Source organism: Micromonospora sp. NPDC050495 (assembly GCF_040655175.1).
GTDB lineage: Bacteria > Actinomycetota > Actinomycetes > Mycobacteriales > Micromonosporaceae > Micromonospora.
This window is the reverse complement of the sequence record NZ_JBFAJK010000047.1, coordinates 1-40,948: the sequence shown is the minus strand read 5'-3', so window position 1 is coordinate 40,948 and position 40,948 is coordinate 1. Positions and strand designations below refer to the sequence as shown.

Genomic DNA, 40,948 nt, shown 5'->3' with positions numbered 1-40,948 from the left:
GGGGTAGTGCTTCATCACCATCTGTCAGGGACTCCTGATCTCCCCGGACCATCACGATCCAAGGCTCAAGTGTCCAGGACCAGGGGGCAACTCCCCTGCTTCAGGCTGCGGCAAGCCGGCTGCAGAACTCGTCGCGGCCGGGCTCCGTCGCACCGAGCACGCGACCGTTCAGCACCCAACGGCATCGGTATCTGCCGCAGCCTCACCTTCATGCCTATCGATTAATGAGGGGCAGTTGCGGAGGCTCCGCGTGATGGACCGGCCTTGTGGAGGTGCCGGCGGACGTGCGGCGTACTCGGTGGCGAGTGCGGGCCTCGTCGCGGTCCGGCTCGGTCGGGTACAGCGGCTGCCCGCCGTGCTGCGGGCCGGTCGTTGCGCGTCGCCGCGGCACGCACTCTGTCGGACCGCCTGCCTAGAGTCAGCCGCATGTTTTTCGTGTGCCGCTGGCGGGAGGAGCCGCCGTTCAGCAAGCGGGTGGTCACCCTGCCTGACGCGACTGTGCTCGACTGGTTCCGCCGCGGCTGGGAGCACGACGACCCGGACGCATGGATTGACAGCGAGTTGGGCGGCAACGTCTACGGCTTGGAGTCGATCTTCGAGGAGGTCCGGAAGCGGAACCGGCCCCGGCCGGAGACCGTTGACGAACTGCGCGCGCTGCTGAACGAGCACCTGTGGGTGGAGGGTGACGACGAGGGCGCCTTCATCCGGCTCGGTGAGCACGCCCTGAGAGTGCGTACCGATGACGACGAGGTGGACCTGGCCTACTACTTCGTCGACGATGAGGCCGTCGCCGCGTCGGCTGACCGGCTTGCGTTCCTGCTGCACGACACCTGGCCCTTGCCGCCAGCTCGGCCGCGCCAGGCGCGGTTTTCGACCATGGTGTTCCGGTCCGTACCGTCCGGCTGGCCCCGCCCGGGCCGGAGTCCGTCTTCTCGGTCCGCCTGTGCTGGGCATCGCCCGATACCTATCGGAACCTGGATCTGGTCGGTGCCATCGTTTTTCCCGGCCTGACCCTGCCGGACCTCGCCACTCAGCTGCGCGGCGTCGACGACCCCGACGTCCACCTCTGGCCGCACGACGTCCGGCTGCTGCGGGCCCTCGTTGCCCCCGGAGAGAACGACGTCGGCCCGGCGCTGGAGCGCTACGCTCGGCTACCCGGATACGCCCCATCGCCCGCCGGCCTCGACCGAGTGCCCGCGCACGACGCAGTCCACCGGGAGATGCTGGAGCTGCTGCCCGTGGAGTGGCCCGCCGAGTCGCTGATCCGGGTCGATCCGCACATCGCGCAGGTCGCCCGGTACATCGACGGCTTCTTCGGGTTCGACCAGTGGTTCCTCTTCGACACCCGGTGGGCGGCGGCCCACCCGGACCTGGCCCGCTCGCTGCTGCGCTACGCCGCTCACTGGGACCCGTACGAGACATAGATTGAACTGGCCTCCGGGTCCCGGGGCCGTACGTGGCGGATTGCCCCACGGCCACCGGCAGGCCGCCAAACCGCCGTGACCTGCTCGCCGCCCTGGCCGCGAGTACGAGGCCGTCCGCGGCACGCGCCGCCCGCCGAGTTCGACCACAACGACGAGTGCATCCGCTGAGGAGCCGCAGGCCCCGGCGGCCCGTGCCACCCGAGCTGCCCGTTCACCGGCGGCACGTTCGGCCGGCCGTCGCCCTGCGCGCCGCCGCCTGCCCCAGCATCCGGCCGAGATCGGCTACCACATCCCCGACGCGATCTTCGCCGCCGTGCAGCACCTCACCGGCAGCCCCTGCCCCTACGACTTGGTGGAGGTCACGACCAATGGGCGAGCACCTCCACGCGCAGGCCGGCCCGGCGTGCGAGCTGACCGGCGCCGATCTGGTCTGCCGGCGCAGCCTGTTCGCTCCAACCGATGTGATCACGATGGCGCTCTACGCCGCCGCCGCGGCACGACGACGGCTGCGGCTTCGACCCCGACGACTTCGCCAACTTCGCCCACTGAGCCGCTAGCGCCCAGACCGGCCCGCGCTGCCCGCTCGCCCCGCATCTGCCCTACCACTACCTGCGGGAATACGTGTGTAGTACGCTAGTGGAGTGCCGTACGAGTGGGAAGAATGGGCCCTGCGGGCGCTCGCTGGCGTGCAGCCCTATGAGGTACGCCAAGCTTTGGAGGCCAAGCAGCGGTGGCCGCGCCCTGCCGCCGACGCCGCCGGCTTCCAAGTGCTGACCGTCTGGGCCCGTACCCACGACGGCCGGCCGCTGATCGTGGCCGTGCACCACGTCCACGGCTTTACCTGGAAAATCATCGGCGCGCGGGACATGGCCGACGCCGAGCTGGCCGAGTTCACCCGATGGGAGCAGACGCGATGAGCGACAACCAGCACCTGCCGTCCACCCCTGAAGAGGCGGCCGCGCTGATGAACAACCTCACCTTCGAGCCGCCGCCCACTCCTGAACGGGAGGCCGAGCTGCTCGCTTCCCTGCCCGAGGCCGCTGAAGTGATGGTGGTGCGGTCCTTGCGTATGCCCATCGACCTCGACGAAGCCGTCGCTGCAGCTGCTAAGGAAGCCGGCGTCACCAAAACCGCCTGGATCCGTCAAGCCATCGAGATTGTCCTGACCATGCAATCCGACGACGACCAGCCCATCTCGCGAGCCGACGCCCTCCGCGCTCTCACCCTGCTGCGACCCGTACGCCGGGCCGCTTAGGCGGCGAAACCACCGCGATGAGCAGATTCGACGACGTCCGCTCTGTCGAACTCTCGTTCGAATGAATACTCTCGCGAAGTGAGGTTCAGCCATGGGTGACCGCAGCGCCATCGAATGGACAGAGGCGACGTGGAACCCTACGACGGGCTGTGACCGCGTCAGCCGTGGATGCGACAACTGCTACGCGTTGACGCTTGCCAAGCGGCTCAAGGCGATGGGGCAGCCACGGTACCAGCGAGACGGGGATCCGCGGACGAGTGGGCCGGGGTTCGGGTTGACGCTCCACCCGGACAGCCTCACCTTGCCGTTGACCTGGAGGCGCCCCCGGCTCGTGTTCGTCAACTCAATGAGCGACCTGTTTCACGCCCAGGTGCCGGTGGAGTTCGTCCGCCAGGTCTTCGAGGCCATTGCGGCGACTCCACAGCACACCTATCAGGTGTTGACCAAGCGGGCCCGCCGTCTACGCCGGCTGGCACCCTCGCTGACCTGGCCGTCGAATCTGTGGGTGGGCGTCTCGGTGGAGGATGCCAACGCGGTGGATCGGATCGATGATCTGCGGAACGTGCCCGCAGCGCTGCGGTTCCTGTCATGCGAACCACTGCTTGGTCCGTTGTCGGACCTGAATCTCGACGGCATCGGCTGGGTTATCGTCGGCGGCGAGAGCGGCACCAACGCCCGGCCGCTACATCCGGCCTGGGTTGTGGACCTGCGCGATCAGTGCACCCGCGCCGGGGTGCCGTTCTTCTTCAAGCAGTGGGGCGGGCGCACGCCCAAGGCTGGCGGTCGCGAGCTGAACGGCCGAACATGGGACGACATGCCCCTCAGCTTGACTGCGCCCTGAGACTGCTCCCGGTCTACTTCCGGCAGGTCAGACCGCAGCGGGGCCGAGCGCATCCTCGGGTGCACGTGCGGCCAGCTGGCGCCGCCGCAGAGGCTTTCCCTCCCGATGTCGCAATGAGACACTTCTTCGTAACACCTCGTGACCATCGGGAGGGCTGCATGCCGGTCGACGGCCCGGTGCCGTGGCCGTGTGCGGAGCACACGGGCGCCAAGCACGACATCTACCGCCGCTACCTCGAGCGATGGTTCCCCATTCTCCTTGCCGGCTCCAACGCCTACCCCTCTGTCACCTACGCCGAGGGCTTCGCCGGGCCCGGCATTTACAGCGGCGGAGAACCGGGTTCACCCGTCATCGCGATCCGCGCGCTCGTCGACAAGGTCCCCGCGACCAAGGGCATCGCCCGATTCGTTTTCATCGACGACGACCAGCGCTGCGTCGACATGCTCCGGAAAACTCTCCAAGAAGCGTTTCCCGACCGGCCGCGGTCCGAGGTCGCGATGCCCGTCACGATGGGCAAAGGCACCTGCGCCGACGATCTCGAAGCAGCGCTCGACCGCATGGACGCTTGGGGCCAGCCGATATTCGCAAACTTGGACTCCTGGGGCAATGCACCTGTGCCCTTCAGGCTGCTGAAGCGCCTCGCCGCGAACGTGTCCACCGAGGTCATCGTCACGCTGCTCCCGCAGCACTTCGTCCGGTTTGTTAGCAATTTGGGCGAGGCGGGTGACGATGTGTTCGGCGGCGACCCGCGGTGGCGCGATGTCGTCAACCTGCCGCCAGCGGCGAAGAGCCGGCACATCCTCACCTGCTACCGGCAGGCTCTGCAGGCGGCGGGCTTCCCGTACCTGCTGGACTTCGAACTGGTCCCCCGGAATGGCCAACCCCTGTACCTCGTCTTCGGCACCGGGCATCACCTCGGCGTGCAGAAGATGAAAGACAGCCTCTGGGAGGTCGACCGGGTCCAGGGCGTCGGCTTCCGCGATCCCCGCGACGAACAAGCAGAGACCCTGTTCGCCATGGACGAACCGCTTCTCGGGCCACTGACCCGGTTGCTGCAGCAGAGGCTGCGTGACAGCGAACCGGTCCGCGTAGAGGACCTGCGCCAGTTCGCTCTGTTTGAGACGGTGTACCGACCTGAACACGTCATCAAGGCACTGAAGCCGCTCATCGACGCCGGCAGCGTGAAGATCGAGGACGGCGGCCCGCTGCGGAGGGCATCCTTCGTTTCGCTAGTGCATGCGCCCCTTCGTTAGGTGTACCGAACTTCCTCGGCCCCCGGGTAACTGCCCGCCGAGCAAGGCAGACCGGGCCAATCCTCCGACCCGGTGCGGATCTCGTCACGTTGGGAGGTGTAGTTCCTCGAGAGAGCGCCCGATCATTGGGCGCAGAGGTGCCACGCGGAGCGGTGCGCGCCATCGGCCACCGGGGGCTCCCGGCCGTCAGGAACGACGAGGCCCGAGACATGGTCGCCCTGTTGTCACCGCCATGACACGACCTCCTGTCCCGAGCGGTGAACAGCTTGTCCGTCCGCTTGTTCCTGCTGCCCTGCCCGCCCGTTCACGTCCCCGTCCCGTACCGATGCCGGTACTGCCCGCTCGAGTTCAACTACCGGCGGTTGTCAATGCCGCGGAGCTTCTGTTGGGGATGGCTGTCCCATCCCGCTGCGGCCGGGTGGCCGCGCAGCCCATTCTGCGTGCGTTGGGTTGGCAGCCGGGCGACCGCCTCGACATCCACCCGCACCGAGGGGTGCTCGTTATTGCCTCGGCCAAGGATGGTCGGTACAGGGTGGGCAGCCGAGGTGCGCTGCCCCTGCCGGCTTCCAGCCGACGTATGTGCCGGATTGGGCATGGGGAGCCGGTCCTGCTCGCCGCGCTCGTCGCCCATGACCTGGCTGTTGTGCACCCGATCGGCGCCGTCGCTCGGCTGCTCGCCGACCTGCACATCGAGGTAGCGGGAGGCGACCATGTCTGCTGATTCTGCGGCCGTTGCCGCCGCCCGGCAGGTCCTCGCGCATCTCGGTGTCACCTTGGCCGACCTCCAGTACAACGCCGGCGTGTTGGTATCAGTGCCGACGGTGGCGGAGTATCTGCCGCGCGTGATCGCGGCGGCGGGCCCTGGTGCGAGGCGTACGTACGGCACGTATTGGGAGCGGATGGCCGCCGCGTGGGGTGATTGGCCTCTGAACCGCGTCGCAGCGAGCGACATCGAGGCGATGAAACAGCAGATGGTCGCCACAGCCCGGTCGCGGCGTAACAGCCGCAACGGCCGGCATGCCGGTGAGCATGTCATCGCCGCCGCTCGTGCCTTCTACTCCCGGGCTGTCGCTGACGGTCTGATCGACGCGTCGGCCAGTCCCGCCCACCGCGTCGCCAAACTCCGCCGCCTCCCGAGCACCCGCCGCGCTCTGGCGCCGTACGAACTGGAGGAGATTAACGCGGTGGCGCGGACCAGCGGCAACGATGTCATCCTCGACGCCCTCGTGCTGCGCCTGCACACGGAGAGCGCCTGCCGGCGAGGTGGCGCCGTCGCCCTGCGGCTTGTCGACCTGGATCGCACCAGCGGGCTTGTGCGCCTGGCTGAGAAAGGCACCGTGCGGTGGCAGCCGATCACTCTTGACCTCGCCGAACACCTCTACGAGCACGCCGCCGCCCGCGGCGCCCTGTTGTCTACCGACCGCTTGTTGCGCTACCGCAACGGCCAGCCGATCAGCAGCCGCCGCTACGACCACCTGTGGAAACGCATCGGCGAGCGCCTGCCATGGGTCGCCGCTCAGGGCATCTCCACCCACTGGCTGCGGCACACTACCCTCACCTGGGTGGAACGCCACTTCGGCTACGGGGTTGCCCGCGCCTACGCCGGCCACACCGACAGCCCCGGATCCTCCACCACCACCTACATCAAGGCCGATCTACACGCCGTCGCTGACGCACTGTCGGCGATGACCGGCCAACCACACCCACTGGCCACGATGGACGGAACCCTGGACGCCTGGCCGACGACCACTCGGCCTTGATCATCTGCCTCGGATGAAGTCCTGTCGCTTCGTGCGGCCGGTGGGGAAGCAGACCCTGGGCCCCCGCCGTACGAAGCGGCGGGTCCGGTCGAGAGCCTGGGGACGAGCGACCGACCCGACTGGACCTGTGTTTCCCGGGAGGCTGAGGAGGTGTGAAACTATCGAGGGTGGCCGAAGCCCTGGACTGAGTGACGGGAGTTGCGGATGGACGGCGCAGACGGCGAGTGGACTCCCGTGACGTTACTGCCATGATCGGCAATCCGTTCTATGCCGTGAATATCGACCCTGACCTGGCTATCGCACACGATCCGATAATCTCCGAGGAAGAATGGGTTGCGGCGAACGCGAGATTGATCGACGAGCTCGGCCCAGAACCTTATCTGCGTAACCTTCTGGCTGTTCTCAAGGGCGCGTACCCGACGAGTTGACAACTCCACCGCCCTCTTGAGATTTTGCGTCTGTGCCGTCGCTGGTGCCTCGGGGGCGAACTCCAGTGCAGGCTCTGGCTGCCGAATGTGCCCTTCTCCTGGTCGGTTTGACGATTGCGCTGTCGTTGGCGGAGGCGGATCGAATTGTTTGCTTAAATTGCGCCACGCTGCGGCTCATGCCTGTAGTGTACGCATCGTAAGGTGCTACGCTTAACGCATGAGCACCCGTTTGTATAACGGGTGCTACGTAGGAGAGTTCAGCTCTCGGACACGTTATTTCCACACGAAGCGTGATGGTTTTTCGTGTTTTGCGTGATCCCCGTCCCGTTGGGCGGGGATTTTTGCTGTGATGGCGAGGCCGATTCCCGCATGGTTGAGCGGGTAGACCGCGGTCTCGGATTCGATGGTCCATGCGTGGTGGTCACACACGATGATCATGTTGTTGGTGCGCAGGCAGGCGGTGAGTTTTTCCGGGTCGGGGCTGCGTAGCGCGGGATGGTGATGGTGTAGTCCGCGGTCGTGTCGGATGCGGTCCAGCAGGCGGTCTTCGCGGAGGTAGAGGATCTTCGGTCGGGGAGAGGCCTTGGTGCGGCTGCTCGTGTAGCCGTGTCGGCAGCGGTAACCGGGACGGCCGTGGACCCAGTGGGAGTCCATGATGCGGCCGCAGACGCCGCAGCAAACGAGGCCGGCGAGGAGGTAGTGGCGGGGAGTGCCGTCGGTGGGGGTGGGCGCGGTGTGGATGGCCTGGGCCGCGACGAACTGCTCCTCGGTGACCAGCGGCGGGTGGGCGATCTGGCGGGAGATAACCCACTGCGGGGCGACGTTCCAGCGCTGGACCTCGCGGTGCCGTGCGACGGTCCCGTCGGGCGTGAGGTCGTGGTCGGTGCGTTGCCGGTTCCAGACCTGCCGGCCGGTGTAGCGGGGGTTGGCCAGGATCGCCGCGACGGTGGTCAGCATCCAGCGTTGGCCGCTGCGGTGCCGGTTACGTGCCGGGTCGGCGCCGGACGGGCACGGCACTCCGTTGTCGTTGAGCCTGCGAGCGATACTGGCCACGCTGTAGCCGGCGAGCCGCTGCTCGAAGATCCACCTCACCCAGGGCGCGGTGGTCGGGTCTGGTTCCAGGCGGTGCAGGCGCCGTCCCCAGGCGGCGTGGGCGCGGTTCGGATGCGGGCCGGCGTCGACAAGCCGGTAGCCGTAGGGTGGCCGGCCGCCGAGGTGCCGGCCTTGGAGTTCGGCTTGGGCGCGCATGGCGGCGGTGGTGCGGTGCCGGGCCCGGGACACTTCCCGCTGGGAGTGCACGCCCAGCAGGTCCAGCAGCGCCACCTGTCGCGGGTTGTCGAAGTCCACCGGCCCGTACGTTTCCGGCAACCACAGCTGCACACCGTGCTCGACCAGGATAGGGGTGAGCTGTTCGAGCTGCTGGCCGTGGAAGGCACGTTCGTACTCGCCCACGACGATCCCGTCGAAGCCGCGCGCCGGGTCCGCTACGGCGGCGAGTAGTAGGGCCGCCTGCGGCCGGTCCGGCCAAGCGATCCGGCGAGAGACGCCCTCGTCGAAGAACTCGGCCACGATCCGACCATGACCGGCGACCAAGTCTTCGGCGTAGTTGCGCTGCCACCGGCACGACGACGCCCGATCCTGAAAGTCGACAGTGGACATTCGACCATAGAAGGCGAAACGGATGCCCGGTGGAGGTGATGTTGTCGGGCGCCACGCCCGATCGCGGCCTCGCTGGTTCGGATGCCGTAACCACCAGCCGAGCAGGTCGGGGACGTCGAGTTCCGGCGCGTACTGCATCAGGACCTCCCCACACGGCGTTACAGCCATCTGTATCGACATAGATGACTAACGATGCTGCGGTTCGTGGGACTCGGCCACTCGCAACACCTCTGGCTCAACCGGGCGGGGCAGGGCCGGCTGGTCACATGGTCTGCGGCTTTGCGGTGACCGTCCCGGCGAGTTTTCGGCGCGCCGCCAGCAGTGCCTGGCCGGCGGCAGCGCGGAAGCCGCCTGGCAGTTCGGCTTCGACTGGCCAGTACGACGCTGAAGACGGAAACGGCTGGTCCACGTCGTGGGCCAGCCGGTACTCTGCGCCGGCCAGGAAGGAGCGCCGCGGTGGCCGAGACGATGACCTTGTGGCGGCCGACCGGCCCCGAGGAGCTCGACCTCGTGCGCGCTTCCGGCTGGAAGGCGTGGCCGCCGCGACTGCCCGACCAGCCGATCTTCTATCCGGTCCTCAACGAGCAGTACGCCATCATGATCGCCCGGGACTGGAACGTGCCCGCCTCCGGCGTCGGCTACGTCACCCGGTTCGAGGTCGACCGCGTGTTCGCCTCCCGTTACCCGGTCCGGCAGGCCGGCGGCTGCGACATCCTCGAGCTGTGGGTGCCCGCCGAGGATCTCGACGAATTCAACCAGCACATCGTCGGGATGATCGAGGTCGTCCATGAGTTCCGGCCCAACAGCGAGCCGACGCGGTGACCGGCGTTGGACGCGTCTGAGCGGCTCGCGACGGCTCAGCATCTCCTGGCCGGACCACCAGGAACCTACGGCAACGCGCACCTGTGGACCTTGATCGGGTTCGCCGGTGGCGAGGACCCTTTCACGCGCGTGTTCGCGTTCCTGGCCGATTGTGGTGTCATCGACTCGGCCAGTTCGTTCGGCGGTCCGCCCCAGGCACCTCAGCATGCTGAGGAACTGGCGGTGTGCCTGGCGGAGGTGGATCAGGAGCGGCGATCGCCGTCCTGTTGGGGATGACACCAGACACACCATGGACGCCTCGTCGTCGGCACCGGCGGCGGGTGCTGGTCGTAGTGCTGGCAGCAGACGAAGACTGACTCGACGAGACGAGACGCCGGTATGCGTGAGTATCAGCAGTAGTCACGTGACCAGTACCTCGGAGCCCCGGTCATGCCTGCACCTGCTCCATGGCTTGCGCCGCCGACGCCACACACGTACATACCCGTGGGCGGGCTGCTGGGCATCGGCTTCGCAGCAAATGCGGCGAGCGGCTCGGGCATCCTCATGATCATTCGCACGACGGGCGTGGCCTGTTCGACTCGTCCACGGCCGCAAAGATCGCCCGCGATCGGAATCCTGATCCGGACCCCAAGTCCGCCCACCCCGGCGCCAAGAGGGCCTGGCCACGAAGACCCGCGTCCTCAGGCGAACTCGCGCGCGGTGGATTCCAGCCTCTCGCGGTAGGCGGCCCACCACGCCTCGTCGCCCTCGACCACGTTGTCGCCGGGCCGCCGCCAGCCGACCTGGCCGTCGACCAGTTCGCGCACGATGTCGGCGTGCCCGGCGTGCCGGTTCAGCTCGGCGAGCACGTGCACGAGGATGAGGTGCAGCGTCACCGGCGTGTGGTGCCACCACCGCACCGAGCCGGGCGCGTCGATCGGGAGCGTCTCGATCGTGGCGTCCGCGTGTGCCCAGACTCGGTGCCACAGGCCGACGATGTCGTCGCGGGACTCGTCGGCTGCGGCCCACATGTCCGTGTTCGGCTCGGCGTCTTCGTCCAGGCCCGCGACGGGTTCGGGAAAGGGGCGGTCGAACACCTCGCCGAAATACCCGGCGGTCACCGAGGCCACGTGCTTGACCAGCCCGAGCAGGTTCGTCCCGGTCGGCACGAGCGGGCGCCGTACGTCGTACTCCGACAGCCCGTCGAGCTTCCCGAGCAGCGCCTCGCGCGCCTCCCGCAGGTACCGATGGAGATTCGCCTTGGCGTCGAGGTCTGTCATGCCGCTCAGGATCTCACCGCCGCGCCGCGATGCCCGGCACGCCCGCGCTCCGAACGCGGCCCTGTGGCGGCTGGCGTGCCTGTGCTGGGACGGTGGAGGCACTCCGATCGAGCATCTGTCAATCGACGACCTGGTGAAGTCCGACAAAAGCCACGTCATGCTGCGCGGGAATCGTGTGTCCCGGCCTGATGGCCGTGCCATAGACTCCGCCGGTGCTTGAGGTATCGGGGGACTTCGAGATCCACATCACGGCTCACGCTTCTCAGGCCGAGAAGCTGTCGACGTTCGCCACCCAACATGGCGTGAAGTTCGTCCACATCGTGCTCGATCGTGGCGCGTACGTCTCTCAACCGATGCTCACCCTGACCGGGCGAGGCACCCTGGCCGACCAGCACGCCGCGGTGCAACGTTGGCGGCGCGAGCTGCGCGAGGCAGGGATCTACCCGTGCCGTTCGAAGATCGAGGCGGCGCCGTGGTGCGCCGGCGTACCGAAGTCGGATGAGCACGCGGCAGTCGAGCCGGGTGGCCGGTACTTCGAGCACCACGTGAAACTGCTGCTGCCCAGCACGGCGCTGGCGGATCTGATGGCTCTCACCGACCTGGTCGCCCCGCACGGGGCGCGGCTGTCACGCAACGCCCGCCGGGAGCTGGCGGACGGCGCGCAGGAACGGTTCGTCAACCAGCGCTGCCACGGTGTCGGGCTCGCCACGGCCAGGCAGCGGCTGGACGAGCTCGTCGAGACCCTCCGGGCTGCGGGCCACGAGCCCATGACGGTGGAGCAGGAGTACGTCGTCTTCGACAGCGACCTTCGCCACGACCAGGGCTGGCTGGACTCGCCCACGAGCGTGAGCGGCTGGCAAGTGGAGCGGGAGAACAGGATGAGGTCCGCACCGGCCGGCTCGCCGGAATACCCGCCGACCTACCAGCCACTGCCCGCCAGCCCGACCGTCCGCCAGCGGGCGGCGTTCGACCCCGCCCTCAAGCACTACCCGAACGCCTACCGCGCCGGCGAGCCCAACTTCCTCGTGGCGGCCACCGCGCAGTTGTGGACCAACGCCCGACGCGCCGCCATGAGTCACGTCTTGACGACCATCGCCGCCACGACCTGGAGCCAGCATCTGGTCCTTCGTGGCAGCGTCACCATGGCGGCCTGGGTCGGCGACACCGCCCGCGAACCGGGCGACCTCGACTTCGTGGTTACCCCGCACACCATCACCAGCGACAGCGCCGACGCCCACACGCTGCTCGATGACATCAAAGCCGCCGTCCGATCCGCGCCCGGCGCCGGCCTGCAACCAGACCGGATCACCGAGTCCGCCATCTGGACGTATGAACGCGCTGACGGACGCCGCCTCGTCATCCCGTTCAGCACACCGGAGGCGCCAGACGGCCACGTACAGATCGATGTTGTCTTCGGTGAAAAGCTACCCCTCCCACCAGAGGTGCTGATCCTGCCCGACGTCGACGAGCCGGTACTGGCCGCGCCCGCCTCGCTGGCGCTGGCGTGGAAGCTGCTGTGGCTGGCCACCGACATGTACCCGCAAGGCAAGGACCTCTACGACGCGGTCCTACTCGCCGAACACACCACCGTTGATCAAGCCCTCGTCCGCCAGCTCATGCGACCGGAACTCGGCGCCGAAGCCGATAACTTCACGGCCGAGACCGTGCTGTCCTGGCAGGTCGACTGGACCAACTTCACCGACGAGTGCCCCGGAATTTCGGGCACCGCCGAGCAATGGACCAGGCGGTTGGCGCTCGCCCTCGATCGTGCCTGGACCTGACTTCAGCGACAATCGTGCGTGGACGGCGTACCTGTTCCGGTGCCTGCACTGCGGCGTGCACGTGGCCTCCTGGGATATCGGATGATCGGCGGCGGCAGGGACAGGGCAGCAGCCGTCGGTGCGTCGGGCCGGTGCTGAACGGAGCTGGTAACGGTGGACGAGGCGTACATCCGGCGCTGGCGCGAGGACGTCGCCGCGTGTCTGGACCTGCTGCTGCCGGGATTCGACGTTCGGTTTGGTTACCCGCCCGGCCGGCACACGATCGGCGGCCCGGCGGGGGAGGAGGAACTCGCCTCCCTCGCGGGCACGCGCCTGCCCGGTGATCTGCTCGAGTGGTACGGGCATGTGCGGGAGGTGAGCTTGCCGGACATTGGCAACGGCTACTTCCTTCACGAACCCGGCCTGGTCGCACGCCGGGAGGTGACGGCTGCCCGGGGGCGCTTCACCGCTGATGTGGTCGTGTTCGCCAGCGATGGCGGCGGCACCCTGTTCGCGGTGGACGCGCTGACCGGCTCGCCGGTGTACCGGCTTCCTGCCGGCGAGATCGTCGCCGGTGTCTACCGCAGCGATGACCCACGATTCGACGTGGTAGCAGAGAATCTGACCGGCTTTCTCGACCGGCTACGTGACACGGTCGAGGTGTTCGCCACGATGGGCGTAGCTGGCAGCCTGTAGAAGCCGCATCACCAGCCTTATCACCCGCTGGTAGGTTCCTGCTCGCGGATGTAACTGGTGTCACGTGGTTTGATCAGCGGATTCTGCGCGGCATTGCCTTTCCTAAGGCGGCGGCAGTTGCCATGCTCACGTTCGTTATCCGACGGCCCGCTGGACGGATGCCGGCACGTCGTGGGCAGCCGCCGCCGACATCAGTCCCACCAGAAACTCCAGCAGTTCAAGCCCATGATCGCTTCGGCGTACTTGGGGAAGGTATCGGTGTTGCTCTGCCAGATGTTGTCCGGGCAGAACGCGAAATGTTCGGCGGCCACCTGCAGCGCCAGATCGAGGGCGACTGGTGGCGCGGCGATGCTCAGGTGCAGGGTGTCGAAGCCCAGGCCGACGACCGTAGCTCCGAAGCGGTGCTGCCAGTCGCGGACAACGGCGGCAATGCGGGCGGTGTCGTTGTCGTGGTTGAGCGGGCCGGTCCAGCCGATCGCGGTCAGTGCGTGTGCGCCGTCGGTCGCGGGGACCAGCGCGAGGCGGGCCTGGCTGGTGGAGAGCATGTCGGCGTACTGGTCGGCGAAGTGCTCCACCGGCCCTTGCCGGTCTAGAGCGGACGTGAGGCCGGGCCACCGTGCGCCGACCGGATCGAGGTAGCCGAGGTCGGTGGGGGCTTCTTCGTCGAGGTCGTCTTCGGTGATCGCCCGCCAGCATTCGGCGAGGACCGCGCCGCTGTCGTGCTGCTCAACGGTGGTAATGCAGTCGTACTCGGCGTCGACGCCGAACGGGTCGTCATCGCCATCGGCGTCGAGTGCGAGCAGCGGCCACAGTCCGGTCTGCTGATGCCGGGCCCGCCACCGAGACCAGTCAAATTCAACGAGCATCGCGCGCCAGTATCCAGGCCAAGGCCGTCCAGGTGACGCGGCGGCTTCGGCCGCGGCTGATGGCGGCGACCAGGACGCTGCGCGGGTTGCCGACTGACTGGTGGCCGGGCGACGACCGACCGGACCTGGCAGTTGGCCACCCTCAATGCTGCGACCCACGGCCTACCATGCGATCTCGGCGCTGGGCCACCAGCCGAGGCCAACGAGGTGGATACCGGGCCGGGCGGATACGACGTAGTGCTGCTCAATCCGCCGTTCGGCAAGGCGGAGTGGGCCTTCCGGCGTCACGTACTGCCTGGGAGTGGTTGTGTGGTCGCCCGGCACCGTATGACACCGCCTCGGCATGGTTGCAGGCGGCGGCAGTGGCGCAGTACGAAGCTCTGGCAGAAGTCGTCCTGGCAGGAGCACATGTAGACGACGCTCAGATCGTCTAGAGTCGCGGCGAGTACCGGCTCGCCGGCCGCATGAAGTGCACTCTCGATCTGGCGACCAAGACAGGCCAGCGTGCACGCACCCGCTCAGCCGTCATCGCGAATTGTGCTGATCGGCCGAGGTGCGCCGACGTCGAGCGGCAGCACGTCGTTGACAACCATTTCCGACATCTTCAGCAGTCGACGGAAGTATTGGAAGGCACGGTGGTAACCGCTGGGGTAGCCGAGGAGGCGGAGAGCCTCGTTCAATCCGGTCACGCAGCGTAGAAGCGCGTGGGCCGACTGCGGATGGAGATGGCCACTGTTCCGCAGGTACGTCGAGATGTGGCCAGCCACCGTGGCATCCAGCAAGGCGAGGTCGCCCTTTTGCGCTGGTGGTATGGGCGGGAAGGGGGCAGTGCGGTGGTCGGTCCAGGCACTGTCGACGGCGTGAAGGATTACCGCACGTCCGTCCGGTCCCGGCCACCGCCACCGGTACAGGTATCGCCGCTCCTCCCCGGTGGGCGTTCGCCGGTGCTCGTTCTTTGCCGCACGGCGGCGTCTGGCGAAAGCGCTCATCTCGGCGAGCCACACCTCACGGCTGCGCTCCAGCCGGCCCAGCGCTGCCACCAACGCCACGTCGTCGCGCCTGAGATCGCCTGCGGTGCTCAGCCACGACCACGTCGCGGTGAACCCAACCGGGCAGTACAAGCTGACCGCGCACCTGAGCGCGCTGTACCGCTCACCGTAAGGACGGGCGGTGTCGCGGACACGACGGGCATAGGTTCCGAAACTCACGAGGCCGATTATCGGGATAGATGGACGCTCAGCTTCACGATTTCGCCGTCGATGCGCTCGATCGCCAGCCGCCGTACGCGAAACCGGATCGAGCCATGACAACGAGCGAGGTAGAGTCCCGCCTCGTGACGGCAACGGTTGACCAGATCGAAGACAACGGCGAGCGGATCGGCAGGGAGGCCATGCGTCGCCTGCGGCTCAGATCCATGTGTGCGATCGACCCGGGCCTGACCGATGCGGAGTTCCACCAGATCGAGCAGGAGTTCGGGTTCCGGTTCGCGGACGACCACAGAGCCTTCCTGGCCGCCGGACTCCCGGTGAATACCCGGCCCGAGCCGCAGGAGCCCGGAGTCTTCTATGCGCATTCCGAGCCGTGGCCGGACTGGCGTCGCGCCGACCGCGACCGGCTGAGCGCGACGCTGAACTGGCCCATTGAGGGTGTGCTGTTCGATGTCGAGCGCAACGGCTTCTGGTGCGAAAGCTGGGGCCTTCGCCCGCAGGATATCGCCTCTGCGCTGGCGACCGCGACGCGAATGCTTGCGCAGGTGCCTCCGATGCTGCCCGTCTACGGGCACCGCTACCTCCCCGCCGGACGCGGCCTGTCCGGTCACCCTGTGCTGTCGATGTGGCAGACCGACATCATCTGCTACGGCCTGAACTTGGCCGATTACATCGATCGTGAATTTGGCCGCCGGGATCCCGGCGAGGAACCGTGGGAGCCGCAGGCGACCGTCGAATTCTGGCGGGACCTGGTCTGAGCCGCATGGCTGTACACCGAATTCAACTCCACGAGGGTCGGCCGTCCGATCCCTTCCCGGAATCCTTGACGCCATGACGGTATTCGTCTGCGGCAGCTGCGGGGCGGCGGTGACTACCGACGTGAGCGAGATTCCGTTCCCTGACGAGCCAGCCGTCCACGACGACCGCACTGCGGCACCGTCGCGGATAGCGCCCGGTGCCTTTGCCCGTGACCCCGACCGATTCGGACCGCCTTTCGAGCCGACGTCCGATAATCCGAAGGTACTGGTGTCGGCCGGACCTGCCTTGACGATCCTCGTCCACCCCGACGACGTACGCGGGCTGCGCCTGCATCCAGACCGGCGGCGGTTGAACGGCTGCTGTCGTCTCGACGGATGTGACGGCCCCAATCTGGTTTGCGCGGGCTGCGGGGCCGAGATCGCCACAGAGCAGTCCGACTGCTGGGTCAGCTGGCACGACATCCGCCTCGAGCCCGCCGCGGTCATCGAGCACCGCCCGAACACGCAACAGTCGTGACCACGGGCCTGCGCGTCATCGCGTTCAATGTCCGCTGGCTCGCTGACCGGCGCGTCCATGACATCGTGCCCACCATCGACGGCCGGTCGCTACTCGACCTGATCGACCACTTCGAGCTGGACGCTGGCATGCGCCCCGTAGGCGACGCGTACGGCGGCCTCATCCCTGCCTTCTACCGGTACGGCCCACTCGACGAACACTTCCTGGGCAAGGAGAACCCCGGCTTGGGACCGAAGACGGCGGTGCTTGCTTGCGAATGCGGAGAGGTGGGCTGCTGGCCGCAGCTCGAGGTAGCCGCCGGTCGCATTGAGGCAATTTCGAGCGTCCTCTGCCGTTCCTCGATCTCGATGGAACGCCCTGCCCCTTTCCGAACCAGACCTCGGCGGGTTGCCGATGACCTGCGAGCACATCTTGTTCAAGGTGGGAACTGCGCGCGCGTAGGGCTACCTGGCCCGGTGAGTCGTGCCCTGCTCGATCGAGCGCTCATCGACGCCGCGCAGGTGCGGCCGTTGCTCGAGGACGTCGCCGCCCTGCTACGGGAGGTGTCCGCGTCGCCTAGGCTGGCGGCGAGCTACCCGTCAGCGATGCCAGGGCTGCAGCTTCGGGGTGGCTGGTGGCAGGATTCGGCCGTGGATCTCCTTCCCTGCGGGCATGCCGCGTATGCCGGGTCGGGCCGAATGTGCTCCCATCTGATCGGCACCGAAGACGAGGAGCACGTCCGCCTGCTCACCGGGCATGGGCTCGACAGCGACCTGTGTTGCCGGGCGTGTGATCAAGCTGCCCAGGCGGGCGAGCGGATTGAGCTGGTGGTTGCCTGCGAGGGATGCGTCGCCCGAGTTAAGGACGCGGACTGGAGCATCGCCGGATGGCGGGGTACACCAGGGATCGTCGAGCGGCCCGAACCGCTCGACGGCACGACCGTCGAGGTCTCGCTGCCGGTGCCGATCATCGACATCGCCCCGATCGCCGCAGACCATGACTCCGTATGGGTACTGCTTGCCGAGGACGGGCAGATCGGCCGATTCCACGCAGACCTTCGAACGTGGGAGATCCTGGCGCGCAGCACCGTGCCGGATGAACCCGACCACGAGCCGTGGATGGGTCACTCGTTGCGGCCGCGACTGCACGCCAGCGCGGGCGGGCGGTACGCCGCCGTGGTCAACGACTTCGGTCGTTACGGCCAGGTGCTCGACCTGGTCACCGGGAACGTGACCCTTGCCCTCGACGGCGGCAACTACCACGCCGACACCGTGCCGTTCTCGGTGGCGTTCGTCGAGCACGGCGGGCAGACGATGGTGATCCACCGGACGGCATGGAACCGGCTCGACCTGTTCGACGCAGCTACCGGCCAGCTGGTCACGGCGAGGCAGCCGACGGCGTACGGCAAAGATGAGCCTCGACCCGTGCACTACCTTGACTACTTCCACGGCAGGCTCTACGTATCACCGGGTGGTCGCAGGATCGCCGACGACGGATGGGTATGGAGCCCGGTGGGAGTACCGACAGTCTGGGACCTATGCGCCTGGCTGGACGGCAACGTATGGGAGTCCGAAGACGGCCCCAGCCGACACCGGCTGTGCCAACGCGCCTACCACTGGAACCAGCCCCTGTGCTGGCTCGACGACGAACGAGTAGTCGTCAGCGGGATCGGCGGAGACGATGAAGCCATGCTCGCCGGGGCACGCATCTTCAACGCCGCCACCGGAACCGAACTGACCTCGTTCGCCGGCCCGACCGGAGACCTATTCGCGGACGCAGCCTGCCTCTACGCCGCCGCCTCCGCAGGGCTGGAGGTGTGGGACCCAGTAACCGGCCACCGCACGGGCACCATCCCAGACTTCGTCCCGACTCACCATCACGTCGGCGCCGGGGAGCTTGCCAGTGTTGACGGCGGCGTGCTCCGGCGTTGGCGAATGCGCTCATGATGACCGAACACGGGATCGGTACGCGTCCGCTGCTGTTCCTCGACGTGGACGGAACGCTCCTGCCGTTCTCCGGCGCCGCGAGGCAGGTGGACGACGAGACCAACCCGTTGCTGGCCGGGCTCGACCTCGAACACGGCCGTCGCCTGGCTGCGTTGCCGTGCGATCTGGTCTGGGCCACGACCTGGATCGCCGAAGCGAACGAGGTGCTCGCCCCACGGCTCGGCCTACCTCAGCTGCCCGTCGTCGACTGGCCAGACGACGATGACGACGGCGGTCGGCTGCACCGGAAGACACGCCACCTCGTCGAGTGGGCCGCGGGACGCTCTTTCGTATGGGTCGACGACGAGATTACGGACGTCGACCTGACCTGGGTGGCGGCACACCACAGTGCTCCCGCGCTCCTGCACCGCGTTGACCCACGCCGTGGCCTCACCGACGCGGACTATTCCGCCATCGCAGAATGGCTGCTGAAGGACGGTTCTACGGCGTAACCCCTATAGGGTGATCAAATGGACATCGCCTGCGGCTCGACCGCAGCTACGGCAGATCCGACGCATGGTCCCCTCGTCAGGATCGCCGCAGACACCGAACACATCGGCTCCGCAGCCACGGCAGACACAGCGGCGGACCTCGTGCACCTCGTAGCCGTCGGCACCGACCTCGCGGAGGAACTCGTCGAGGTCGGCGGCGGTGTCTCCGACGTGCCGGTCGCCGTCTATGCGCATGACCATGGTTCGGCATCCAACCAGATCAGCGACAAGACCACCGAGCGGCTGTGGGCCACGATGAGGCGTGCTGCCGATGCCGTGGGGGTGACACCCGCCGGTGAGCCGACCCGGCTCGTCCGGCCCGACGGCATGGAGGTACGCGGGGCTCGTACCTTCTGCCGCGGCCCGGAACTCCACGTCATCGTCGGAACATCCTGGTACCGCACCGATCTTGGGCTTCTCGGCCAGCGGTAGGGCCTTCGACATCTCCTCGCCGCGGGATCTCAGGACGGGTTCGCGCTGGTGGTCTGGCGGGGATCCTGCTTTTGCAGGAAACGTAGTCACCAGGGCCAGTCGTCCACCAGCTCCTCAACGGCTTCGCCAGGCCAGACCACAAATGCCTCTGCGGCCGTCTCGTCGAAGACCAACTGAGGGCCTGCGACGGACGCCAAGGCACATACCGCAGTCAGTGCCGCAAGGGCCCTCCGACATCGAGTTGCGCGCCGCCCTTCTGCTGGCCCTCGACCCGGATCCCGCGTGGCCGCACGTGGCAAAGCCGATGTCACCCGCCTGGCCCGAGATGCCACAGAAATCACCTGGCGCCGCAGCCCACGGCCGCAGCTGTTGGTCACCGCGACGCAGCACACCGAACTGGTCGCGTTGGCGGCCCGAGCGGCGACGGTGCTCGGCGAGGACACCAGCCAGAAGCTGTGTTCGAGGTCGACGTCGCGGGCCGAGCAGACGGTTCGTGGCATGCGGTGAGCCGATGGCAGGATGCGCGCTGTGACCGTCCGGCGGCCCGTACCCGGCCGAACTCGGCCCCTCGTTGCTGATGGTTCGTGTCGATCACGGAGGCGAGACGGCTCGCCGGCAGCACGGAGAGCATGTTGAGCCCGAGGGCGCGATGAGAAAGTCGAGCAATGGAAGGCCAACTTGCGGCGGCGATCGCGGGTGTTCAGGAGGCGTTCGCCAGCTATCCGCGCCGAGCGCTACTTGAAGGCTGCCCGCATTGCCGGGGTTCGGTGCTGGTCGACGAACGCGACCTCTTCTCGCTGACCATCAGCCTCGGCAACACCGTCGGCAGCCGCGAGGATGTGAAAAGCCTGTTGCCGGTGCTGTTCGAGCGGTTGGTGACGTCCGATGAACTCGACCCGAGCATCGTTCTGGGCACGCTCTGGCGCGAGGAGTGGCGCACCTGGCCGGGCGCCGAGCAGGACGCCATCGACCGGTACTTGGAGGCGGTGTGGCGGTCGTTGCTGGCGGACTACCCGTCGCAGCTCGGGTCGTTCCTCGACGCAGTGACCTTCCTCGATGCGCCAGCGGCACCGGGGGAGAGTCGACTGTTTCCTGGATATCTGGGATGCCACGCTCGGCTCGTCGGCGGACCGTCACCTGGCCTACGCGGTGAACGGGTGCAACTTCGCATTTCGCAGGCTGAGCGACCTTGGCGACTGGCTGCGACGCGAGATGGTCCGAGACCGGCTGTATCGGGCGTTCGAGCGGGATCACGATGCGGTCTGGGCGGACGAGTTCGCTCGGGCTTACGATCTCGTCCGCTGCTGACGAAGCAGCGCTGCCGTGTCACCTGAACGGCTCGGGCATCGCAAGCCGGCCTGCCCCGCTTCTACCCGCGTCCGCCCGTTGCGTTCCGATGCCGGTCGGCGGCGTTGTCCGGCGGGACTGGCATGATCCCGGCATGGCACGAAGGGATGATCTTGCTGAGCTCGCGGGTAGATATCTGCCCGCGGACGCTGCCAGGCCGCCGACCTCGAGGACGCGGGCCTGCGGCTGATGCTCAAACCCGCGCCACCGGAATCGACTCCACCGCCCGGCAGGTCACCGTCACCACCGCCGACGGCGGCCAACAGCGCCTCGACTACGACCGCCTCATCATCGGTACCGGCGCCGAGCCGGTCCGCCCACCCATCGCCGGCCTCGACCGGCTCGGCCCCGCCGACGGGGTCCACGTTCTGCACACCTTCGGCGACACCCGCGCCCTGACCACCATCCTGAACCGGTCACCGCGCAGCGCGCTGATCGTCGGAGCCGGCTACGTCGGCCTGGAGATGGCCGAAGCATTCCGGGCACGCGGCCTGCGGGTCACCGTCGTCGAGCAACAGCAGCAGGTCCTGCCGACGGTCGACGAGGACCTGGCGCGCTTGGTCGCCGACGAGCTGAACCGCCACAACGTCGAGGTTCACACCGGCGTCGCCGCCAGCACCATCGACCGCACCGCCGAGGACCAGCTCCACGTCACCGGCCGGCCAACTGCCGACCCGGACGGCCCTCGCTTCACCACCACTGTCGACCTGGTGCTCGTCGTCGGCGTCCGCCCGGACACCAGCCTCGCCCGGATCGCCCGCGTCGACCTCGGCGTACGCGGCGCGATCGCTGTGGACCGGCACATCGTCGTCTGCGCCCAGACCGGCTCCAGTAGCGCCGAGACGTCGTACACCTCAGCGCCTCGCTACTGCCCTCGCCACGATGACCTGTCCAGCCCAACCCACCAGCCACCTCAACGCAGACCCATGTCTCATACGTGGCGGCTTGGCGCCGCGAACTGCTGGCCGCGCCCCCGGGTTATCGGAACGCCCCATGTGGAGGCCTGCAAGGCCCGGCCGGGCCGGCGATACCGACCTGACCAGCCTGTTGGCCTACCTGCACCGCGCGCTCGTCGCATGCAACTGCTGTCACGACCGCGCCTGTCGTGGAGCGCGGCAGCCCTGCTGCTCAGCGCGGGGAGGTCACTGTGCGGTGGTGTCGGCGGCCTGCTTGAGCGCTTGGCGCAGACGCCGGATCGGTGGTACGCCCGAAGCACCCGTCGTGTCGTCACGGTAGAGCCGGCACGCCATCGCCGGCCGGTGGTGGGGTTCGGCGAATGGGTCCCGACCGTTGATGAGGACGCTGGGTGAGCCGAGGAAGCCAAGCTGCTCGGCCTCAGCCTGGCTGGTTACCACCCGGACGGTGACGGGCACCGCCGACAGGCTCACCTCGTCGAGCGCGCGGCGCACCACGGCGGCGGCCGGTTCGTGGTTCGGGCAGTCCTCGACCACCAGCAGTTCTACCTTCACTCGCCCATCGTGCCCGGGCAGGGAAGAAGTTCGCCAGTAGGCCTGATGCTGCCATCTGACTGAACCAGGCCCCGAGGACGGTGTCGCGGCCGTGGATGATGCTGCGGGCCCAGGTGAGGAAGGTGGCGTCCGCCATGGCGTTGTCGCCGCCCTCCAACCACAGTGATGTCCCGCCCGCCCACGGAAGAAGAATCCGTCGCACGTGGCGCATGACGACAACACGACGGAGGACGTGCCGACGGCCGCAGCCGAGGGTCATCCGAATGCGACAGCGGATAAAGGCGTTGAAGGAGTGAGTGCTCACTCCGCAAAGTTGGGGCATGTCTCTCCAGCCTGCCCGGCGACGAGCGCCGGGAATGAGTCCCGAACAACGACGAGAAGCCGTCGTCCGAGCGGCGTTGCCGCTGGTCGCGGAGTACGGAGCGGGTGTTACCACGGCGCAGGTGGCGCGCGCCGCCGGCATCGGCGAGGCCACGATCTTCCGGGTCTTCGCCGACAAGGACGAACTGCTGGACGCCGTCGTCGCCGCGGCGCTCGATCCCATCACGGTGCTGGGCGAACTCCAGTCAATCTCGGTGGATCAGCCGCTGGCCGATCGACTGGTCGAGGCCGCCGACGCACTGCAGGCACACCTTGGCCGCATGGGCACGGTCATGGGCGCCCTGCACGCGTCAGGTCACCGCCGTGCCAGGCCCGCCCGCGCTGAGGAGCCCCGCAGACGGTCGGAGAACCGCGACGCCGCGCAGGCGGCGACACGGGACGCCGTCACCGACCTGTTCACGTCGGAGCGGGCAACGTTGCGGCTGCCGGCGCAACAGTTGGCCGACGTGTTCCTCGCCCTGGTCGCTGGCCACGGCCGGTACCCCAGCAGCGCCATGACCGGCATCGGAACCCGTGAGTTGGTGGACCTGTTCCTGCACGGCGCTCTCGCGTCGCCCGGCGGGGCCGGGTGAGCCGGTGTCGATGGGTACGGTCGCTGGCCGTCACGGCGTCGGTGGTATTGCCGGCACTGATCTGGCTGGTCGCCGTGCCCCTGGCGGGTTGCGATCTTCGCGTCGCGGACCCGTCCGGGCGGCCGCCGCTAAGGGTCGGGCTCGGCGCGGTCGTCGTAGTCGCCGTGATGGTGGCCGTGGCCGGCTGGGGCTCGCTCGCGTTGTTGGAGCGGTTCACCCATGTCGCCCGCGCGATGTGGCTGGTGGCGGCACTGTCGGTGTTTCTGGTGTCATTCCTGCCGTTGACCGGGTCGGCCGCCGCACCGTCGACCCGCGTGGTGCTCGGTCTGATGCACGTGGCAGTCGCCGTGGCGCTGATACCGGCGATGGCGGTCACGAGCCCCGGTGGCCGGCGCGGACGGTCGGTGACCGCCCAGGAGAGCGAAACCGCCTCCTGCTGAGAAGACAACGCGAGGCAGCAGCAGGCTAGGCGGCCGATCCGCTGTGCTGGTCGAGTTTGGTGCGCAGGGTGTCGGCGAAGCCTTCGGCCATGGCGAGTTGGTCGCGCAGCGCGGCGACGCGGGCGGTGGCGGCGGCGTGGAACATGCCGAGCCGGTCGAGCAGCGCGGGCCGCTGCTCATCACCGGCGGTGGGCAGTGCGTCGATGACGGTGAGCAGGTCGCGCATCTCGTCGAGGGTGAAGCCGAGGGGTTTCATCCGTTTGACCACGGCGAGCCGGTCGAGGTCGGGCTCGGTGTAGAGCCGGAATCCGCCCTCGCTTCGGGCGGAGGGCACGATCAGGCCGGCGTCCTCGTAGTGGCGGATGGTGCGGATGCTCAGCCCGACCCGCTCGGCGGCCTCGCCGATCTGCATCAGCCTGCCGCTGTCGGTGCCTGTGCCCGTGCCCGTGGCCGCCGGGCCGGAGGTGTGCTCCGGCCCGGCCGTACGGCTGCTGGGCGCCATCAGTGGCCGACCGTGAGGTTGCCGGCGAGGGTGCCGTGGATGGCGGCGCTGGGCTTGTTCAGCTCGATGATCTCGACGGTCTTGCCGCGGGTGGCGTACTTGTTGGTGATGGCGTCGAGGGCGGCGACGGAGGAGGCGTCCCAGATGTGGGCGTGGGTCATGTCGATGATCACGTTGTCCGGGTCGCCGGTGTAGTCGAACTGGTAGACCAGGTCGTTGCTGGAGGCGAAGAAGAGCTCGCCGTGCACGGAGTAGATTCGGGTGCCGCCGTCGGGGTCGAGGACGCTGGTGACCTCGACCAGGTGGGCCACCCGGCGGGCGAAGGTCACCATGGCGGTGAGCACGCCGACGACCACGCCGATGGCCAGGTTGTGGGTGGCGAGCACCGCGCCGACGGTGGCGAGCATGACGATCGTCTCGCCCCACGGCATGCGCTTGAGCGTGGCGGGGGCGATGGAGTGCCAGTCGAACGTCGCCACCGACACGATGATCATCACGGCGACGAGGGCGGCCATCGGGATCACCGCGACCACGTCACCGAGCGCCACGACGAGGATCAGCAGGAACACGCCGGCCAGGAAGGTCGACAGGCGGGTGCGGGCGCCGGAGGCCTTCACGTTGATCATCGTCTGGCCGATCATCGCGCAGCCACCCATGCCACCGAAGAACCCGGTAACGATGTTGGCCACGCCCTGGCCCCACGACTCGCGGGTCTTGTTGGAGTGGGTGTCGGTGATGTCGTCGACGAGCTTGGCGGTCATCAGCGACTCCATCAGCCCGACCAGCGCGATCCCGAGGGCGTAGGGGGCGATCAGGGTGAGGGTGTCCAGGGTCCAGGGGATCTGCGGCAGGCCGAGGGTGGGCAGGCTGTCCGGCAGGGCGCCTTCGTCACCGACAGTCGGCACCGCGACGTGGGCGGCGACCGTGATCACGGTCAGGACCACGATGGCGACCAGCGGGGCCGGGACGGCGCGGGTGAGGCGGGGGAGTCCGACCATGATCGCCAGGGCGACGGCGACGAGTGGGTAGACCAGCCACGGCACGCCGAGCAGGTGCGGGACCTGGGCGGCGAAGATCAGGATCGCGAGGGCGTTGACGAAGCCGACCATGACGCTGCGCGGGATGAACCGCATCAGCTTCGCCACCCCGAGCACCGCGAGCAAGACCTGGATCGCCCCGCCGAGGATCACCGCTGCGATCAGATAATCCAGCCCATGCGCCTTCGCCAGCGGTGCGACGACGAGGGCGATCGCGCCGGTCGCGGCGGAGATCATCGCCGGACGACCCCCGCAGATCGCGATCGTGACCGCCATGGTGAACGAGGCGAACAGGCCCACCCGGGGGTCGACCCCAGCCAGGATCGAGAAGGAGATCGCCTCCGGGATCAACGCGAGAGCGACGACCAGTCCGGCGAGGACCTCGGTACGGAACACCTTCGGCGACAGCCAGGACGGACGGGACAGACGCGGCCGAGGCAGCGCGGACAGCACAGAAGACATACAGCCATTTCCACTCAGGCCCACCCGGCGTGGGCGCGCAGCAGCCGTCCTCCCATCAGGGCAGGCAGCCGAGGGAGGATCAGCGACGGATGCATCGGGCCCGTCCTTGCTTCATGTCCAGGACGTGGTGCGGTTGCCAAGGGCTGGCCCGCAACCTCTTGACGACACCCAGGGACCCTACCCTTCCGTTAGGGGAGAGTTGAGCTGAGGTGGTGATCATCACGTCGGGCGCACCCCTCAACGGCTCGCGCCACGAGCTGGGGGACAGCGACGTCCGCTGGGTGACCGCGTCGGGCACCGCCCAGCTCAGCCGTGCCGGGTCGTCAAGGTCCCGCGCCTTACGCCGTGGCGTTTGTGCCTGCCACACTTGTAGGCACCTCACCACCTGCGATCGGTCGGTAGGGATCACTCTGCCTGTGAGCTGGGCTTCAGGCGTCACATGCTGCTCTCTGATCAGGAGGCACACCTTCGTCGTGCAGTCCCTCAGAGCCGCATGTCGCGCTGGGCGTAGGCCCAGTTGCCGGCTGCGATCAACGCGACGGCGCCGCCGACCAGGACGCCGACTGCCGCCCAGTCCGGCGCCGTGGCCGGTACGGCGGCGAGGTGCGCGTACGGCGACAGCGAACCGATCCAGGCGGGTGCGTGGACGCTGTCGGCGGTCACCTCGAGCAGGAACCCGCCGGCGGTGGGCAGCATGCCGATCGTGGTCACCGTGCGCGGGGCCAGGCCGAGCGCGAGGGTGGCGGCCGCGGCGCCGAGCAGCGCGACCGGCAGCACGTTGGCGGTGCCGGCGAGCGCGGCGGCAAGCGACAGGTCGGCGCCGACAACCGTCGCGCCGACCCACGTCGTGACGGCGGCCACGGCAGCGAGCGCCGCGGTGCCGGCGACGGTGGTGGTCACCTCGGCGGTCAGCAGCCGGGTGCGGGTGACCGGTCCGGCGTGCAGCAGGGTCAGCCGTCCGGCGGTCTCCGCGGCGGCGAATGCGGTCAGGCGGGCGGTGGCGAAGGCGCCGATCGGGATGGCGAGCAGGGCGAACAGGGTGGCGGCGTAACCCTCGACGGTGCCGAGACCGGCGAAACCGGCCTGGGCGGCGAGGTCGGCGAAGCGAGGGTTGCCGGTGAGCGAGTCGACGAGCAGGCCGATCAGCAGGAAGTACGCACCGATGCCCGCCGACCAGCCGGCGAGCGGCCGCAGCATCCGCCGGACCGCGAAGGCGCCGACCGAGCCGAGCAGCCAGCTGCGGGGCGCCCGGCCGGCCGGCGGGCGGAGCAGCCCGGCCCCGATGTCCCGCCGCCCGGCCAGGGTCAGCGCGAGGTAGGCCAGCGCGGCTGCGGTGAGGGCGAGCGCGAGCAGGGGAGCCCAGCGGTCGTCGCGGTAGGGGTGGGTCAGGGCGAGCGGCCCGTCCGTGCTGGTGTCGGCGCTGGCGAACCGGACGATTCTGTCCACGGCGGCGCTGTTCCTGGTGGCCGGTTTCGTCCTGGGCGAGGGCACGACCGGGGTGCTGCACCTGGAGGCGGAATCGCCGATCGTGGCGCAGCTGGCGGAGCTGGCCCTGTTCGCGGTGCTGTTCAGCGACGGGATGCGGGTCGGCTGGGCGGACCTGCGCAGCGCCTGGCGGCTGCCCGGCCGGGCGTTGGGCTGGGGGCTGCCGCTGACGCTGCTGGTCACCGCGGTGCTGGCGCACTACGTGGCCGGGCTGGGCTGGGCGGAGGCGCTGCTGATCGGGGCGATCCTCGCGCCCACCGATCCGGTGTTCGCGGCCGCGCTGGTCGGCAACGACAAGGTGCCCGCCCGGCTCCGGCACCTCCTCAACGCCGAATCCGGGGTCAACGACGGCCTGGCGCTGCCGTTCGTGGTGGTGCTGCTGGCGGTCGCGGCCGGCTCGGACGACGTGCACCTGGGGGAGTTGGCCACCGAACTGGCCGTCGGGCTGGCGATCGGCGTCCTCGTCCCGTTGGCCGCGATCGCGCTGGAGCGGACCCGGTTCTTCGCCGCGTCGGCGGCGTACGCGCCGTTGAACGGGGTGGCCATCGGGCTGCTGGTGCTGGCGCTGGGCAAGGCCACCCACGGCAACCTGTTCCTGGCCGCGTTCGCCGCCGGCATCACGGTGGCCACCTTCGGGCCGCGGGAGCGGGCCGCGTTCGAGCACTTCGGGGGAGAACGTCGCCGAGTTGCTGAAGCTGGCCGCTCTGCTGGTGTTCGGGGCGCTGATCTCGGTGGAGTTCCTGACCGACATCTCCTGGACCGGGTGGGTGTTCGCGGTGCTGGCCATCGTGGTAGCCCGGCCGGGCGCGCTGTGGATCTCGTTCCTGCGCTCCGGGCTGAGCCTGCGCGAGCAGGCCGCAGCGATGTGGTTCGGGCCGAAGGGCTTCGCCTCGGTCGTCTACGGGCTGCTGGTGCTGGAGGCCGGCATCGGGGCCGCCGACGAGGTGTTCCACCTGGTCGCGTTGACGATCGTCATCTCGATCCTGGCGCACTCCTCGACCGACGTGGTAGTCGCGCGGGCGTTCGACGAGACCGCGGAGACCCCGAACTGGCACGGCGTGCTGCGCCGGGCACGCCGCAAGGCGGCGCTGCCCCGGCCACGCGCTGACCGCCGCACCACAGCGGGAGGATCCGCCGCCGACGGTGGCGCGGCGGACGATCAGGCGAGGGCGAAGTAGCGCAGCCAGAGGTACGGCACGGCGAGCCCGACCGTGACCAGGGTGACCACCAGGCCATACCGGGTGAACTGCCAGAACGTGATCCGCTGGCCGGCCCGTTCGGCCAGGCCCAGCACGACGACGTTGGCCGAGGCGCCGACCGCGGTGGCGTTGCCGCCCAGGTCGGCGCCGAGCGCCAGGGCCCACCAGAGCACCCGTGACTGCCCGCCGCCGCCCTGCGCGTGCACCAGGTCCGCGACGACCGGGCTCATCGTGGCCACGTACGGGATGTTGTCCACGATCCCGGAGAGCGCCGCGGAGCCCCACAGCAGCACCATCGTCGCCGGCAGCAGCCGGCCCTCGGTGGCGTCGATGGCGGCCCGGGAGATCTGCTCGACCACGCCGGTGTTCACCAGGGCGCCCACCATGATGAACAGGCCGGCGAAGAAGACCAGGGTGGGCCACTCCACGTCCCGGCTGATCTCCCCGGCGTCGAGCCGGGACAGGGCGAGCAGCAGCAGGCCGCCGAGCAGGGCCACGACCGCGGGTTCGAGGTGCAGGGTGGTGTGCAGGACGAACGCGGCGGTCACCGCGGCGAGCACGGCCAGCCCGAGCACGAGCAGCCGGCGGTCGCGGATGGCGTCGCCCTCGTGCAGGGCGGCGATCTGCGCCGCCCGCTGCGGGTCGTAGCGGAACGCGTCCCGGAACAGCACCCGGCACAGGCCGAGGAAGACCACCAGCAGCAGCACCACCAACGGCGCGAGGTGGATCAGGAAGTCGTTGTACGACAGCCCGCCCCGGCTGCCGATGATGATGTTCGGCGGGTCACCGACCAGCGTCGATGTGCCACCGATGTTCGAGGCGAGGGCTTCGGCGATGAGGAACGGCACCGCCGGTACGCCGAGGCGTTCGCAGACCAGGAAGGTCACCGGCGCGATGAGCAGGACCGTGGTGACGTTGTCCAGCGCCGCCGACGCCACCGCCGTGATCACCACCAGGATCACCATCACCCGGAACGGCCGTCCACGGGCCCGTTTCGACGCCCACACCGCCACGTACTCGAAACCACCGGTGCGTTTGAGCACGGCGACGATGAGCATCATCCCGACGAGCAGGAAGATGACGTTCCAGTCGATGCCGGCCTGTTCGGAGAAGAACGCGTGTGCCGTGTCGGTGGCGCCGATCAGGAACATCACCGCCGCCCCGCCCAGCGCCGCGGCGACCCGGTGGATCTTCTCGGTGGCGATCAGCACGTACGCGACGGTGAAGACGGCCACCGCCGCCCACGCGACGGCGGTCACTGGGCGAGCATCCGGTCGAGCAGGGCGTCGAGGGTGATACCGCCGATCATCGGCTCCCGGGGCGCGGCCACCGCCACCAGAGGGCTGCGCTTCTGCGCCATCACCGCAGCCACCTCCAACACGGTCGCCTGCGGCTCCACCACCGGCGGCTCCGGCTGCTCGGTCGGCAGCAGGTCGGCGACCGTACGCCCCTCGGCTCCCCGCAGGAACACGTCCGCCGACGGCTCGTCGATCATCCTCGCCAGGGTCGGATCCTCCCGGCAGTACCCGGGAATCACCAGTCGCAGCACCTGGGTGCCAGGCAGCACGGTCACCGGTCGACCCCCCTCGTCGACGACGATCAGCCCGGGCAGGTTGTGCCCGGCCAGCAGACGGGCCGCCTCCAGGACCGACGAGGCCACGGTGATGGTCGGGAAGGGCACGGCCAGGTCTCGGGCTCGCACGACGACTCCTGCCGGTTCGGTGGGCGCGACTGATCACACGCCGACCAGACTTCCCGGCACACCGTTGATCACCCTAGCCCGCTACGGCGGGGAATTTCACCGGGGTTGCCGGCTGTCGGCTGCGACGAACGTCCCGGCACCGGGAGCCTCAACGGCGAGGCCTGGCCAGGGAGAAGGCGGGGGAGCGGTGCCCGGCTGCGCAGCGGTCGACACGCCCGCGTCGCGCGCCACCACGACCGGCCCGGGTGGCGACACCGGGTTGGTACGGCGGCCACACGAGCACGGTCACGGGTGGCGTTGTGGTTCAGCGGCCGAGGTCGCGGCTGTGAAGTCGCCATGCGCCGCTGGCGATGAGCCCGATGGCGACCGCGGCCAGTGCGGCGGCGTGGCCGAGGTTGAGGCCGTTGATGAGGGGCTCGCCGCCGATGTAGTAGTGGAACGGGGTGAGGTAGCGCAGCCAGGCCGCGCCGAGTTGCGGGGCGAATCCGTGGAGCGCGTACGTGAGCACGCCGAGTCCGGCGGTGGCGCCGAACACGGTCGCGCGGGGGCGGCCGGTGGCGGCGCCGATGCCCGTGGAGAGGGCCCCGAACAGCAGGGCCAGCAGTGCGAGGTGGAGTGCCTGCGCGGCGAGCTTGGCGATGCTGATGGTGTCCAGTTCGGCCGTGCTGCGGATGGCGAGCATGGCGGCGAGCACGGTGGCGGCGATGAGCAGCGCGCCGGTGGCCAGGGCGGCGAAGCGGTGCAGCAGGAGCCGGGTGCGGCTGATCGGGTGCGCGAGGATCAGGTCGAGGTAGCCGGATTCCTCGTCGGCGGAGATCATGCGGGCGCCGGTGGCAGCGCCGTAGAAGGTGGCCAGCAGCGGGGTGAGCAGTCCGAACACCGCCCCGTTGAGGTAGCCGGCTGCGGTGGAGGTGTCGTCGAAGCCGAATCCGCGCATCGCTTCGGGGACGTTGGCGATGGAGTCGGCGGAGATCTGGGGGTAGAAGCTGGCGTACATCATGGTCAGCAGGCCGGCGGCGAGGGCCCAGACGGTGAAGATGCGGCGGTTGTCCCACAGGGTCTTGGTGAACACGGTGCCGCTCGCTGCCCGGCTGAGCCGGGTCGTGCCTGGGACTTCGTCTGTCGTCTGGGTCGTGGTCGTGGCGGTGATGGTGGGTGTGGTCATGTCTCTGCCGTTCATCTGTGGCCCGGTGTGGGCTGTGGGGATTGTGGTCGCGAGGGTCAGGCGGGCTGACCGGCGTAGTAGGTGTGGAAGACTTCTTCCAGGTCCTGGGTGTCGGCGTGGAGGCCGGTGATGGTGTGCCGGGCGGCGGCCTTGACGAGGGCGTCGGGGCTGCCGTCGATGCGGCAGGTGAGCGTGGTGCCGTCGATGACCAGGTCGGTGACGCCGGGCAGGCCGGCGAACTGCTCGGCGGGTACCGGTGCGGCAAAGGTGATGGCAACCTGGAGCAGGGATCGGTTACGCAGTTGCGCGACGGTGTCGAGCGCCACGAGCTGGCCGTCTCTGATGATGGCTACCCGGTCGGCGACTGCTTCGACCTCGCTCATGATGTGGCTGGACATGAACACCGTCCGGCCCGCGTTGCGGGCCTCGGTCACCAAGTCGAGGAAGGTCTGTTGCACGAGCGGGTCCAGGCCGGAGGTCGGCTCGTCCAGGATCAGCAGTTCTGGGTTGTGCATGAAGGCCTGGATCAGTCCGACCTTCTGCCGGTTTCCCTTGGACAGGCGCTTCACCTGCATGGTCAGGTCCAGGTCGAGGCGGTCGGCCAGCTCGACGATTCGCGTGGCGGACACACCGCCGCGTAGGGCGGCGAGGAAGGCCAGGACCTCGCCGGCCCGCTGACGGGTGTCCGCGACGAAGTCGCCCGCCAGGTAGCCGATGCGCCGGTGCAACTGGACCGCGTCCTCCCGGGGATCCAGGCCCAATACCCGGGCGCTGCCGGCGGTCGGGCGGATCAGGTCCAGCAGCAGTCGGATCGTGGTGGACTTGCCGGCCCCGTTCGGGCCGAGGTAGCCGAACACCTCGCCGTGGTTGACGATCAGGGAGAGGCCTGTCAGGCCGCGCCGGGTGCCGTAGGTCTTGGTGAGCTCGGTGAGCTCGATCGCCGTCTCCATGCCGACAATCTATCAGAGCGTTCAGAGTTTTTTGAAGACTCTGAGGTGTTAGGATAGTGTCGAGCGTGAGGTGAGGAGGCGGTGTTGACGGACGTGGCGGAGGCGGCTGAGCGGATGGCGCTGGTCCTGGCGCAGGGCGGCCTGCAAAAGGCGACGGCGCGGGTGATGGCGGCGTTCCTGTTCGCCGAGGCCGACAGCGTCACCGCGCCCGAACTCTCCGAGCAACTCGGCATCAGTTCGGGAGCGGTGTCCGGGGCGATCAAGATGCTGTCCACCGTCGGGCTTATCGAGCGGGTCCCGGTGCCGGCCAGCCGCCGCGAGCACTACCGGCTACGCGACGACGCCTGGGCGACGCTGATGTCGGCGCAGAACGGCATCATTCAAGCGATGTTCCAGGCAGCCGAAGACGGCATCGAAGCCGCCGGCGAGAACACGCACGCGGCGGGCCGGCTCGCCGAGATGCGGGACTTCTACACGTACATGTTCCGCGAACTTCCCGCCCTGATCGACCGCTGGCGAGCCCAGCGTGGCGGCTGACCGACTGCTCCGCAACGGTGCGCCGCGGCACCTGAGTCGAGTGCATTGCCATTGCGGGGGCTGAGCACGTCACGTGTCGCACCCGCCACCGGCGAAGCTGCCGGGGCTCTTTACCGCGCTCGCTTGGTCGCCGTCGAGCGCAGGTATCCGAGCCACGGCGTCACTCGGATCTCCCGAACGAACGCCCTGTTGCCGCCCGACCCCGCCGCTCGGCGGCAATGTTGGCGGATCTCCCACCGATCCTGCCTCCTGGGGTAAGCGCCCCTGACCGCACCGCGCGCTGTGACCGCCTTCCCGCTCAGCGGACGGCGTGAAAACGGCGTCAAGAATCGGCGGATCCCCGTCATGGTCGCGTCAATGACCCTGTCCTGTGGTGGTGCGGGGGCGCTTTGATTGCCCGGCGCGGCCGAAGCGGCTGCGGAACAACTTTCCGTACTGAGGAGTCAGCGGTGTCTGACGTGGTGTTCGTGCTGTTGACGGTGGGGCTGTTCGCGGTGCTCGCCTTCGTGGTGAGGAGTGTGGAGAAGCTGTGAGCGCGGTGAACGCTGTCGGTCTGGTGCTGGCGATCGGCCTGGGCGTGTTCCTGGTCGTCGCCCTGCTGTTCCCGGAGCGGTTCTGATGAGCACGACCACGGCGGGCATCGTCTTCATCCTTTCGCTGGTGGCGGCGCTGGCCGCCGTCTACAGGCCGTTCGGTGACTACCTGTACCGGGTGGTCGCCGGCACCCGGCACACCCGTGTCGAGCGGGGGATCTACCGCGTGGTCGGGGTGAACCGGGCCGCTGAGCAGACCTGGGGCGTGTACGCCCGCAGCCTGCTGGCCTTCTCGGCCGTGTCGGTCCTGTTCCTCTACGCGTTCCTGCGGCTGCAGAACCACCTGTGGCTTTCCCTGGGCCTGCCTCCGGTGATGACCCATGGCGCGTGGAACACCGCGGTCTCGTTCGTGACCAACACGAACTGGCAGTGGTACTCGGGTGAATCGACTATGGGCCACCTGGTGCAGATGGCCGGCTTGGCGGTGCAGAACTTCGTTTCTGCGGCGGTCGGTATCGCGGTGGCGGTCGCCCTGGTCCGTGGGTTCGCCCGCAGCCGGACCGGTGAGTTGGGCAACTTCTGGGTTGACCTGATCCAGATCACGCTGCGGTCCTGCTGCCCATCTGTGTGCTCGCCACGATTGTGTTGATGATCGGCGGCGCGGTGCAGAACCTGTCCGCCGGCACGGACGCGACCACCTTGACCGGTGCCACCCAGCACCGCACCGGCGGGCCGGTGGCCAGCCAGGAGGCGATCAAGGATCTCGGCACCAACGGCGGCGGGTTCTACAACGTCAACAGCGCCCACCCGTTCGAGAACCCGACGGGCTGGACGAACTGGCTGGAGATCTTCCTACTGCTGGTGATCCCGTTCAGCATGCCCCGGGTGTTCGGCCGGATGGTCGGCCAGAACCGGCAGGGCTACGCGATCGTCGCGGTCATGGCGATCCTGGCGCTGGGCAGCATCGCCGTGACCAACGGGTTCGAGCTGGCGCACGGCGGCACCGTCCCGCAGGCGGTCAGCGCCGCACTCGAGGGCAAGGAGACGCATGCTGCTCGGCCGGTTCCTGCCGATCATCTTCGTGCTCGCCCTGGCCGGATCGCTGGCCCGCCAGCAGCCGACGCCCGCCTCCGAGGGCACCTTGCCGACCCACAAGCCGCTCTTCGTCGCGATGGTCGTCGGCGTCACGGTGATCCTGGTCGCGCTGACCTTCCTGCCCGCCCTCGCGCTCGGCCCCCTCGCCGAGGGCTGTGCGAGCTCCGACTCCTGCTGCGGCGTCAAGGCGTCGTCGGTATTGCGGCGAGCGACCGTCTCCATGGACACCGAGAATGCCAGCTCTTGCTCTCGATTGGCCGGACCGGCCAGTACCCGGCCTGGCCGGCGGCAAGACGACGGGTCGGATCAGCCCCGCGGGCTCTAGTCTGAGGGCATGCTCGAAGCCGGCAGCCGGACGCGCACCCAACCGCCCCCACCGGCCATCGTCTTCGAGGCACTCACCGAGCCCAACCGCGACCCGGCGGGTCCGTGGCTGCAGCTGCTGGATGACGAACAATCGCCACAGGTCCTGCACGCCGAGCACCCACACCTGGTCATCTGGTCATCCCTGTGGCCCAAGCGGCCGGATGCCCAGGTGCGCTTCGACCTGCAGTCCGACGGCGGAGAAGGCACCCAGCTGCGCTGGACGCTGCTGGTCGCCGAACCCCTACCCGACCCGTCGCTGCTGGGACACCTTCGGAAGCGGCTCAATGAACTGATCAACGCGAACCTGCGCTACACCTTCGGGCAGTAGCCAGACGAAGGTTTTGTGGGCAACAGCCACGGCGGCTGAACCACGATGACAAGTGCTCAGTGTGGATGAGGCCGTACGCTGGCGATGAGCGCCTATCGCTGCCGGCGGTGGGTGGGGAGCCGCGCTTGGCGCGAACTCTCCAACAACCCGTTCGGCGACGCGGCTTCCGCTGAGAGTGACCGGTCAGGAACCGCCGAACCGGGTTGCTCCGTCGCAGCCTAGCGTCCGTTCTATCAGCGTACTGCCGGCGCGACAGGCACGGACTGACCGGAAACCCCGCAGCCGATGCGGCGGCCAGTCGTTTCGCCGACCGAGCAGCACTTGGAGCACAAGTCCGAGGGAACCGATCGGCGGCGACATGGTGACGCCGCCGGCATGACTGCGGACGGGGCGGTTCTGGTGGCGGCTCAGAGGAGTTGCGCCTGCACGAAGCCGAGAAGCAGGACGGTGAAACCGCCGATCTCGGCAACGATGAGCGCGATCATGAACGCAGTAGTTCCAGGGACCTGGTTACGAAACTGGTTGTCGGTGTCCCGACGCCAGCCGTGATAGACGTACGTGCCGATGGCGGCCGTGAAGAAGAGCACGATCGCGCCGGCGGACAGCGAGTTCGCCATTGCGTTCCAGCCGCTGAGCTGGACGAACGTGGCAACCAGCAGGGTCGCGAACGAGTAGAGCAGCGCGGCGCGATGCGCGATGTCGACGTACGGGTGGGCCCTGTGGTCGGTGGATCGGGCCATCTGCCGGTACTTCCACACGCCCAGCACCAACGCCCAGAGGAAGATCAGCCCAGCCGCCAGCAGGACGACTGTGGTGTCGGTGTCGAGTTCCATACGTATTTCTTCCGTCGTCGGTGGCACCGGGTGAAGGTCGGCGGGGATGGCTTCAGTGGGCGTGCGGGAGTCCGGTGATCGTCGGCTTGCCTGGGGGGACCAGTGCCAGCACGAGGACGGCTGCCGCGGCGGCGGCGATGGCCGTGGCGGTGTAGGCGTCGGTGAACCCGTCGATGGAGGGCACGCTGGTGAGCCCGGCTGCGGCGAGGGACGAGGCCGTCGCGACGCCGATGGCGCTGCCGAGCTCGTGGAAGGTGTTGATCACGCCGGAGGCGAGCCCTTCCTCGCCATGGTCGACGTGGGCCAGCGCGGAGGTGGTGGCGGTGACGAAGACCGGGCCGACGCCGAGCGCCGCGATGACGATCCCGGGCAGTAACTCGGTGTAGACGCTGCCGTCCGCTGAGATCCGCGTCAGCAGTCCGGTGCCGGCCGCGACGAGCGCGAGGCCGATGGCGGCGGCCGGCCGGGTACCGATGCTGCCGACGAGGCGGCCGGCCAAGTGCGCCCCGGCCCCGGTGGCCAGCGCGGCGGGCAGGAACAACAGCCCGGTCTCCAGTGCGCCGAGGTGGCGCAGGTGCTGCAGGTAGAGCGAGCCGAGGAAGAACAGCGAGATCAGCAGGACGGAGCCGACGAGCATCAGGAACGCGCCCGCGGCCACGGGGCGGCGGGCCAGCATGCCCACCTGCATCAGCGGGGAACGCGCCGTCCGTTCGATGCCCGCGAACACCCCGTACAGCAGGGCGGCGGCGGCCAGCGGCACCAGGGTCGCGGCGGTGCCCCAGCCCTCGTCCCCGACGGTGACGAGCGCGTAGATGAGCGAGCCGGTGGCGGCGGTGACGGCCAGCGCTCCGAGAATGTCGATACGCCGCTGGTCGCGGTGCGGTCGGAGGACCGCGGGGACGGTCGCCGGGAGGGCTGCCAGCACGGCGACGCCGACTGGCACGTTGACGAAGAACGCCCATCGCCAGCCAGGACCGGCGGTGAGGATCCCGCCGAACAGCACTCCGGCCGCGAAGCCGATGCCGCCGAGCCCGGCCCACACACCGAGCGCCTTGTTGCGCTCGGTGCCGTGGAAGGTCGTGGTGACGGTCGACAGCGCCGCGGGCGACAGCAGGGCCGCCCCGATGCCCTGTGTGATGCGTCCGCCGATGAGCAGCACCTCGTTCTGGGCGAGTCCAGTGCCCAGCGAGGCGAGGGTGAAGACCGCCAGCCCGATCAGCATCATCCGGCGGGCTCCGAAAAGGTCGGCGAGCCGGCCGCCGAGCAGCATCAGCCCGCCGAAGAACAGGGTGTAGGCGGTGACCGCCCAGGTGAGCGCGGTGCGGTCGAGCCGCAGATCGGTGCCGATCTCAGGCAGAGCGACGTTGACCACGGTCACGTCGAGAATCAACATGAACTGGGCAACGCTGATCAGCGCGAGCGCCGCCCAGCGGCGCGGATGCGCCTGGGTCGCGGGCTTCGGCGGGTTGTGCAGCGCATGTGAGTGGTGGGCCATGGGGCACTCCGTTCCGGCGGTGGGCGGGATGGGTGGTGATGCCGGCGCCCCGCCAGCAGAAGTCGTACAGGCTTGTTCGGCTTGAACTTACTCGCGCAAAGCGGGAAGTCAAACAGTGCTGTTCGACTACGTCTATTCTGGGGACATGGCGCACACCGCAGAGCACGAGGCGCGGAAGGCGGGGACGCGCAAGAGGGCCGACGCCGAACGCAACATCGCCGCCATCATCAGCGCCGCCGCAGAGTGCCTCGCCCGCGACCCGGACGCCAGCATGACCGACATCGCCAAGGCCGCCGGCCTGGGCCGGGTCACCTTGTACGCGCACTTCCCGTCCCGAGAAGACCTGCTCAGGACCGTGCTCGCCCAGACGATCGCCGAGAGCACCGACATCATCGAGGCCGTTTCACCTGATGAAGGGCCAGCCGCCGAGGCGTTCGCCCGAATGATCGGGTCCTGCTGGCCGCTGCTCAGCCGGTTCGGCAGCCTGCACGCCGCCGCGCAGCGCGCGCTGCCTACCGGCGAAGTACGCCGCCGCCACGATCAGCCGATGGCCTATGTCGAACGGATCATCGCCCGCGGCCAGGCGGAGGGAGCCTTTCGCACCGACCTACCGGTCGAGTGGCTGGTCACCACCGTCTACACACTGCTGCACGCGGCCGCCGACGAGGCCGCCGCCGGACGCCTGACCACGGACACTGCCGGCAAGATCCTCGAAAAGACCCTGCTCGCCGCGCTCAAGCCTGAGTAGGAAGTCCACCTCGCGAGCCCTCTCCTGCGAACACTCGATCGGCAACGTCGGCCATGTCATTGGCTGGAGTGTGAGCGAGCCGCGCGACCGGATCTGTCAAACGAACGGCTCTGGCTCAGAAACGGTGGTGGCCTCTGTCCTGAGTGGTTGCTGCTGTGGGTGATCATGCTGCCCGTGTGACTTGATACACCGAGTCGCCTGACGCGCCACCAGCGCCTGCAGGATCTCCTCGTGGGCGTAGTCGCCAGCGCCGACCACTCCCGCCCAGAGACGATGACCAGCCTCCTGGCAGGTGCCCGCCCACGGTACTCAAGTCCGCCACGGACCACCCGCGCCCTTGCCGGCGGCGAACATGGTTGCCCCGGATTGTGGAAGCGGCGATGGTCCCGGGCGGGGAAAGGTACTGCGGCCAATGATCGAAGGGCGGCGCTGAGGTGGTTCGCCGGCTGGCTGAGCACAGGTGGCCGGTACGGGTCAGCATGGTCCGGTACCAGAGCCGCGAGTACCCCGTTGTCCGTCCCGCTCAAGCGCCGGACTTCGCAGGTCTCTACGAGGTGCGCCTGGGAACACAGTTCTGCCTGAACAAGGGAACAGCGGCGATGTTCGCCACGGCATGGGGACTGGCCGCCCGATCGCCGCATAGCCTGAAGCGGGACCGGTCCGCGAGGCAGCCACGTCCCGCCCACCCCTCGGTCGCTCGGCGGCCGGGCACCAACACTTGAGACCGATCCCACCGATGGAGCTCCTGGCAACGAGCTGCATCTGTATGGGTTGCGGAAGGCCCCTGTCCCACCCTCACCGTCGTGGATCTGCACCCGGTAGTGTGCCGTGCCCTGTGCGCCGTCACCTGTGTGCTGTGCTGGGCCTGCGTTGTGTACTAGGGAGTCGAACCCCTGCGCCTGCCCTCGGCGCGCCAGGAGTGAACCGGATTACCCGCCGGCTCGCGGGTTCGTGCACGCCTCCACGTCGGCTACCTGCTCCGCAACTCCTCAGTCCAGCAGGTCGACCTCCCAGTTCGTCCGCTGGATCACGGTGTCGACCTCGCGAAGTTGCCGGGCGAGGTCGTCGGCCTGGCTACGCAGCTGCGCCACGCGCAGCGCCGGGATCATCTTCAGCTCCGACCGCAACTGCCGATGGCCGCGCTGGCCCTCCCCGGCCGCGGCGTCCGCGGCAGACGTGACCACGCTGTGGCGCAAGCGCAGCACGTCGCGGCGTGCCAGCGCGTCGGTGAGTGTGCCACCCTCAACATGCGTGGCGGCGTTCGTGCGGTTGATCCGCCGGATCAGCGACTCCAGATCCCCGAGCACCTCGCCCGCTTCCACCAGAAGCGCCCCGGCGTCCTCAGCAGGCGTCTCACCCTCCTGGTATCGAGCACTAGCGACGATGCGGGCGCGGAGTTGTTCGGCGCGACGCGCCGCATCCGCGCGCAGCGCAAGAGCCTCAGCGAGCTTCATGGCACCAGTATGACCAGCGAAGATCACTGCCGGCTTCCAATTTTCCCTGACCACGGCACGGAGCAGCAAGGACGGCGCGCCGCTTGCGGCGAATCAGGTAAACGGGCTGTGCGCCGTCGCGGCGGAAACACGCACGTTCGCGGACGGGGAGACGAGACCCTCACATGGCCGCCAGCGGCTGCGAGGGCCGACTAGGGGTCGGCGTGTTGCCTTCCCGCGTGAACCGCGAGCGCTCGTCGTGACACCTACGAACATCGTGTCGGCCGGGTGCTAGGCTGCGTCGAGTGCCGGACCAAGCGCCTGAGGCCTACGCCGCAGCGTTCGATGCGCGGTGTGCCGCCGCTGAGGGCCCCGGAACACGGCGTGTGGACGGGTTCGGCATCCAAGGACTGGTTCCGGTCGACGGGGAATCACCCACTCAGCTCTTGGTCCTGGATGACCGAGCCTTCGACGTGCTCTCGGCCGTGCTGCCGCTCGCCTCGGCCGGCACGGTCAGGGTCCACGAGGCGGCCGGGCGGTGCGCCGAGCTTATCCGCCGGGACCGGACGTGGACGTCGAAGGCGGTCACGGCGATGGTGTGCCGCGACATTCGTACCGTGCCGGAGCCCTTGCTGCCTAATGGCCTGACTCTGCGCCCGGTATGCCGCGTCCGTGAGGACCCACCGGACGGGGTGTCGTTGACGGATGCAGTTGCGGCCGCCGGACGGGCGATGCCAGCGGGTGAGGTGTCGACCGCAGCACTCGTCACGTACCTGAGGTCGCTGCCGGAGGGGCCCCGGCTCTTCGCGGCGGTCGACGACGACGGCGTGGTGCGCGGCACGAGCGGATCGCGGACCTTCTTTTCGGACGCGTACGTGTTCTTCGTCAACACCGATCCCGGCTGGCGCCGCCGCGGCGTGGGGCTGTCGGTGACAGCGGCCGCGCTGCGCTCCGCGGTGAAGTCGGGAGCGACACGGGCTAGCCTCGACGCCAGCGGGCCAGGCATCCCCCTCTACCGGCGGCTGGGCTTCACTGCTGTCGCCCAGATCACCCAGTTCTCCCGTTCCGGCTGATCAATGTGCCTCCGCTCCTTGCGCGGGAGCGCGAACCTCCGCACTTCGGCACGTCCGGACGCCGAGGTGTCGAAGACATCTTCGGTCACGACCCCTCGCGGCATGTCCGGACGTTCTTAGAGGGCGTCTTGGTTGGGTTGGATGTAGTACACGCTGATTGGCGCCTTGCTGAGAGCGGGAGGCGCGGGTCGTGATGATCTACGCATGACGACCCCTCGCCGCCCGTATCGCACTGATCTGTCCGATGCCCGATGGGCCCTGATCGAACCAACGTTGACCGCGTGGCGGGCCGCCCAGGGTGGGCTGGGCATCCGTAAACCCGTGCATGACCTGCGGGAAATCGTCAATGCGCTCCTCTACGTTAACCGCACCGGCATCGCCTGGGAGTACCTGCCCCACGACT

43 protein-coding genes and 2 pseudogenes are annotated in these 40,948 nt (G+C 68.7%); 30 read left to right on the top strand and 15 right to left on the bottom strand.

Annotation, left to right across the window (positions count from 1 at the left end; all coding sequences use genetic code 11):
• Window positions 1-372 precede the first annotated feature (372 nt).
• From AB0I11_RS29100 to AB0I11_RS29075, 6 genes are all read left to right on the top strand, one after another.
• The gene (locus AB0I11_RS29100; protein WP_357327637.1) at window positions 373-1,011 is read left to right on the top strand and encodes a hypothetical protein; all 639 of its coding nucleotides are present in this window, start codon (window positions 373-375) and stop codon (window positions 1,009-1,011) included.
• A gap of 179 nt (window positions 1,012-1,190) precedes the next feature.
• Window positions 1,191-1,424 carry a hypothetical protein gene (locus tag AB0I11_RS29095; RefSeq protein ID WP_357327634.1) on the top strand — a complete coding sequence of 78 codons (234 nt, stop codon included), beginning with the start codon at window positions 1,191-1,193 and terminating at the stop codon, window positions 1,422-1,424.
• 641 nt (window positions 1,425-2,065) lie between these two features.
• Window positions 2,066-2,341, top strand: a complete 276-nt coding sequence (locus AB0I11_RS29090; RefSeq protein ID WP_089006357.1) for a hypothetical protein — start codon at window positions 2,066-2,068, stop codon at window positions 2,339-2,341.
• Entirely contained in the window at window positions 2,338-2,679 is a 342-nt protein-coding gene (locus tag AB0I11_RS29085) for a hypothetical protein (protein ID WP_089006358.1), read from the top strand. The genes AB0I11_RS29090 and AB0I11_RS29085 overlap by 4 nt, the downstream gene beginning before the upstream one ends.
• A 91-nt stretch (window positions 2,680-2,770) precedes the next feature.
• Window positions 2,771-3,520: a phage Gp37/Gp68 family protein gene (locus AB0I11_RS29080; protein WP_357327630.1), complete on the top strand. Its 750-nt coding sequence runs from the start codon at window positions 2,771-2,773 to the stop codon at window positions 3,518-3,520.
• Window positions 3,521-3,678: 158 nt separating this feature from the next.
• On the top strand, window positions 3,679-4,773 hold the full coding sequence (locus AB0I11_RS29075; RefSeq protein ID WP_089006360.1) for a three-Cys-motif partner protein TcmP: 1,095 nt from the start codon (window positions 3,679-3,681) through the stop codon (window positions 4,771-4,773).
• Between the two features lie 352 nt (window positions 4,774-5,125).
• Here AB0I11_RS29075 and AB0I11_RS29070 read toward each other — a convergent pair whose 3' ends face one another.
• Window positions 5,126-5,485, bottom strand: a complete 360-nt coding sequence (locus AB0I11_RS29070) for a hypothetical protein (RefSeq protein ID WP_357327626.1) — start codon at window positions 5,483-5,485, stop codon at window positions 5,126-5,128.
• Between AB0I11_RS29070 and AB0I11_RS29065 the strand changes: the two genes are divergently transcribed.
• Both AB0I11_RS29065 and AB0I11_RS29060 read left to right on the top strand, forming a co-directional pair.
• Window positions 5,484-6,533: a site-specific integrase gene (locus AB0I11_RS29065; protein WP_357327623.1), complete on the top strand. Its 1,050-nt coding sequence runs from the start codon at window positions 5,484-5,486 to the stop codon at window positions 6,531-6,533. The two genes, AB0I11_RS29070 and AB0I11_RS29065, sit on opposite strands and share 2 nt — an antisense overlap.
• 248 nt (window positions 6,534-6,781) lie before the next feature.
• Window positions 6,782-6,961, top strand: a complete 180-nt coding sequence (locus tag AB0I11_RS29060) for a hypothetical protein (protein ID WP_357327620.1) — start codon at window positions 6,782-6,784, stop codon at window positions 6,959-6,961.
• A gap of 273 nt (window positions 6,962-7,234) precedes the next feature.
• Here the strand turns inward: AB0I11_RS29060 and AB0I11_RS29055 are convergent, their stop codons facing one another.
• Window positions 7,235-8,758, bottom strand: coding sequence for a recombinase family protein (locus AB0I11_RS29055; protein WP_357327617.1), 1,524 nt, complete (start codon window positions 8,756-8,758; stop codon window positions 7,235-7,237).
• A 318-nt stretch (window positions 8,759-9,076) separates the two neighbouring features.
• On the opposite strand from AB0I11_RS29055, the gene AB0I11_RS29050 reads away from it, so the two are divergent.
• Window positions 9,077-9,442 (top strand): ADP-ribosylation/crystallin J1, encoded by a 366-nt coding sequence (locus AB0I11_RS29050; RefSeq protein ID WP_357327614.1) that lies wholly within the window; start codon window positions 9,077-9,079, stop codon window positions 9,440-9,442.
• 6 nt (window positions 9,443-9,448) lie between these two features.
• Window positions 9,449-9,718, top strand: a complete 270-nt coding sequence (locus AB0I11_RS29045; RefSeq protein ID WP_357327612.1) for a hypothetical protein — start codon at window positions 9,449-9,451, stop codon at window positions 9,716-9,718.
• Window positions 9,719-10,122: 404 nt separating this feature from the next.
• Here the strand turns inward: AB0I11_RS29045 and AB0I11_RS29040 are convergent, their stop codons facing one another.
• Window positions 10,123-10,701 carry a DinB family protein gene (locus tag AB0I11_RS29040; protein ID WP_357327609.1) on the bottom strand — a complete coding sequence of 193 codons (579 nt, stop codon included), beginning with the start codon at window positions 10,699-10,701 and terminating at the stop codon, window positions 10,123-10,125.
• Window positions 10,702-10,913: 212 nt separating this feature from the next.
• On the opposite strand from AB0I11_RS29040, the gene AB0I11_RS29035 reads away from it, so the two are divergent.
• Complete coding sequence (locus AB0I11_RS29035) at window positions 10,914-12,482, top strand: nucleotidyl transferase AbiEii/AbiGii toxin family protein (protein WP_357327606.1); 1,569 nt, start codon at window positions 10,914-10,916, stop codon at window positions 12,480-12,482.
• Between the two features lie 153 nt (window positions 12,483-12,635).
• Window positions 12,636-13,157 (top strand): hypothetical protein, encoded by a 522-nt coding sequence (locus AB0I11_RS29030; RefSeq protein WP_357327603.1) that lies wholly within the window; start codon window positions 12,636-12,638, stop codon window positions 13,155-13,157.
• 191 nt (window positions 13,158-13,348) lie between these two features.
• Here the strand turns inward: AB0I11_RS29030 and AB0I11_RS29025 are convergent, their stop codons facing one another.
• Together AB0I11_RS29025 and AB0I11_RS29020 are read right to left on the bottom strand one after the other, a co-directional pair.
• Window positions 13,349-14,023 carry a DUF4253 domain-containing protein gene (locus AB0I11_RS29025; RefSeq protein ID WP_357327599.1) on the bottom strand — a complete coding sequence of 225 codons (675 nt, stop codon included), beginning with the start codon at window positions 14,021-14,023 and terminating at the stop codon, window positions 13,349-13,351.
• Window positions 14,024-14,541: 518 nt separating this feature from the next.
• Window positions 14,542-15,231 (bottom strand): hypothetical protein, encoded by a 690-nt coding sequence (locus AB0I11_RS29020; RefSeq protein WP_357327596.1) that lies wholly within the window; start codon window positions 15,229-15,231, stop codon window positions 14,542-14,544.
• Between the two features lie 20 nt (window positions 15,232-15,251).
• Here AB0I11_RS29020 and AB0I11_RS29015 point away from each other — a divergent pair, with 20 nt between their 5' ends.
• The 10 genes from AB0I11_RS29015 to AB0I11_RS28970 all read left to right on the top strand — a co-directional run bounded on the left by AB0I11_RS29015 (window position 15,252) and on the right by AB0I11_RS28970 (window position 23,602).
• Window positions 15,252-15,989: a hypothetical protein gene (locus tag AB0I11_RS29015; RefSeq protein WP_357327593.1), complete on the top strand. Its 738-nt coding sequence runs from the start codon at window positions 15,252-15,254 to the stop codon at window positions 15,987-15,989.
• A 73-nt stretch (window positions 15,990-16,062) separates the two neighbouring features.
• Window positions 16,063-16,506 carry a hypothetical protein gene (locus tag AB0I11_RS29010; protein WP_357327590.1) on the top strand — a complete coding sequence of 148 codons (444 nt, stop codon included), beginning with the start codon at window positions 16,063-16,065 and terminating at the stop codon, window positions 16,504-16,506.
• The gene (locus AB0I11_RS29005) at window positions 16,503-18,431 is read left to right on the top strand and encodes a hypothetical protein (protein ID WP_357327587.1); all 1,929 of its coding nucleotides are present in this window, start codon (window positions 16,503-16,505) and stop codon (window positions 18,429-18,431) included. The genes AB0I11_RS29010 and AB0I11_RS29005 overlap by 4 nt, the downstream gene beginning before the upstream one ends.
• Entirely contained in the window at window positions 18,428-18,922 is a 495-nt protein-coding gene (locus tag AB0I11_RS29000) for an HAD domain-containing protein (RefSeq protein WP_357327584.1), read from the top strand. The genes AB0I11_RS29005 and AB0I11_RS29000 overlap by 4 nt, the downstream gene beginning before the upstream one ends.
• An 18-nt stretch (window positions 18,923-18,940) precedes the next feature.
• Window positions 18,941-19,393, top strand: coding sequence for a hypothetical protein (locus AB0I11_RS28995; protein ID WP_357327581.1), 453 nt, complete (start codon window positions 18,941-18,943; stop codon window positions 19,391-19,393).
• 282 nt (window positions 19,394-19,675) lie between these two features.
• Window positions 19,676-19,900: a hypothetical protein gene (locus AB0I11_RS28990; RefSeq protein ID WP_357327578.1), complete on the top strand. Its 225-nt coding sequence runs from the start codon at window positions 19,676-19,678 to the stop codon at window positions 19,898-19,900.
• Between the two features lie 158 nt (window positions 19,901-20,058).
• Window positions 20,059-20,727: a hypothetical protein gene (locus AB0I11_RS28985; protein WP_357327575.1), complete on the top strand. Its 669-nt coding sequence runs from the start codon at window positions 20,059-20,061 to the stop codon at window positions 20,725-20,727.
• 120 nt (window positions 20,728-20,847) lie between these two features.
• Window positions 20,848-22,050, top strand: coding sequence for an NAD(P)/FAD-dependent oxidoreductase (locus AB0I11_RS28980; RefSeq protein ID WP_357327572.1), 1,203 nt, complete (start codon window positions 20,848-20,850; stop codon window positions 22,048-22,050).
• A 515-nt stretch (window positions 22,051-22,565) separates the two neighbouring features.
• The gene (locus tag AB0I11_RS28975; RefSeq protein ID WP_357327569.1) at window positions 22,566-23,162 is read left to right on the top strand and encodes a TetR/AcrR family transcriptional regulator; all 597 of its coding nucleotides are present in this window, start codon (window positions 22,566-22,568) and stop codon (window positions 23,160-23,162) included.
• Window positions 23,159-23,602, top strand: a complete 444-nt coding sequence (locus tag AB0I11_RS28970; protein WP_357327567.1) for a DUF6069 family protein — start codon at window positions 23,159-23,161, stop codon at window positions 23,600-23,602. Before AB0I11_RS28975 ends, AB0I11_RS28970 begins: the two co-directional genes overlap by 4 nt.
• A 25-nt stretch (window positions 23,603-23,627) precedes the next feature.
• On the opposite strand, the gene AB0I11_RS28965 is transcribed toward AB0I11_RS28970, so the two are convergent.
• The 3 genes from AB0I11_RS28965 to AB0I11_RS28955 form a co-directional block, all read right to left on the bottom strand.
• On the bottom strand, window positions 23,628-24,014 hold the full coding sequence (locus tag AB0I11_RS28965; RefSeq protein WP_357327640.1) for a MerR family transcriptional regulator: 387 nt from the start codon (window positions 24,012-24,014) through the stop codon (window positions 23,628-23,630).
• 89 nt (window positions 24,015-24,103) lie between these two features.
• A complete protein-coding gene (locus AB0I11_RS28960; RefSeq protein WP_357327564.1) occupies window positions 24,104-25,603 on the bottom strand; it encodes a SulP family inorganic anion transporter in 1,500 nt (499 codons plus the stop codon).
• 483 nt (window positions 25,604-26,086) lie between these two features.
• Window positions 26,087-27,049 (bottom strand): hypothetical protein, encoded by a 963-nt coding sequence (locus tag AB0I11_RS28955; RefSeq protein WP_357327561.1) that lies wholly within the window; start codon window positions 27,047-27,049, stop codon window positions 26,087-26,089.
• Here AB0I11_RS28955 and AB0I11_RS28950 point away from each other — a divergent pair.
• Window positions 27,009-28,266, top strand: a pseudogene (locus AB0I11_RS28950) (cation:proton antiporter). The gene AB0I11_RS28955 and the pseudogene AB0I11_RS28950 sit on opposite strands and share 41 nt — an antisense overlap.
• On the opposite strand, the gene AB0I11_RS28945 reads toward AB0I11_RS28950, so the two are convergent.
• The 4 genes from AB0I11_RS28945 to AB0I11_RS28930 form a co-directional block, all read right to left on the bottom strand.
• Entirely contained in the window at window positions 28,248-29,546 is a 1,299-nt protein-coding gene (locus AB0I11_RS28945) for an ArsB/NhaD family transporter (protein WP_357327558.1), read from the bottom strand. The pseudogene AB0I11_RS28950 and the gene AB0I11_RS28945 sit on opposite strands and share 19 nt — an antisense overlap.
• The gene (locus tag AB0I11_RS28940) at window positions 29,543-29,989 is read right to left on the bottom strand and encodes a CBS domain-containing protein (protein WP_357327555.1); all 447 of its coding nucleotides are present in this window, start codon (window positions 29,987-29,989) and stop codon (window positions 29,543-29,545) included. Before AB0I11_RS28940 ends, AB0I11_RS28945 begins: the two co-directional genes overlap by 4 nt.
• Before the next feature lie 304 nt (window positions 29,990-30,293).
• Window positions 30,294-31,061: an ABC transporter permease subunit gene (locus AB0I11_RS28935; protein WP_357327553.1), complete on the bottom strand. Its 768-nt coding sequence runs from the start codon at window positions 31,059-31,061 to the stop codon at window positions 30,294-30,296.
• Window positions 31,062-31,210: 149 nt separating this feature from the next.
• Window positions 31,211-32,104, bottom strand: a complete 894-nt coding sequence (locus AB0I11_RS28930) for an ABC transporter ATP-binding protein (protein ID WP_357327550.1) — start codon at window positions 32,102-32,104, stop codon at window positions 31,211-31,213.
• A gap of 81 nt (window positions 32,105-32,185) precedes the next feature.
• Between AB0I11_RS28930 and AB0I11_RS28925 the strand changes: the two genes are divergently transcribed.
• From AB0I11_RS28925 to AB0I11_RS28910, 4 genes and pseudogenes are all read left to right on the top strand, one after another.
• The gene (locus AB0I11_RS28925) at window positions 32,186-32,641 is read left to right on the top strand and encodes a MarR family transcriptional regulator (RefSeq protein WP_357327547.1); all 456 of its coding nucleotides are present in this window, start codon (window positions 32,186-32,188) and stop codon (window positions 32,639-32,641) included.
• Window positions 32,642-33,170: 529 nt separating this feature from the next.
• The gene (kdpF, locus tag AB0I11_RS28920; protein ID WP_036343797.1) at window positions 33,171-33,260 is read left to right on the top strand and encodes a K(+)-transporting ATPase subunit F; all 90 of its coding nucleotides are present in this window, start codon (window positions 33,171-33,173) and stop codon (window positions 33,258-33,260) included.
• A pseudogene (locus AB0I11_RS28915) lies at window positions 33,260-34,423 on the top strand (potassium-transporting ATPase subunit KdpA); the annotation flags it as partial. The gene kdpF and the pseudogene AB0I11_RS28915, both read left to right, overlap by 1 nt.
• Before the next feature lie 180 nt (window positions 34,424-34,603).
• Entirely contained in the window at window positions 34,604-34,963 is a 360-nt protein-coding gene (locus AB0I11_RS28910; RefSeq protein WP_357327544.1) for a hypothetical protein, read from the top strand.
• 407 nt (window positions 34,964-35,370) lie between these two features.
• Here the strand turns inward: AB0I11_RS28910 and AB0I11_RS28905 are convergent, their stop codons facing one another.
• Window positions 35,371-35,796, bottom strand: coding sequence for a hypothetical protein (locus tag AB0I11_RS28905; protein ID WP_357327542.1), 426 nt, complete (start codon window positions 35,794-35,796; stop codon window positions 35,371-35,373).
• Between the two features lie 52 nt (window positions 35,797-35,848).
• Window positions 35,849-37,291, bottom strand: a complete 1,443-nt coding sequence (locus tag AB0I11_RS28900) for an MFS transporter (protein ID WP_357327539.1) — start codon at window positions 37,289-37,291, stop codon at window positions 35,849-35,851.
• Between the two features lie 115 nt (window positions 37,292-37,406).
• On the opposite strand from AB0I11_RS28900, the gene AB0I11_RS28895 reads away from it, so the two are divergent.
• A complete protein-coding gene (locus AB0I11_RS28895) occupies window positions 37,407-38,039 on the top strand; it encodes a TetR/AcrR family transcriptional regulator (RefSeq protein ID WP_357327536.1) in 633 nt (210 codons plus the stop codon).
• A gap of 989 nt (window positions 38,040-39,028) precedes the next feature.
• Here the strand turns inward: AB0I11_RS28895 and AB0I11_RS28890 are convergent.
• Entirely contained in the window at window positions 39,029-39,493 is a 465-nt protein-coding gene (locus AB0I11_RS28890; protein WP_357327533.1) for a DIP1984 family protein, read from the bottom strand.
• Window positions 39,494-39,777: 284 nt separating this feature from the next.
• Here AB0I11_RS28890 and AB0I11_RS28885 point away from each other — a divergent pair, with 284 nt between their 5' ends.
• Window positions 39,778-40,545 (top strand): GNAT family N-acetyltransferase, encoded by a 768-nt coding sequence (locus AB0I11_RS28885; protein WP_357327530.1) that lies wholly within the window; start codon window positions 39,778-39,780, stop codon window positions 40,543-40,545.
• Window positions 40,546-40,749: 204 nt separating this feature from the next.
• On the top strand, window positions 40,750-40,948 hold a 199-nt coding region (locus AB0I11_RS28880), incomplete at its 3' end, for a transposase (RefSeq protein ID WP_357327527.1).

What these genes read in the sequence shown, in the direction of transcription:
- AB0I11_RS29040 (WP_357327609.1), bottom strand. Translation starts at nt 10,701, where the DNA reads ATGACAGACCTCGACGCCAAGGCGAATCTCCATCGGTACCTGCGGGAG.
- AB0I11_RS28890 (WP_357327533.1), bottom strand. Translation starts at nt 39,493, where the DNA reads ATGAAGCTCGCTGAGGCTCTTGCGCTGCGCGCGGATGCGGCGCGTCGC.
- AB0I11_RS29015 (WP_357327593.1), top strand. Translation starts at nt 15,252, where the DNA reads ATGGACGCTCAGCTTCACGATTTCGCCGTCGATGCGCTCGATCGCCAG.
- AB0I11_RS28910 (WP_357327544.1), top strand. Translation starts at nt 34,604, where the DNA reads ATGCTCGAAGCCGGCAGCCGGACGCGCACCCAACCGCCCCCACCGGCC.
- AB0I11_RS28965 (WP_357327640.1), bottom strand. Translation starts at nt 24,014, where the DNA reads ATGCAGATCGGCGAGGCCGCCGAGCGGGTCGGGCTGAGCATCCGCACC.
- AB0I11_RS28975 (WP_357327569.1), top strand. Translation starts at nt 22,566, where the DNA reads ATGAGTCCCGAACAACGACGAGAAGCCGTCGTCCGAGCGGCGTTGCCG.
- AB0I11_RS29080 (WP_357327630.1), top strand. Translation starts at nt 2,771, where the DNA reads ATGGGTGACCGCAGCGCCATCGAATGGACAGAGGCGACGTGGAACCCT.
- AB0I11_RS28905 (WP_357327542.1), bottom strand. Translation starts at nt 35,796, where the DNA reads ATGGAACTCGACACCGACACCACAGTCGTCCTGCTGGCGGCTGGGCTG.
- AB0I11_RS28985 (WP_357327575.1), top strand. Translation starts at nt 20,059, where the DNA reads ATGGAAGGCCAACTTGCGGCGGCGATCGCGGGTGTTCAGGAGGCGTTC.
- AB0I11_RS28995 (WP_357327581.1), top strand. Translation starts at nt 18,941, where the DNA reads ATGGACATCGCCTGCGGCTCGACCGCAGCTACGGCAGATCCGACGCAT.
- AB0I11_RS29075 (WP_089006360.1), top strand. Translation starts at nt 3,679, where the DNA reads ATGCCGGTCGACGGCCCGGTGCCGTGGCCGTGTGCGGAGCACACGGGC.
- AB0I11_RS28980 (WP_357327572.1), top strand. Translation starts at nt 20,848, where the DNA reads ATGATCTTGCTGAGCTCGCGGGTAGATATCTGCCCGCGGACGCTGCCA.
- AB0I11_RS29085 (WP_089006358.1), top strand. Translation starts at nt 2,338, where the DNA reads ATGAGCGACAACCAGCACCTGCCGTCCACCCCTGAAGAGGCGGCCGCG.
- AB0I11_RS29060 (WP_357327620.1), top strand. Translation starts at nt 6,782, where the DNA reads ATGATCGGCAATCCGTTCTATGCCGTGAATATCGACCCTGACCTGGCT.
- AB0I11_RS29055 (WP_357327617.1), bottom strand. Translation starts at nt 8,758, where the DNA reads ATGCAGTACGCGCCGGAACTCGACGTCCCCGACCTGCTCGGCTGGTGG.
- AB0I11_RS29065 (WP_357327623.1), top strand. Translation starts at nt 5,484, where the DNA reads ATGTCTGCTGATTCTGCGGCCGTTGCCGCCGCCCGGCAGGTCCTCGCG.
- AB0I11_RS28900 (WP_357327539.1), bottom strand. Translation starts at nt 37,291, where the DNA reads ATGGCCCACCACTCACATGCGCTGCACAACCCGCCGAAGCCCGCGACC.
- AB0I11_RS29000 (WP_357327584.1), top strand. Translation starts at nt 18,428, where the DNA reads ATGATGACCGAACACGGGATCGGTACGCGTCCGCTGCTGTTCCTCGAC.
- AB0I11_RS28960 (WP_357327564.1), bottom strand. Translation starts at nt 25,603, where the DNA reads ATGTCTTCTGTGCTGTCCGCGCTGCCTCGGCCGCGTCTGTCCCGTCCG.
- AB0I11_RS29010 (WP_357327590.1), top strand. Translation starts at nt 16,063, where the DNA reads ATGACGGTATTCGTCTGCGGCAGCTGCGGGGCGGCGGTGACTACCGAC.
- AB0I11_RS29070 (WP_357327626.1), bottom strand. Translation starts at nt 5,485, where the DNA reads ATGGTCGCCTCCCGCTACCTCGATGTGCAGGTCGGCGAGCAGCCGAGC.
- AB0I11_RS28930 (WP_357327550.1), bottom strand. Translation starts at nt 32,104, where the DNA reads ATGGAGACGGCGATCGAGCTCACCGAGCTCACCAAGACCTACGGCACC.
- AB0I11_RS29025 (WP_357327599.1), bottom strand. Translation starts at nt 14,023, where the DNA reads ATGCTCGTTGAATTTGACTGGTCTCGGTGGCGGGCCCGGCATCAGCAG.